Annotated in this window: 41 protein-coding genes, 2 tRNA genes, 3 rRNA genes and 1 pseudogene (2 of these 47 running past the window's edge); 21 read left to right on the top strand and 26 right to left on the bottom strand. The window is 61.6% G+C overall.

What is annotated here, in order from left to right; translation table 11 throughout:
* Positions 1 to 589: the 3' portion of a LysR family transcriptional regulator gene (locus tag NVV93_RS19895; RefSeq protein WP_258254431.1), read on the top strand. Its footprint begins 350 nt before the window's first position; the window shows 589 of its 939 coding nt (coding positions 351-939); its start codon lies off the left edge, out of view; its stop codon occupies positions 587 to 589.
* On the opposite strand, the gene NVV93_RS20230 is transcribed toward NVV93_RS19895, so the two are convergent.
* Positions 540 to 683 (bottom strand): PA3496 family putative envelope integrity protein, encoded by a 144-nt coding sequence (locus NVV93_RS20230; RefSeq protein ID WP_375162942.1) that lies wholly within the window; start codon positions 681 to 683, stop codon positions 540 to 542. The genes NVV93_RS19895 and NVV93_RS20230 overlap by 50 nt on opposite strands.
* Positions 684 to 856: 173 nt before the next feature.
* Complete coding sequence (gene hexR / locus NVV93_RS19885) at positions 857 to 1,723, bottom strand: transcriptional regulator HexR (RefSeq protein WP_258252373.1); 867 nt, start codon at positions 1,721 to 1,723, stop codon at positions 857 to 859.
* Between the two features lie 107 nt (positions 1,724 to 1,830).
* Here hexR and zwf point away from each other — a divergent pair, with 107 nt between their 5' ends.
* From zwf to NVV93_RS19860, 5 genes and pseudogenes are all read left to right on the top strand, one after another.
* Positions 1,831 to 3,300, top strand: coding sequence for a glucose-6-phosphate dehydrogenase (gene zwf, locus NVV93_RS19880; RefSeq protein ID WP_258252372.1), 1,470 nt, complete (start codon positions 1,831 to 1,833; stop codon positions 3,298 to 3,300).
* Between the two features lie 268 nt (positions 3,301 to 3,568).
* Positions 3,569 to 4,087, top strand: coding sequence for an Hcp family type VI secretion system effector (locus NVV93_RS19875; protein ID WP_258252371.1), 519 nt, complete (start codon positions 3,569 to 3,571; stop codon positions 4,085 to 4,087).
* Between the two features lie 79 nt (positions 4,088 to 4,166).
* Positions 4,167 to 6,235 (top strand): annotated as a pseudogene (locus NVV93_RS19870) (type VI secretion system tip protein VgrG).
* A 37-nt stretch (positions 6,236 to 6,272) separates the two neighbouring features.
* Positions 6,273 to 8,927, top strand: coding sequence for a pesticin C-terminus-like muramidase (locus NVV93_RS19865; RefSeq protein WP_258252370.1), 2,655 nt, complete (start codon positions 6,273 to 6,275; stop codon positions 8,925 to 8,927).
* A complete protein-coding gene (locus tag NVV93_RS19860) occupies positions 8,909 to 9,508 on the top strand; it encodes a lysozyme inhibitor LprI family protein (RefSeq protein ID WP_258252369.1) in 600 nt (199 codons plus the stop codon). Before NVV93_RS19865 ends, NVV93_RS19860 begins: the two co-directional genes overlap by 19 nt.
* A gap of 268 nt (positions 9,509 to 9,776) precedes the next feature.
* On the opposite strand, the gene NVV93_RS19855 is transcribed toward NVV93_RS19860, so the two are convergent.
* Both NVV93_RS19855 and NVV93_RS19850 read right to left on the bottom strand, forming a co-directional pair.
* The gene (locus tag NVV93_RS19855; protein ID WP_258252368.1) at positions 9,777 to 10,454 is read right to left on the bottom strand and encodes a hypothetical protein; all 678 of its coding nucleotides are present in this window, start codon (positions 10,452 to 10,454) and stop codon (positions 9,777 to 9,779) included.
* 143 nt (positions 10,455 to 10,597) lie between these two features.
* The gene (locus NVV93_RS19850) at positions 10,598 to 13,483 is read right to left on the bottom strand and encodes a bifunctional diguanylate cyclase/phosphodiesterase (RefSeq protein WP_258252367.1); all 2,886 of its coding nucleotides are present in this window, start codon (positions 13,481 to 13,483) and stop codon (positions 10,598 to 10,600) included.
* A 180-nt stretch (positions 13,484 to 13,663) separates the two neighbouring features.
* Between NVV93_RS19850 and uvrD the strand changes: the two genes are divergently transcribed.
* The 4 genes from uvrD to NVV93_RS19830 all read left to right on the top strand — a co-directional run bounded on the left by uvrD (position 13,664) and on the right by NVV93_RS19830 (position 17,987).
* Entirely contained in the window at positions 13,664 to 15,850 is a 2,187-nt protein-coding gene (uvrD, locus tag NVV93_RS19845; RefSeq protein WP_258252366.1) for a DNA helicase II, read from the top strand.
* A 137-nt stretch (positions 15,851 to 15,987) separates the two neighbouring features.
* Positions 15,988 to 16,563 (top strand): TetR/AcrR family transcriptional regulator, encoded by a 576-nt coding sequence (locus NVV93_RS19840; protein WP_258252365.1) that lies wholly within the window; start codon positions 15,988 to 15,990, stop codon positions 16,561 to 16,563.
* Positions 16,564 to 16,593: 30 nt separating this feature from the next.
* Positions 16,594 to 17,031: an EamA family transporter gene (locus NVV93_RS19835; protein WP_258252364.1), complete on the top strand. Its 438-nt coding sequence runs from the start codon at positions 16,594 to 16,596 to the stop codon at positions 17,029 to 17,031.
* Positions 17,032 to 17,144: 113 nt separating this feature from the next.
* Positions 17,145 to 17,987 carry a Tim44 domain-containing protein gene (locus NVV93_RS19830; RefSeq protein ID WP_258252363.1) on the top strand — a complete coding sequence of 281 codons (843 nt, stop codon included), beginning with the start codon at positions 17,145 to 17,147 and terminating at the stop codon, positions 17,985 to 17,987.
* A 164-nt stretch (positions 17,988 to 18,151) separates the two neighbouring features.
* On the opposite strand, the gene NVV93_RS19825 is transcribed toward NVV93_RS19830, so the two are convergent.
* A complete protein-coding gene (locus NVV93_RS19825; protein ID WP_258252362.1) occupies positions 18,152 to 18,616 on the bottom strand; it encodes an aminoacyl-tRNA deacylase in 465 nt (154 codons plus the stop codon).
* 171 nt (positions 18,617 to 18,787) lie between these two features.
* Here NVV93_RS19825 and NVV93_RS19820 point away from each other — a divergent pair, with 171 nt between their 5' ends.
* Positions 18,788 to 19,195 (top strand): SMI1/KNR4 family protein, encoded by a 408-nt coding sequence (locus NVV93_RS19820; RefSeq protein ID WP_258252360.1) that lies wholly within the window; start codon positions 18,788 to 18,790, stop codon positions 19,193 to 19,195.
* 119 nt (positions 19,196 to 19,314) lie between these two features.
* Here NVV93_RS19820 and NVV93_RS19815 read toward each other — a convergent pair whose 3' ends face one another.
* Positions 19,315 to 21,078 (bottom strand): cation:proton antiporter, encoded by a 1,764-nt coding sequence (locus tag NVV93_RS19815; protein ID WP_258252359.1) that lies wholly within the window; start codon positions 21,076 to 21,078, stop codon positions 19,315 to 19,317.
* A gap of 306 nt (positions 21,079 to 21,384) precedes the next feature.
* Here NVV93_RS19815 and NVV93_RS19810 point away from each other — a divergent pair, with 306 nt between their 5' ends.
* On the top strand, positions 21,385 to 22,779 hold the full coding sequence (locus NVV93_RS19810) for an aspartate aminotransferase family protein (protein WP_258252358.1): 1,395 nt from the start codon (positions 21,385 to 21,387) through the stop codon (positions 22,777 to 22,779).
* A gap of 185 nt (positions 22,780 to 22,964) precedes the next feature.
* Positions 22,965 to 24,332 (top strand): glutamine synthetase family protein, encoded by a 1,368-nt coding sequence (locus NVV93_RS19805; protein WP_258252357.1) that lies wholly within the window; start codon positions 22,965 to 22,967, stop codon positions 24,330 to 24,332.
* A 24-nt stretch (positions 24,333 to 24,356) separates the two neighbouring features.
* Here the strand turns inward: NVV93_RS19805 and NVV93_RS19800 are convergent, their stop codons facing one another.
* The gene (locus tag NVV93_RS19800; protein WP_258252356.1) at positions 24,357 to 25,352 is read right to left on the bottom strand and encodes an asparaginase; all 996 of its coding nucleotides are present in this window, start codon (positions 25,350 to 25,352) and stop codon (positions 24,357 to 24,359) included.
* A gap of 274 nt (positions 25,353 to 25,626) precedes the next feature.
* Between NVV93_RS19800 and purE the strand changes: the two genes are divergently transcribed.
* From purE to rrf, 8 genes are all read left to right on the top strand, one after another.
* Positions 25,627 to 26,118: a 5-(carboxyamino)imidazole ribonucleotide mutase gene (purE, locus tag NVV93_RS19795; RefSeq protein WP_258252355.1), complete on the top strand. Its 492-nt coding sequence runs from the start codon at positions 25,627 to 25,629 to the stop codon at positions 26,116 to 26,118.
* 5 nt (positions 26,119 to 26,123) lie between these two features.
* The gene (locus NVV93_RS19790) at positions 26,124 to 27,212 is read left to right on the top strand and encodes a 5-(carboxyamino)imidazole ribonucleotide synthase (RefSeq protein WP_258252354.1); all 1,089 of its coding nucleotides are present in this window, start codon (positions 26,124 to 26,126) and stop codon (positions 27,210 to 27,212) included.
* Between the two features lie 118 nt (positions 27,213 to 27,330).
* Complete coding sequence (locus NVV93_RS19785) at positions 27,331 to 27,576, top strand: GlsB/YeaQ/YmgE family stress response membrane protein (RefSeq protein WP_258252353.1); 246 nt, start codon at positions 27,331 to 27,333, stop codon at positions 27,574 to 27,576.
* Positions 27,577 to 28,275: 699 nt separating this feature from the next.
* Positions 28,276 to 29,812, top strand: a 16S ribosomal RNA gene (locus NVV93_RS19780).
* A 93-nt stretch (positions 29,813 to 29,905) separates the two neighbouring features.
* Positions 29,906 to 29,982 (top strand) — tRNA-Ile (locus tag NVV93_RS19775).
* 30 nt (positions 29,983 to 30,012) lie between these two features.
* Positions 30,013 to 30,088: transfer RNA gene (locus NVV93_RS19770), tRNA-Ala, on the top strand.
* A gap of 234 nt (positions 30,089 to 30,322) precedes the next feature.
* Positions 30,323 to 33,213, top strand: a 23S ribosomal RNA gene (locus NVV93_RS19765).
* Positions 33,214 to 33,352: 139 nt separating this feature from the next.
* A 5S ribosomal RNA gene (gene rrf / locus NVV93_RS19760) occupies positions 33,353 to 33,468 on the top strand.
* The 16S, 23S and 5S rRNA genes sit together here with 2 tRNA genes alongside, the layout of an rRNA operon.
* A gap of 66 nt (positions 33,469 to 33,534) precedes the next feature.
* On the opposite strand, the gene NVV93_RS19755 is transcribed toward rrf, so the two are convergent.
* From NVV93_RS19755 to tssC, 19 genes are all read right to left on the bottom strand, one after another.
* Complete coding sequence (locus NVV93_RS19755; protein ID WP_258252352.1) at positions 33,535 to 34,527, bottom strand: serine/threonine-protein kinase; 993 nt, start codon at positions 34,525 to 34,527, stop codon at positions 33,535 to 33,537.
* Positions 34,524 to 35,243, bottom strand: a complete 720-nt coding sequence (locus tag NVV93_RS19750) for a PP2C family serine/threonine-protein phosphatase (protein WP_258252351.1) — start codon at positions 35,241 to 35,243, stop codon at positions 34,524 to 34,526. Before NVV93_RS19750 ends, NVV93_RS19755 begins: the two co-directional genes overlap by 4 nt.
* An 11-nt stretch (positions 35,244 to 35,254) precedes the next feature.
* Complete coding sequence (tssM, locus tag NVV93_RS19745; protein WP_258252350.1) at positions 35,255 to 38,797, bottom strand: type VI secretion system membrane subunit TssM; 3,543 nt, start codon at positions 38,795 to 38,797, stop codon at positions 35,255 to 35,257.
* Positions 38,798 to 38,813: 16 nt separating this feature from the next.
* Positions 38,814 to 39,680, bottom strand: a complete 867-nt coding sequence (gene icmH / locus NVV93_RS19740; RefSeq protein WP_258252349.1) for a type IVB secretion system protein IcmH/DotU — start codon at positions 39,678 to 39,680, stop codon at positions 38,814 to 38,816.
* A gap of 5 nt (positions 39,681 to 39,685) precedes the next feature.
* Positions 39,686 to 41,017 (bottom strand): type VI secretion system baseplate subunit TssK, encoded by a 1,332-nt coding sequence (gene tssK, locus NVV93_RS19735; RefSeq protein ID WP_258252348.1) that lies wholly within the window; start codon positions 41,015 to 41,017, stop codon positions 39,686 to 39,688.
* A gap of 4 nt (positions 41,018 to 41,021) precedes the next feature.
* On the bottom strand, positions 41,022 to 41,504 hold the full coding sequence (gene tssJ / locus NVV93_RS19730) for a type VI secretion system lipoprotein TssJ (RefSeq protein WP_258252347.1): 483 nt from the start codon (positions 41,502 to 41,504) through the stop codon (positions 41,022 to 41,024).
* 5 nt (positions 41,505 to 41,509) lie between these two features.
* A complete protein-coding gene (gene tagH / locus NVV93_RS19725; RefSeq protein ID WP_258252346.1) occupies positions 41,510 to 42,703 on the bottom strand; it encodes a type VI secretion system-associated FHA domain protein TagH in 1,194 nt (397 codons plus the stop codon).
* A gap of 23 nt (positions 42,704 to 42,726) precedes the next feature.
* Entirely contained in the window at positions 42,727 to 42,858 is a 132-nt protein-coding gene (locus tag NVV93_RS19720) for a YgdI/YgdR family lipoprotein (RefSeq protein ID WP_258252345.1), read from the bottom strand.
* A 46-nt stretch (positions 42,859 to 42,904) separates the two neighbouring features.
* Positions 42,905 to 45,067 (bottom strand): lipase family protein, encoded by a 2,163-nt coding sequence (locus NVV93_RS19715; RefSeq protein WP_258252344.1) that lies wholly within the window; start codon positions 45,065 to 45,067, stop codon positions 42,905 to 42,907.
* Between the two features lie 6 nt (positions 45,068 to 45,073).
* Positions 45,074 to 45,823, bottom strand: coding sequence for a hypothetical protein (locus tag NVV93_RS19710; RefSeq protein ID WP_258252343.1), 750 nt, complete (start codon positions 45,821 to 45,823; stop codon positions 45,074 to 45,076).
* Positions 45,820 to 46,671: a DUF4123 domain-containing protein gene (locus tag NVV93_RS19705; RefSeq protein WP_258252342.1), complete on the bottom strand. Its 852-nt coding sequence runs from the start codon at positions 46,669 to 46,671 to the stop codon at positions 45,820 to 45,822. The genes NVV93_RS19710 and NVV93_RS19705 overlap by 4 nt, the downstream gene beginning before the upstream one ends.
* A complete protein-coding gene (locus NVV93_RS19700; protein ID WP_258252341.1) occupies positions 46,668 to 48,785 on the bottom strand; it encodes a type VI secretion system tip protein VgrG in 2,118 nt (705 codons plus the stop codon). Before NVV93_RS19700 ends, NVV93_RS19705 begins: the two co-directional genes overlap by 4 nt.
* Before the next feature lie 11 nt (positions 48,786 to 48,796).
* The gene (locus NVV93_RS19695) at positions 48,797 to 50,311 is read right to left on the bottom strand and encodes a sigma-54-dependent Fis family transcriptional regulator (RefSeq protein WP_258254430.1); all 1,515 of its coding nucleotides are present in this window, start codon (positions 50,309 to 50,311) and stop codon (positions 48,797 to 48,799) included.
* 10 nt (positions 50,312 to 50,321) lie between these two features.
* Positions 50,322 to 52,895, bottom strand: a complete 2,574-nt coding sequence (gene tssH / locus NVV93_RS19690; RefSeq protein WP_258252340.1) for a type VI secretion system ATPase TssH — start codon at positions 52,893 to 52,895, stop codon at positions 50,322 to 50,324.
* Positions 52,896 to 52,907: 12 nt separating this feature from the next.
* Positions 52,908 to 53,909, bottom strand: a complete 1,002-nt coding sequence (tssG, locus tag NVV93_RS19685; protein WP_258252339.1) for a type VI secretion system baseplate subunit TssG — start codon at positions 53,907 to 53,909, stop codon at positions 52,908 to 52,910.
* Positions 53,873 to 55,660 (bottom strand): type VI secretion system baseplate subunit TssF, encoded by a 1,788-nt coding sequence (gene tssF / locus NVV93_RS19680; RefSeq protein WP_258252338.1) that lies wholly within the window; start codon positions 55,658 to 55,660, stop codon positions 53,873 to 53,875. Before tssF ends, tssG begins: the two co-directional genes overlap by 37 nt.
* Positions 55,661 to 55,662: 2 nt before the next feature.
* A complete protein-coding gene (locus NVV93_RS19675) occupies positions 55,663 to 55,998 on the bottom strand; it encodes a DUF2388 domain-containing protein (protein ID WP_258252337.1) in 336 nt (111 codons plus the stop codon).
* 120 nt (positions 55,999 to 56,118) lie between these two features.
* Positions 56,119 to 56,523, bottom strand: a complete 405-nt coding sequence (gene tssE / locus NVV93_RS19670) for a type VI secretion system baseplate subunit TssE (RefSeq protein ID WP_258252336.1) — start codon at positions 56,521 to 56,523, stop codon at positions 56,119 to 56,121.
* Positions 56,524 to 56,529: 6 nt separating this feature from the next.
* Positions 56,530 to 57,671, bottom strand: the 3' portion of a protein-coding gene (gene tssC / locus NVV93_RS19665; protein ID WP_258252335.1) for a type VI secretion system contractile sheath large subunit. Its footprint extends 334 nt past the window's final position; 1,142 of the gene's 1,476 nt are visible here — the last part of the coding sequence; its start codon lies off the right edge, out of view — the gene reads right to left on this strand; it ends in the stop codon at positions 56,530 to 56,532.

Raw genomic sequence — 57,671 nt, 5'->3', positions numbered from 1 at the left:
GCACCCGGAAGTCAGCCTGCGCTTGATGGTGGTCAACCGCGCCCAGGTGATCAAGCGCCTGACCGACAACCGCGACGACCTGGTGATCATGTCGCTGGTGCCGCAGGACATGGCGCTGGAGTTTTTGCCCTTTCTGAATTACCCGATCGTGGCAGTGGCGCCGCCCGAGCATCCGCTGTGCAGCGCCGCGCAACTGACGCTGAAGGATCTCGAGCCCTATCCGCTGCTGGTCCGCGAACCCGGCTCGGGAACGCGCAAGGCCTGCGAAGAGTACTTCCAGCAGAAGCGCGTGCATTTCGCCCAGACCCAGGAAGTCGCCTCGTTGGATGCGCAGCGCGAATGCGTGGTTGCCGGCCTCGGCCTGGCTTTGTTGCCGCGCCATGCGGTGAATCTGGAGCTGAGCAATGGCTTGCTGTGCGAATTGCCGGTCGAGGAACTGCCGCTGTATCGCAGCTGGTGCGTGGTGCATGCGCGCGGTAAACGCCTGTCGCCGGTGGGCCAGGCGTTTCTCGCATTCATCCGCAGCGAACGGGCGCAGATCAGTGCGCTGGCGGCGCGTTTCGGCGCAATGCCGCATGGGCCGCGATAAGGTAGTCGGCGGCGATCAGTTCGGGGTGGTCGGCCAGTTCCTGCTGCAACTGGCGCTGTTCGGCATAGGCCTCAACGGCGCGTCGAAAGGCCATGCGCCGTAGGTCTTCCTTTTGCTGGCGAGTTTTTGGCTGGCTGGTTGGCGTCGAAGCGCCTTGTTGATAACGAGGCATCTGGCATCTCCCATGTCGAGGTCCGGGAGCACCAGCATCGCCTGGGCGGATGACGATTTAGTGGCGACTCGATGAAGTCGCCATGACCGCGTCTGTCAGTCCTCGACGTTTTTCACCGTTTTCGGCGACAGGCGCAGGCTGCGCAAGCTGCGTTTGACGCTCTTCAGGTGATTGACCAGCGCCGGCCCGCGCGCCATGGCGACGCCCATGGCCAGCACGTCGATCACCACCAGGTGGGCGATGCGTGAGGTCAGCGGGGTGTAGATTTCCGTGTCTTCCTGCACATCGATGGCCAGGTTGACGGTGGCCAGGTCGGCCAGCGGCGTCTGGCTCGGGCACAGGGTGATCAAGGTGGCGCCGACCTCGCGGACCAGGTTGGCGGTGATCAACAAATCCTTGGAGCGTCCGGACTGCGAGATACACACTGCGACATCGGTGGGTTTCAAGGTCACCGCGGACATGGCCTGCATATGCGGGTCGGAGTAGGCCGCAGCGGTGAGCAGCAGGCGGAAGAACTTGTGCTGCGCATCCGCGGCCACGGCGCCGGACGCGCCGAAACCGTAGAACTCTACCCGGTGCGCCTGGGCGCACGCGCTGATCGCCTGCTGCAGTGCGTGCGGGTCGAGGCGCTCGCGAACTTCCATCAGGGTGTGCAGCGTGGTGTCGAAAATCTTCAGGCTGAAGTCGGCGACCGAGTCGTTTTCGGTGATCGCGAACTGGCCGAAGCTGGCACCGGCGGCGAGGCTCTGCGCCAGTTTCAGCTTGAGATCCTGAAAACCGCTACAGCCGATAGCACGGCAGAAGCGCACGATGGTTGGCTCGCTGATCCCAACGCTGTGGGCCAGATCGGCCATCGAGCTGTGCATCACCGCAGCCGGATCGAGCAGTACGTGGTCGGCGACCTTGAGTTCCGATTTCCGTAACAGGTGGCGCGATTGAGCGATGTGCTGCAACAAGTTCACTAGGCAGGCTCTTGTATAGAGGGTGGCCGCCGGGCTGCATAACGCTGCAGCCTCGTCTCGGTTATGATCGGCGCAAGCCGGGTGTAGTGCGCTTGTAGTTATACTACATGACTCGCCTGGCGCCCAATCGGAGAGTTTCGGTGAGCATTCCCTGCGACATGTTGGTGTTTGGCGGTACGGGCGATCTTGCGCTGCATAAGCTTTTGCCGGCGCTGTATTACCTGCACCGCGATGGCCGCTTGCACCCGGACATGCGCATCCTGGCCCTGGCCCGCCAACCCCTTGAGCGCCAGGCCTATCACGCGCTGGCCGAGCGCCGTTGCCGTGCTCAGGTGGCGCGCGCCGACTTCGATGCAGCTACCTGGCAAAGCTTCGCGGCGCGGCTCGATTACTTCGCTATGGACGCGTCGCAAAGCGCCGATTTCAGCCGTCTGGCCAAACGCCTTAACGCGCACCGGGTGCAGGTCTACTACCTGGCCACGGCGCCTGATCTGTTCGAAGACATCGCCAACCACCTGGCCCTCGCCGGGCTCGCCGGCCCGCAATCGCGGATCGTCCTGGAAAAACCCATCGGCCACTCACTGGAGTCAGCCAAGGCGATCAACGCGGCGATCGGTGCGGTATTCAATGAGTCGCGGGTGTTTCGCATCGATCATTATCTGGGCAAGGAAACCGTGCAGAACCTGATGGCGCTGCGCTTTGCCAATGCCCTGTTCGAGCCGGTGTGGCGCGCCGGGCATATCGACCATGTGCAGATCAGCGTGTGCGAAACCCTCGGCGTAGAAAATCGCGGCGCCTATTACGATCAGGCCGGGGCCATGCGCGATATGGTGCAGAACCACCTGTTGCAGCTGCTCTGCCTGGTGGCCATGGAGGCACCGGTGCGCTTCGACGCCGAAGCGGTGCGCGACGAGAAGCTCAAGGTGCTGCAAGCGCTGCGGCCGATTGATGGGCTCGACGTTCAGGACCTGACGGTGCGCGGTCAGTACGTGGCCGGGAAGATCGGCGGGCAAGAGGTGCCAACGTATTACTTCGAAAAAAATGTCGACAACGACAGCGATACGGAAACCTTCGTCGCCCTGCAGGCCGAGATCGATAACCCGCGCTGGGCCGGCGTGCCGTTCTATTTGCGGACTGGCAAGCGCATGGCCAAGAAGAGTTCGGAGATCGTTATCCACTTCAAGCCGACGCCCTATCGGTTGTTCCACGGTGGCGCCGCCAACCGCCTGCGCATCCGCCTGCAGCCGGAAGAGCGGATCAGTCTGCAACTGATGGCCAAGACCCCGGGCAAGGGCATGCGCTTGGAGCCGGTGGAGCTGGATCTCAACCTCGCCCATGCCTTTCAGCAGAAACGGCGTTGGGATGCTTACGAGCGCCTGTTATTGGATGTGATCGAAGGCGATTCGACTTTATTCATGCGCCGCGACGAAGTCGAAGCGGCCTGGGCCTGGATCGACCCGATCCTGCGCGGCTGGCACGAGTACTACCAGAGCCCGCGACCCTATCCATCCGGTACCAATGGCCCGGAGCAGGCGCAGAGCCTGTTGTCCCTGCAAGGCCGCAGCTGGCAGGACTGAGTTGCGCAATTAGTTGCCAGGTGTGTGGCGGCAAACTGGGCGTTGTTGACGTTGCATCCAGCCTTCATCCCAGTCTGAGCTGGGGTGTGCAAAGTTCTGTAGGCGATTGCGCAACACTTGGCGCAGGTTTCGCCGCTGCCGTCCTGCGGCGTACTGCGCATAAATTCCAAGCTATTGATTAATAACATTTAAAACTCACTGGCACGCTCTTTGTTATAGCTCCGGCTCCCGGACCAGCAGGCCCACGAACGAAGCAAGGAGAGCACTCATGCCAACACCCGCGTATCTATCCCTCGAAGGCACCAAGCAAGGCCTGATCACCGCAGGCACTTTCACCGAGGACTCGGTTGGCAATATTTTCCAGGAAGGACACGAAGACCAGGTGCTGGTTCAGGCCTTCAACCACCAGGTCATCATTCCGCGCGATCCGCAGTCCGGCCAGCCGACTGGCCAGCGCGTCCACAAGCCGCTGATGATCACCAAGGTGTTCGATAAATCCTCGCCGCTGATCTTCAACGCCCTCACCTCCGGCGAACGCCTGAACAAGTGCACCCTGCAGTGGTATCGCACCTCTGCCACCGGCACCCAGGAGCACTACTTCACCATCCAGCTGGAAGACGCGGTGATCGTCGACGTGCAGTCGCGCATGCCGAACTGCCAGGACCCGAACATGGCGCATTTCACTCACCTGGAAGACGTCTATTTCACCTACCGCAAAATCGTCTGGACCCATGAAATCTCCGGGACCTCTGGTTCGGACGACTGGCGCTCGCCTATCGCTGTTTGAGGCTAGGTAAGCGCGCTGCACATGCATCGGCCAGGCATACCTGGCCGATGCTTTTTATTGTTTCAGCCGAGGAACACGGATGTTCGCTCCCGCCAACCACGTGCATTTCCGCCTGACCATCGCCGGCGTTGCCCACGACTTGCAGGTACTCGCCTTCCACGGCCGCGAAGCCCTCAGTCAGCCGTTCGCCTTCGACCTGCAACTGATCAGCGAGCGTCCCGACCTGGACCTGCAAAGCCTGCTGCACCGGCCGGCGTTTCTGAGCTTTTCCGCCGAGGGCGGCGGCATCCACGGGCTGATCCATAGCGTGGCCCAGGGCGAGTCCGGCCCGCGCCTGACCCGTTATCGGCTGACCCTGGTACCGCAATTGGCCTACCTGGCCCAGCGCACCAACCAGCGCATCTTTCAACATCTGACGGTGGCGCAGATCATCGCCCAGGTCCTCGAAGAGCACGGCATCCAGGCCGATGCCTATCGCTTCCAACTCGGCGCGGCGTATCCCGAGCGCGACTACTGCGTGCAGTACGACGAATCCGACCTGCACTTCGTCCAGCGCCTGTGCGAGGAAGAGGGCATTCACTATCACTTCCAGCACAGCGCCGAGGGCCATGTACTGATGTTCGGCGACGACCAGACGGTGTTTCGCCAACTGGCGCCGCTGGCCTATCAGCCGGACTCCGGCCTGGTCGCCGACGTGCCGGTGGCCAAGCGCTTCGGCGTGCGCCTGGCGACCCGCCCTTCGCAAGTCAACCGCCGCGACTACGACTTTCTGCAGCCGCACCTGTTGCTCGAAGCCAGTGCCTCTAGCCCCGCCGTGCCGGCGCTCGAGGACTACGACTATCCGGGGCGCTTCACCACCCGCGCGCGTGGCAAACAGCTGAGCCAACGCAGCCTGGAACGGCATCGCAGCGACGCGCAACTGGCCGAGGGCGACAGCGATCAGCCACTGCTGGCCAGCGGGCATTTCCTGCCGCTCAGCGAGCATCCGCGCAGCGACTGGAATCAGCTGTGGCTGCTCAGCGAAATCGTCCACGAAGGCAAGCAGCCGCAGGTGCTGGAAGAGTCCATCAGTGACTTCGGATCAACTCCCTCGCCCCTCTGGGGAGAGGCCGGGGTGAGGGGTTAAGCCACTCGGATTTCCAGCAGGGTTACCGCAACCACTTCCGCGCCACGCCCTGGAACGCGCCCTACCGTCCGCCGCTGGCCCACCCTAAACCACACATCCTCGGCAGCCAGAGCGCCGTGGTCACCGGTCCCCAAGGCGAGGAAATCCACTGCGATCAACACGGTCGGGTGAAAGTGCAGTTCCACTGGGACCGCCACGGCCAGGCCGACGAGCAGACCAGCTGCTGGCTACGGGTGTCCTCCAGTTGGGCCGGCGACCGCTATGGCGGCATCGCCATCCCCCGGGTGGGCATGGAAGTGCTGGTCAGCTTTCTTGAGGGCGATCCCGACCAACCTCTGATCAGCGGCTGCCTGTACCACGCCGAACATGTGGTGCCCTACGAGCTGCCGGCACACAAGACCCGCAGTGTATTCAAGACCCTCAGCAGCCCCGGCGGCGAGGGCTACAACGAGCTGCGTATCGAGGACCGCAAGGGTCAGGAACAGATCTTCATCCACGCCCAGCGCGACTGGGACGAGCACATCGAGCACGACCAGAAGATCCACATCGGCCACCAGCGCCACGACACGGTCGAGGCCCACAGCTACACCGAGCTCAAGGCCGAAGAGCACCGCACCACGCATGCCGATCGCAAGGTCGAAGCGCGCGCCGATGACCACCTGAGCGTCGGCAACAACCAGCATGTGAAGGTCGGCAGCGGACAGTTTGTCGAGGCGGGAAGGGAGATCCACCTCAAAGCCGGGCAGACCATGGTCATCGAAGCTGGCAGCGAGTTGACCATCAAAGCCGGCGGCAGCTTCATCAAGCTCGACCCCAGTGGCATCACCTTGGTCGGGCCGCTGGTCAAGGTCAATTCCGGCGGTACACCAGGATCGGGTGATGGCATTGCGATCAAATCTCCGCTGCGCCCAGGCATGGCCGACACCGGTGCCGCGGGAAGCCTGCTGGATCAGGCCTTGGTCAATGAGCAGCAGCCGGACGTCATCACCAAGAAGCAACGCATGCTCAATTTTTCCTCTTGAATCGCGGCCTCTAGCCAACGGATTGGTAGATCAACGCATGAGCAAACAACCTAAAGTCGAACGATGGGCCTATCCCTTCAAAGCCAAGTCAACGAGCGGCCCTAGCCAGGAAGTCCGCGATCCCTTGCTGTACTACGCCGCGCTGGCCAAAGCGAAAGGTGGTTTCTATCCGATGGGCGCCAACGGTCTTTGGCATGGTGGCGTGCATTTCGACGAAGGTACCGCGGGCATGCTCGATCAGAGCAGCGTGCGCTGCATAGCCGATGGAGAGGTGATTGCCTACCGGATTGACAGCCAATACCCAGTTAGTCAGTACGGCGACCGCGCCGCACCGTACTCGACAGGCTTCGTGTTGGTCAGGCACCGTCTGGAGATGCCGATTCCGCAAGATAAGGTGTGCACGGCTATTCCCGAACTAACTTTCTACAGTCTCTATATGCACCTGCAGAACTGGGCGAGTTATGAACAAGCCGGTGCTGCGGAGCCCGCTGCATTCCTAAGCCCCACGCGTTACGGCATCGAGCCCAGTAAAGCCATCGACCGCTTCCTCGGCTTGAACGTCAGGGCAGATGAGCCAGGCCGGCCGCAACATGAAAGGAAAATAGCCGTACTGCCGAAAGGATGCAAGATCAGGGTCGGTGAGCCTGCCGCCAGTAGTTCCTCTTGGCGCAAGCTACTTGCCGTTGTCGAGGGCAGGGCCAGCCCCGAGCTAGCCGATGACTGCACGGGCTGGGTCTACATCGGAGAGTTGGCCAAGACATCGGAGCCGAGCGTCTACCTGGTCGGTACCGCCGCCAATGATGTTGAGCCCGGGTTATTGCCTGGGCAGGGCTTGAATGTTCGGCAAGCCGGCAACAACAAGGCTGCAATCACCGGAGTTCTTCCTCTGGGCGTAAAGGTCACTCTTGAATCCGGGACCGGCAACTACCGCAAGGTGAAGGAAATCGTCGACGGACAATCGCTCCCGCCGTTAACTCCGAGTAGCGCGGACAATATTCAGGGCTTTGTGCATTTCGCCTCGCTCAAAGCCGAGCGCGTCCCGCCGATCCTCGACAAAGTGCAATTGTTGGCGCAGCCACATCCGATTAAAGCCGGCGAATTAATCGGCCATCTCGGCCTTTATCAGAACCAGGACGAAGCGACACCCTCACCGCTATTGCACCTGGAGGTTTTTAGCTGCGAGGACGTGCGTGCATTCATTCTTGAGTGCCGCGGTCTAGCTTTCAAGCTGCCAGACAGCCAGAAATCCCTGTTGAAAATCCACAAAGGCGCCAGTCAGCTGATCCCTCACCGGGACGGCATCCCACCGGATATTTGCATGCGTGGCGAAACCATCGGCGTCGATCTGATACTTCCCCTCAGCTATCTGGAAAGCCTGCCCAGCACCCGCAAACTACAAACTAGTCAGCCCATTCCCGGCAGCCGCCAACCGCAGGTAACGCGCTGGTGGCGGTTGGACAACCTGCTGGTCAACCAAGACGGCCAGTTCATCAGTGGCTGGCTGGCCGAGCAGGATTGGATCACCACCCGACATAGCCCATGGGAGTGGGATGGCTTTGAGTTCATCGAAGAAAGCGGTAGACCAATCGATCACCTGGTTCACCAACTTGGCGCACATAACCAACTGAGCGATGAAGAAAAACATAACTATCAGGCTCAAATCAGCTTGGCAGACCAAGGGCCGATTCAGCGGCGTCTCTATGACATCATCGATAGTAATCAGGACAAACAGATCACTACCTCTGAGATCCGCTTAGCGATAGAAAAGCCTTGGCATGCGCAATCAATATCGCGGCTAATTAGTTGTTACGAAAGTGAATGGTATTACGAAGCCGGAAAGTGGGATGCATTAGATGAACTGATGGGGCACAGTGATGCTGAAGTGAATGGAAGGTGGTTGGAAGAGAAAAAAAATATCGAAAGGTCAGGGTGGTATAATTTTCTGGTAGGGAAGTGCGGAATAACTGCAGCTGTGAAAGTATGGCATATCCATCCGACGGCCCTGATTGGATCTTTCTCAAAATTCTGTTCGGAAATATGCAGGGCAGAAGTTTACAAGCTAGAAACAACCGTAGGTCTTTATGTAGTTTCAAAGAAATTATTTGAATATATTCTTCAGATCGAAAGCTACCGGCAGTACCCATACGCACTACCCGACAACAACAGCGGAATAACTATCGGATACGGCTATGACCTTGGGCAGCAAACAGTCGATACAGTAGATAAGGAGCTTGCAGGTTTGTATTCCTCTGCCGAAATAGAAAGTCTAAAGGTTGCGATAGGAAAGAAAGGACAAGACGCTAGGGATTATGTAAATAAGGTAAGTCATATCTCAATTAGTAAAGATAATGCTATGAGTTTGGCGGTAATCATGAAAAAAAGATACGCGCAGCAAGTAGTTGACGTTTATCCTCAAGCAATAAAACTGCATCCCGACTGTCAGGGCGCTTTACTGTCCTTAATAATAAATCGTGGAAATATGCTAAATACCCCTGCTGGAAGTACACGGCGATTAGAGATGCGGCAAATCCAAGATGATTTTAATAGCAATAAACCGGAACTAATCTCTTCCAGATTTCGGAGTATGAAGAGGCTCTGGGCAGGGGACCCAAGAACATCTGGTCTTGCTGCCAGGCGTGAGAAAGAAGCAGTATTTTTTGAGGAGGCACTGAAATGCAGCTGTTGGGAGTAATATCGAAATTATTAGGGTTTTCTTCATTTGCTGTTGTCATGTCAACGCCAGTAGCGGCAGATATTAGGTGTAACTCTGAAAGCATTACGACGCCAGACGTTGTGATTTGTTCTCAAGAATCATTTTCAAAGATCGATAAGGTCCTTAATGAGCAATATAAAGCGCTTTCTTCCGAGCTAAATTCTTCAGCCAAGCAAAGCCTCATTACGGTACAGAAAAGCTGGATAAATTTAAAAGAAAATTACTGCAGAATTATTTACGATGAAATTTCGCCAGGCCAAGAAGCGCGTATTGATGAGTTGTCATGTTTGACACAACTAACAAGCTTTCGCGTAAGTGAGTTGATTTATTTTAGGACTGGCGTTGTAGGCGACGGATTTTATAAGGCGGTTTCCTTGGTAAGCCAGAAAAGTACTAATCAAAATAACGCCGACGCTGTGAAATATGTAGCTGGAGTTAACGACTTAGGACCACTTTGGCAGGAATATGCGAAGAATAATTGCGCAATGGCCAAACAGTTATACAATGAAGTAAATCAAGTGTGTCTGGCTAGGATGCGATACCAGATGCCAGCTAATTAATAAAAATTTTGCCAATTGTGAAGTTCGCTAGCGAGCTAATGGGTCGTTCGATGTGCGGCAACAATTTATTGATTGCTCACCGCAAGCCTGCCCTGCATCGTGCAAGAGAATCTCTGCCACGTCGGGCAACTAGCTCAGATTACTTGTTTAAGGCTTTGAGGAATCCATGTGCACTAGGGTTTCATCCATAAATTTATGTTTGGGCATTGATCAATTTTCCCCTACTGATATTGCCGACAACGACTAGACAGAGGCCGGCCAGTAACGACTAGACCGGAGCTGGCTGGAACTCGACTAACTCGAACATCCGCTCCGGTAAGTAATCACGCAAGTGAGGGCTGGCAGCCATCAGTTTCGGCATCAGTTCCAGCAAGGTGGTGGACGGCAAGGTGGCGCACACTTCGGCCTGACGCGGTAGCGGCAATCCACTGAGCACCTGCACCGCGACAGCGATGTTGTCGTCGGCAAGCGCTGCTTCCGTCAGCAGGCCCAGGTAACGACTGGAGAAGGTGCGCAGCGCCTGCACGATCAGATCCATGCGCTGGATATGCCGGGCGATCTGCAAGACGTTCTCCGGCGAGTTGATACCGAAGATCAGCAGTTTGAGTTGCTTGGCCGACAGGCACTCGGCGTATCGGGCGGCGGTGGAGAACGCGCGGTCCTCGCACAGCTGGCGGGCGACATCCAGATGCAGGCTGCCTGGCAGGTTGAGATAGGTGGCGAGAATCAATTGTGGGTCGAGGTGGGTGGTGGCTTGGGCGAGGAAGTCGACGGGCAGCGCCAGGATCAGTTCGTGTAGCTGGGCGTCCGGTACGTGGGGTGCCAATTGGGCGACGCGTTGTGGGCCGAGTTGCAGTACCACGGGCAGCTTGACCGCCAACGGCACCAGCCGTTGGGAGGCCAGCAGCAGACGCAGACCAATCGGCAGCTCGGGCAGTTTCGCCATGGGGAAATCTCTCTTCGGCCAGTTTGCTGCCAGGGCCCAAAGCTCTGGCAGTGCCAGCCCAGCATGGGGCGACCCACGTTGGCAAAGCAGCCATCTTTGCATGGGTCGCTCGCGCCGACGGTAACAGTCCTAAGCTAGGCCTGTTACTCCCACAATGCTGCAGCCTGTTCCCGAAGCAATTGCGCAAAAACCGGCGCCTCTACCGGGCGGCTGATCAGGAAGCCTTGGATCTCGTCGCAGCCTTGGGCTTTGAGGAAATCCATCTGCGCTTGGGTTTCCACGCCTTCGGCAACCACTTTCAACTCCAGGCTGTGGGCCATGGCGATGATGGCGCGGGTGATGGCGGCATCTTCACCGCCCGCGGCGATGTCGCGGATGAAGGTCTGGTCGATCTTCACGTAGTCGACCGGGAAGCGCTTGAGGTAGCTGAGTGACGAGTAGCCGGTGCCGAAGTCGTCGATCGCCAGTTTCACGCCCAACTCGCGCAGCTGGCGGAAGGTGCTGATGACGCTTTCGACGTTATCGAGCAGTTGGCTTTCGGTCAGTTCCAGTTCCAGCAGGCGCGGGGGCAGCTCGGTTTCCGCCAATATCTGGCGCACCAGGCTGACCAGGTTGCCTTGACGCACTTGGTGCATGGAGATGTTCACCGATACGCGTAAATCGGCGAGGCCCTGGCGTTGCCATTCGCGCGCCTGTTGGCAGGCGCGGCGCAGGACAAATTCGCCGATGGGGGCGATCAGGCCGGTTTCCTCAGCCAGTCCGATGAAGTCGCCCGGCGGCACCAGACCCATCTCCGGGTGGCGCCAGCGGACCAACGCCTCGGCGGCGTTCAGGCTGTCATCGGCCAGGCACAGCTTCGGCTGGTAGAAGACTTCCAGCTGGCCCAGCTCGATACCTTTGCGCAACTGATTCTCCAGTTGCAGGCGTTCCAATGTGCAGGCTTGCAGGTTATCGGTGAAGAACTGGAAGGTGTTGCCGCCCAGGTGCTTGGCATGTTGCATAGCCATGCCGGCCTGGGTGATCAGGGTGGAGATTTCCCGCGCGTTGTCCGGCAGCAGGCTGATGCCCAGCGAGGCGCTGACCACCAGCTCGTGGCCGCCGATGTTCATCGGCATGCGCAGCTTGGCCAGTAGCCGGCTGGCGGTGCGCGCGAGACTCGACAGGCTGCCATAGGCATCCAGCAACACGGCAAACTCATCGCCAGACAGGCGGGCCAGGGTATCGGCCTCCGGCACGGCCTGGACCAGGCGGCGGCTGATCTGCCGCAGCAGCTGGTCGGCGACTTCATGGCCGAGACTGTCGTTGAGCAGCTTGAAACGGTCCAGATCGATATGCAGCAGCGCCAGGCCGCGGCCGCTTTGGCGGGCGCGTTGGCTCGCCTCATGCAAACGCTCCTTGAACAGCGAGCGGTTGGCCAGGCCGGTCAGTTCGTCGTAGTGCGACAGATAGCGCAGCCGCTCCTCGGCCTCGCGGCGTGCCGACAGGTCGGCAAAGAAACCGACGATATGGCTGACCCGCCCCAGGCTGTCGCGCACCACATTGAGCTGCAGCCACTGCGGATAGAGTTCGCCGCTCTTGCGGGTCTCGATCAGCTCGCCCTGCCAGCTATCATGCTGCTCCAGCTCTTGGCCGATGCGTTCGTACTGGTGTTGCGTATCGCGGTTATTGATCAGCCGCACGACCCGTCGCCCGTACACATCATCCCGGCTATAGCCGGTCACTTCGCTATAGGCCTTATTAACTGCCAGCACCCGGTACGCCGGGTCGAGAATGATAATGCCCTCGCTGGCGGCCTCGAATACCGTGGCCGCCAGGCACTGCTCTTCTTCGCGCTGTTTCCAGGCGGTGATATCGCGACGGGTGCCGAGCATGCGTATGACTTTACCGTCGGCGTCGCGCTCGACGGCTCGGCCGCGGTCTTCGACCCAGACCCAGCGATCCTCGGCATGCCGCACGCGGTATTCGATGTGATAGCCGTCGCTGCGGCCTTTCATGTGTTCGACCAGGGCGCGGCGTAAGACGGGCAGATCCTCGGGGTGCAGGCGTGGCTTGAGGTGACTGAGCACGCCCTTCACCTCTTGCGGCTCGATACCGAAGATTTCCCGCAGGTGCGAGTGATGCACTTCGTCGGTCTGCAGATTCCAATCCCAAAGGCCCAATTGGCTGGCTTCCAAGGCCAGGGCCAGGCGTTCTTCGCTCTTGCTCAGGGCGTGGCTGGCGGCATCCAGTTCGAGGGTGCGCTGCGCCACGCGCATTTCCAGATCGCCGTGCGCCTGACGCAGCTCGCGTTCGGCGCGGCGTCGATGTTCCACTTCGCGGGCCAGTTCGAGATTCAGGCCCTCGGCCTGGGATTTGGCGTGCTCGAGACGGCTGATCAGCGCCTGGTTATGAAAGCGCTGCAACAGACTGCTCTGCACCAAGCGGCTGACCTGCCAGGCGACCACCATCAGCGCCACCAGCAAAATCGTCGCCAGCAGCCCCCAGCCGCGCAGCAGCGGTTGCTCGCTGAGCAGCAGATAGGTCATCGAAGGAATCAGGCAGGGCAGGGCGAAGGTCAGGAAGGCCGGCATGCTGATGGCATACGCGACGCTGGCGGACAGAATCGCCGCGGCAATTAGACCGAACACCATGACCTGCAGAGTGAATGCATCGGCCGGCACCAGGGCAATCGCGCCGACCGCCATGCACAGGCCGGACGCCGCGGCGCCGACATGGAATGAGCGCCGCCACCTGGGTTCGGCTTGCCGACTGGGTGGAGCGAGGTTGAACGCGGCGACCTGGATCAGACGTAGCACGGCCAGCAGCACCAGTCCGACCAACCAGAGCGACAGCCACAGGCTATGGTGCGCATCCCAGAGCAGGAATGCGCAGGCCAGGCCGCTGAGCAGCATAAACAACGTGGGAATTCGTGACCCTTGATAGAGCAGGCGCGTGCGTTCCGCGGCGATTTGCCCGGCGAATTGCTGATGGATATCGCTTTCGGCATCCACAGAAGGCCCCCTACGGCTGGGCTCAAACGACAGAGTCATAGGCGCTGTTCTTGTAATAGTCGGCCTAAGAAGAGAATCGCAGCATAACTGGCCTTGATCTGTGGCCCAATACTCAAATGGGGGCGGCATTCATGGAACCAATCTTTAGTTGAGCAAAGCCTCTGGCACCGCTCACCGGCGTGGTTTGCCCCGTCTCGTCGCACCCCCTAGAATGCCGCGATGCTTAAAGACCCAGAACTTCTCCTCGCTTCTCTCAACGATGCTCAGTGCCAGGCAGTTGCCGCAGCCTTGGGCCGTCAATTGGTGCTCGCCGGTGCCGGCTCGGGCAAGACCCGAGTGCTGGTCCATCGCATCGCCTGGCTGATCCAGATCGAAAAGGCCTCGGCGCATTCGATCCTCTCGGTGACCTTTACCAACAAAGCGGCTGCCGAGATGCGCCACCGCATCGAGCAGCTGCTCGGTGAGAATCCTGCCGGCATGTGGGTGGGCACCTTCCATGGCCTGGCCCACCGGCTGCTGCGCGCGCACTGGCAGGAAGCCAAGCTCAACCAGAACTTCCAGATTCTCGATTCCGACGACCAGCAGCGCCTGGTCAAGCGGGTGATCCGCGACCTCGGCCTCGATGAGCAGCGCTGGCCGGCGCGCCAGGCGCAATGGTTCATCAATGGCCAGAAGGACGAGGGCCTACGTCCGCAACATATCCAGGCTAGCGGCGATTTATTCCTCGCCACCATGCGAAGCATCTACGAGGCCTATGAAGCGGCCTGCGCGCGCGCCGGAGTGATCGATTTTTCCGAGTTGCTGCTGCGCGCCCTGGATCTGTGGCGCGATCATCCGGGCTTACTTGCGCATTATCAGCGGCGCTTCCGGCACATCCTGGTCGACGAGTTCCAGGACACCAACGCCGTGCAGTACGCCTGGCTGCAGTTGCTCGCCAAGGGCGGCGACAGCCTGATGGTGGTCGGCGATGACGACCAGTCGATCTACGGCTGGCGCGGCGCCAAGATCGAGAACATCCAGCAGTTCTCCAGCGATTTCGCCGACGCGCAAGTCATTCGCCTGGAGCAGAATTACCGCTCCACCGCCGGCATCCTCAAGGCCGCCAACGCCCTGATCGCCAACAACCAGGGGCGCCTGGGCAAGGAGTTGTGGACGGACGGCGGCGACGGCGAGCTGATTAGCCTGTACGCCGCCTTCAACGAACACGATGAAGCGCGCTATGTGGTCGAGTCGATTGAGGATGCGCGGCGCAAAAGCGGCCTCAAGCGCAGCGAAATCGCCATCCTGTATCGCTCCAACGCCCAGTCGCGGGTCCTCGAAGAGGCGCTGCTGCGCGAGAAAATTCCCTATCGCATCTACGGCGGCCAGCGCTTCTTCGAGCGCGCCGAGATCAAGAACGCCATGGCCTACCTGCGCCTGCTCGACGGCCGCGGCAACGATGCCGCGCTGGAGCGGGTGATCAACGTGCCACCGCGCGGGATCGGCGAGAAAACCGTGGAGATCCTGCGCAATCTGGCCCGTGAGCAGGAGCTGTCGCTGTGGGGGGCGCTGCATCAGGCGGTCGGCGCCAAGCTGGTCAACGGCCGCGCCGCCAGCGCGCTGAACGCCTTTGTCGAACTGATCGATCGGCTGGCCCTGAAGGTCGAGCAGATGCCGCTGCACCTGATGACCCAGACGGTCATCGAGCAATCCGGGCTGATCACCTATCACAAGGAAGAGAAGGGTGAAAAAGGCCAGGCACGGGTGGAAAACCTCGAGGAACTGGTCAGCGCCGCCCGTGCCTTCGACAACGAAGAGCTAGAGGACGATTTGACCCCGCTGCAAGCCTTCCTTGGCCACGCCTCGCTGGAAGCCGGCGACACCCAGGCCGGCCCAGACGAGGACTGCATCCAGCTGATGACCTTGCACAGCGCCAAAGGTCTGGAGTTCCCGCTGGTGTTCCTGGTCGGCATGGAAGAGGGCTTGTTCCCGCACAAGATGAGCCTGGAAGAAGCCGGCCGGCTCGAGGAAGAACGCCGCCTGGCCTATGTCGGCATCACCCGCGCTATGCAGCATCTGGTGATCAGTTACGCCGAAGTACGCCGTCTCTATGGCAATGAAACCCGCAATACACTCTCGCGCTTCGTCCGCGAGATTCCACCGTCGCTGGTGCAGGAAGTGCGCCTGTCGAACAGCGTCAGCCGGCCGATGACCAGCGCCAATCGCAGCACCGCTTCGATGTTCGCCGGCGCCGAAGTGCCGGATACCGGCTTCAATCTCGGTCAAGCGGTGCGCCACGGCCTGTTCGGCGATGGCGTGATCCTCAACTTCGAAGGCTCCGGCGCTCAGGCGCGGGTGCAGGTGAAGTTCGAGAACGAAGGCAGCAAGTGGCTGATGCTGTCCTACGCCAAGCTCGAAGCGCTGTAGCCACTCGTAGGGCGGGTGCAACCCGCGGACTGCTCTGGCGGGTTGTACCCACCCTACCTTGTTCGAAGCGGTGGCCATCGGTCGCCTGTGTCACTCGCGTCGCACACCGCCGCCATACTGTTGGGCGGAGGTGTGCCATGTCCAAATCACCTAGCGCCGCCGAGATTCTCGACACTGCCCTGAATCTAGCCGATTACTGTGGCTGGGAACGCCTACAGCTGCATGCGGTGGCCGCTGAGTTGGGCGTCGGGCTCGACGCGATCGCCCGGCATTACCAGCAGAAGGACGACCTGGTGGAAGCCTGGTTCGACCGCGCCGACCAGGCTTTGCTGCGTCACGCCGAAGCGCCCGCCCTGATCGAGCTGCCCACCGCGCACCGCCTGGAAGAGTTGCTGCAGGCCTGGCTCACCGCCCTGGCGCCACACCGCGCGGTGACCGGGCAGATGCTGCTGTACAAGTTCGAGCCCGCGCACCTGCACCTGCAGATCCAGGGCTTGCTGCGCATTAGCCGCACGCTGCAGTGGTGGCGCGAGGCGGCGCGGCGCGACAATCACCACCTGGCGCGCGTGGTCGAGGAAAGCCTGCTCACCGCGGTGTACCTGCGCAGCTTCATCCACTGGCTGCGCTACCCGCACGAACCGCCCGCGCTGTTGTGTGCTTATGTGCATCGCCAGTTGCAGCGCGTGCCGTTGCGTCAGCTGCTGCGCGACTAATTGGGGCCGCGGCGGGTGAGGGATCGACCGATGAGCAATCAACTGCTGTCCTCATGGGCGTTCTGGGCGCTGCTGTCGGCACTGTTCGCCGCGCTGACGGCCATCTGCGCGAAGGTCGGCGTGGCCGAGGTCGATCCCGATATCGCCACCTTGCTGCGGACCGGCGTGGTGCTGGTCAGCCTGGCGCTGCTGCTGCGCCTGACCGGGCAATACCAGCCGCTGGCGAGTATTTCGGCGAAGAGCTACCTGTTCCTGGGCCTGTCCGGGCTGGCCACTGGCGCTTCCTGGCTGTGTTACTTCCGCGCCCTGAAGCTCGGCCCGGCCTCGCTGGTCGCTCCGGTGGACAAACTCAGCGTGGTGCTTGTGGCGGTGCTCGGCGTGACGCTGCTCGGTGAGCGTCTGGAGCTGCGGCAATGGTGCGGCATTGGCCTGGTTGGCACCGGTGTGGCGCTGTTGGTCTGGCGTTGAGCGTTGCACCGGCTCGGCCACGCATAAATCCCGAAACATTCTGGGCCTAGCCAGCGTGGCCAAGAGGGGGCAGCATGACGCGCGTGCCATCCATAACAACGGGTAATCCCTTTATGCAACGTTTCCTCAGCATCGCCATGGCCCTGTGCGTCAGCCTGACGCTCGCCCTCGACGCGAATGCCGCCAAGCGCATGGGCGGCGGCAAGTCGTTCGGTTCGGCGCCGACCCACCAGACTCGCCAGGCGCAGCCTAACACCCCAGCCGCCGCGCCGACCGCTGCCGGCAAACCTGCCGCCGCGGCCAGCGGTGCCTCGCGCTGGCTCGGCCCGCTGGCCGGGATCGCCGCCGGCGGCCTGCTCGCCTCGATGTTCATGGGCGATGGCTTCGAAGGCTTCCAGATGTTCGACTTCCTGATCGTCGGCCTGCTCGCCTTCCTCGCCTTCCGCCTCTTCTCCGCGTGGCGTAAACGCCAGGCCCACGGCCAGCCAGCCGCTGCCGGTCATGCGCCGTTCCAGCGGGAAATGCCCGCCCAGCAAACGCCGATCTTCGGTGGTAGCGCGGCGCCAGCGCCGGTTATCAACGCGCCGGCCTGGTTCAACGAACCGCGTTTCCTTGAAGCCGGTCGCGAGCACTTCCTCGCCCTGCAGCAGCATTGGGACGCGGCCGAGATGGACAAGATCGCCGAGTTCGTCACCCCGTCAATGCTCAGCTTCCTCAAGCAGGAGCGTGCCGACCTGGGCGAAGGCTTCCAGTCGACCTACATCGACGATCTGCAGGTGCAACTGGACGGTATCGACGAACTGGCCGACAAGACCGTGGCTACGCTGACTTTCAGCGGTACCTCGAAGACCTCGCGCTTCGATCAAGGCGAAGCCTTCAGCGAAAGCTGGCGCATGGAGCGGGCCAGCGGCGACAACCAGCCGTGGCTGGTCGCCGGTATCCGCCAGAACGGTTGATTCGTTCCTGCTGCACAAACAAACCCGGGCTTGCCCGGGTTTGTCGTTTCAGTGCCGGCGGTGCTGGCGCCGGGCGATCAAGCGGCGCAAATAGAAGCGTGGCGGCGCCGCCGCCGGCAGCGTCAGTGGCCGCCCGGCAGGCCGCTGCACGGGCGGGTGTCCTTTCAGTGGCACAGCTCGCAGACCTCGGCGTGCGGCACCAGCTTGAGGTACTGGTCCATCTGCAGGTGCACCAGGTTCTGGTGATCGCCGGCCTCGAGGTAGATGTCCTGCTGGCGGGTCAGCTGCGGGTCGACCAGCATCTTCATGCCATAGGGTTCGCCCAACGCCGGCACGGCGCCGAGTTCGCAATCGTGGAACAGCCCGGCGATGGTTGCCTCGTTGCTCAGTTGCCAGTCCGTCGCGTCGGTGCGCACCTTGCCCAAGTCGAGGTGCCGGCTGGCCGGCAGCACCGCCATCAGGTAATGGCCGTGGCGATCATCGAGGATCACCGACTTGGCCAGGCGCTCCGCCGGCACGTAGGCCGCCCGCGCCGACTCCAGGCTGGTCGCCGAGTGCGGGTGGGCGACCAGCTCGAATTCGCAATGCGCGCGCTCCAGGCTGCGTTGTAGAGTTTTGGCCATTTGCATGATGTACCTCCCAGCCCGAGGGCCTTGGCGAAACCGCAACACTTCTGCTCAAATTTTAGTCAGCCACACCAGGGCCGGCGGCAGATTTCGCGACCATCCGACCCACGGATTTTTCCGCCCACACAGCGGCTACTGTATAAAGCCCATCCCCCTGCACGAGGCCTTACTGGTATGGAAGAAGTCATCGACGAACTGCGCGAACTCAACGAGCCGGTGCCGGTGCCGTTGGAGTTGCCGGATGAAGATTTGTTGGTGGAAATCGAGGAGCAATTGCTGATCAACCTGCCCTTCGAGCTGCGTGAATTCCTGCTTAAGGTCAGCGACGTGGTCTACGGCCACCTCGAGCCGGTCACCGCCAGCGATCCGCAATCGCACACCTACTTGCCCGAGGTTGCCTCGGTGGCTTGGGATCTGGGCGTGCCGCGCGATTTGGTGCCGATCTGCCAGGACGGCCGCGATTACTATGTGGTCGATATCGAAGGCGAAGTCACCCTGTGGTCGGGTGACGAAGGCGAGCTGACCGATGAGACCTGGGATTCGGTCTGGCACTGGGCGCGGGATGTCTGGCTGAAAAGCTGAACCAGCACCCGGTCGCTCCCGTAGGTTGGCGTTGAGCGCAGCGATACCCAACGAGCGTCAGTTCGCCAGCGCAACGATGGGTATCGCGCTGACCTGCGCGGCTCGACCCAGCCTACGGATCAGTGGCCGTTGTGCGGATCGCTGTGCTCCAGGGTTTCCATCAGCGCCACCTGCATGCGCGTGTGCACGCGGATGAACCAGCGCCAGAGTAGGGCGATCACCCCGGCGGCCAGCACGGCGATGACGATCAGGAACTCGACGGTCGGCAAGATGCTCGCCGACAGGCCCATCAACAGCAGCAGAATCCCGGCCAGCGACAGCAACGGAATCAACTCGGCGATCACCCGGCGTACGCGCACCGTATGCCGGCCGGCTTTTTCCGGGCTGACGCCCATCTCCGCCAGGAGCATCGACAGCGCCTTGAGCTTGCGGTAGGCGGCGATCAGGAACGGCAGCGAGAGCAACAGCGCGCCACTCCAGATCAGCGCCTTCTGCAGGTTTTGCTGAGCGATCCACGGCTGCAGGTAACCGGCCAGGCTCTCGGCAAACCAGGCACTGGCGAGGAAGATCGCCACCACCAGAGCCAGGTTGACGCCGATCTGCAGGAGGATCTTGCGGATCATCGCCATCAACAGAATGTTCTGCCCCTGCGGCTGAATGCTGCGCAGCCACTCGCCGTACAAGCCGAACACCCGCGCCACGCGCTCCGGCATCCACGCCGCCAGGCGCGTCGACAACGGGTCCGCAGCGCGGATCAGGTAGGGCGTGGAGAGGGTGGTGAGCGCCGACACGGCAACCGCCACCGGATAAAGGAAATCGCTGGTCACCTGCAGGGTCATGCCCAGCGCGGCGATGATGAAAGAGAACTCGCCGATCTGCGACAGGCCCATGCCGACGCGCAGCGACGTGCGTCCGTCGTTGCCGGCCAGGAAGGCGCCGACCCCGCAGGACAGCAGCTTGCCGAGAATCACCGCGACGGTGATCACCGCAATCGGCCAGGCGTAATCGATCAGCACCGCCGGGTCGATCAGCAGGCCGATGGCGACGAAGAAGATCGCGCTGAACATGTCGCGCACCGGTTCGACCAGCCGCTCGATCTGCACCAATTGGCGTGACTCGGCCATGATCGCGCCGATCAGGAAGGCGCCCAGCACCATGCTGTACTCCAGCTTGACCACCAGCAAGCAGAAGCCGAAACACAGGCCGAGCACGGTGATCAGGAGCATCTCGTTGCTCTCGAACTTCGCCACATAGGCGAGCAGGCGCGGCACCAGCAGAATGCCGATCACCAGCGCGACGATCATGAACAGCGATAGCTTGCCGACCGTGGAAAACACCTCGCCGGTCTCCACGCTGCCGCTCACCGCGATGCCGGACAGCAGCGCGATGATGCCAATGCCGAGGATGTCCTCGACAATCAGCACGCCGAAGATCAGCTGGGCGAAGCGCTCGTGCTTCATCTTCAGATCGCCGAGCGCCTTGATGATGATGGTGGTCGAAGAGATCGCCAGGATGCCGCCGAGGAACAGCGAATCCATATTGCTCCAGGCGAAGAACTGGCCGATTTCGTAACCGATCCAGATCATCAGGGCGATTTCCAGAAACGCCGCGATGAAGGCCGTGGCGCCCACCTTGAACAGCTTGCGCAGGGAAAACTCCAGGCCCAGGCAGAACATCAGGAAGATCACCCCCAGTTCGGCGAGGGTTTTGATCGTCTGTTCGTCGTGGATCAGGCTAAACGGCGGGGTGTGCGGGCCAATGATGAAGCCGGCAATGATGTAGCCGAGTACCACCGGCTGCTTGAAACGGTGGAAAACGATGGTGACCATCCCGGCAATCAGCATGATCACCGCCAGATCCTGGATGAAGCTGATGGCATGCATGGCGGTGAACTCCTGACTGCCTGAACACGCGTCGACGCCTGGCGTCTGTGTTCGGATGTTCTCCTTGCGCTCGGGAATAGCGCATTAGCTGCCGCAGATGGGCAGATTGGCAGGGTACATCGGCCGGCGCGCCGGCTGGGGCTGAGCAATATATGGAAACAGTTGCTTGGCCAGGGGTGAACTGGCGGTAAGAAACTAATCAGCGGGTGTATCCGCCTACTGCTCACCACGAAGCGGTCTGCGCCTGGATTGACTTCTCGGCAAGCTCCGATAACGATGTGCAGAAATTCGAACGAGGTGTTCAACATGACCGCCAGTGGGATCGCCGCCTCTGCCGTGGAAGCCTTTGCCGCCGCTGAACGGCAGCGTTTCGTGCAGCGCAATCCGAAGTCCGTGGCCCTCGCCGAGCGCGCCCGTCACTCGCTGTTCGGCGGCGTGCCGATGCACTGGATGGCCGACTGGTCGACGCCCAGCCCGCTGTTCGTCGAACGCGCCAAGGGCGCGCGCTTCTACGACGTCGACGGCCACGAATACATCGACTTCTGCCTCGGCGACACCGGCACCATGTTCGGCCACTCGCCCGAGCCGATCGCCCAGGCCATCGCCGAACAGGCCAACAACGGCCTGACCACCATGCTCCCTGGCGAGGATGCGGTGGTCGCCGGTGAGCTGCTGACCGCGCGCTTCGGCCTGCCCTACTGGCAGGTCACCGCCACCGCCACCGACTCCAACCGCTACGTGCTGCGCTGGGCGCGGGCGATCACCCAGCGCAAGACCCTGCTGGTGTTCGACGGCTGCTACCACGGCACCGTCGACGACGTCATGGTGCGTTGCCGCGACGGCGCGACCGTGCACCGCTCCGGCCTGGTCGGCCAGGCCTACGACCTGACCCAGTACAGCCGCGCGATCCCGTTCAACGACATCCAAGCGCTGGAGGCCGCGCTGGCCCAGGGCGACGTCTGCGCGCTGCTGTGCGAGCCGGCGATGACCAACATCGGCATGGTCCTGCCCGAGCCCGGTTTCCTGCAGCAGTGCCGCGAGCTGACGCGCAAGTACGGCGCGCTGCTGATCATCGACGAGACCCACACCATCTCCACCGACATCGGCGGCTGCACCAAGCTGTGGGGCCTGGAGCCGGACTTCTTCGTGGTCGGCAAGCCGATCGCCGGTGGCGTGCCGTGCGGCATCTTCGGCTGCAGCGCGGCGATGGCCGAGGCCATGCAGCAGGCGCGCCAGCGGGCCAGCGCAGGCAGTCAGGGCCACGGCCACAGCGGCATGGGCACCACCTTGTCGGCCAACGCCCTGGCCATGCACTGCATGCGCGCCAACCTCGAGCAGGTGATGACCCAGGCCGCCTACGACCACATGCTGCCGCTGGCCAAGCGCCTGGCCGACGGCTTCCGCGGGCTGATCGCCAAATACGACCTGAAGTGGTCGGTGACCGAGCTGGGCGCGCGCAGCGAGTTCCAGTTCTGCCCGGTTTCGCCGAAGACCGGTGCGCAAGCCGAGGCGGCGTTCCACGACGAGCTGCAGATGGCCCTGCACCTGTACCTGATCAACCGCGGCATCCTCATCACGCCGTTCCACAACATGACCCTGTGCTGCCCGGACACCAGCGCCGCCGACGTCGACCGCCTGATCGCCACCCTCGATCAGGCATTGAGCGAGCTGCTGGCCATTCCCGGCGCGCGCGAGCCGTAGGATGGGTCGGGCCGCGCAGGTTGAGCTTGTGATGCCCATCGGCCCTTACCGCATGGATATCGCTGCGCTCACCTATCCTGCAAGTCCGCAACCGTAGCCCGGATGCAATCCGGGAGGGTCCAACATCCGCAAACCCAGGATTGCATCCGGGCTACACATCGCCGCGTGGCGCTGACGAGGTAGACATGCACTTTGCCGATATCCAGGAAGCCCACGACTTCCTCGCCGCCCATCCCGAGGTGCGCAGTTTCGAGCTGATTCTGATCGACGCCAATGGCGTACCGCGCGGCAAGCTGTTGCACCGCGACGAGCTGTTGGCCATTTATGAAAACGGCCGGCCGCTGCCCAGCTCAATCCTTGCGCTGACCATCCAGGGCGAGGACGTCGAGGACAGCGGCCTGGTCTGGGAAGTCGCCGACGCCGACTGCTGGACCTATCCGCTGCCCGGCAGCCTGACCCTGCAGCCCTGGCGCAGCACGCCGACCGGTCAGTTGCAGGTCAGCATGCATCCCGAAAAAGGCTTGCCGGCCTCGCCGGCCGATCCGCGCCATGTACTGGTGCGTGCCATCGATCGCCTGAAGGCCGATGGTTACCATCCGGTGATGGCCGTCGAGTTGGAGTTCTATCTGCTCGATCGGCAGCGCGACGTGAACGGCCGACCGCAACCGGCGTTGCAGATGAACGGCGTGCGCCCGCAGGCACCGCAGGTCTACGGCGTGCTGGAGCTGGAGCAGCAGCAGGCGTTTCTCGATGACCTCTACGCGGCCTGCGAGGTGCAGGGCCTGCCGGTACGCACGGCGATCTCCGAATACGCGCCCGGCCAGCTGGAGCTGACCCTCGAACACCGTTTCGATGCGCTGCAGGCGATCGATGAAGGCATCCGTTACAAGCGCCTGGTCAAGGGTGTCGCCAACCGGCATGGTCTGCAGGCCTGTTTCATGGCCAAGCCGTTCGGCGACCAGGCCGGCAGCGGCCTGCACCTGCACGTGAGCCTGGCCGATGAGCACGGCAACAATCTCTATGCTGCGGAAGATCCGCATGGCACACCGCTGCTCAGGCATTCGATTGGCGGGATGATGGCTACCTTGCTCGACGGGCTGGCGATCTTCTGTCCGCACGCCAACTCGTTCCGCCGCTTCCAGGCTAATAGCTACGCGCCGTTGGCGAAGAGCTGGGGGGTGAACAACCGTACCGTGTCGTTCCGCGTGCCCGGCGGCCCGGCCAACAGTCGGCATATCGAGCACCGCATCTGTGGCGCCGACGCCAACCCCTATCTGGCCGCCGCGGCGATCCTCGCCGGGATCCACCATGGCTTGCGTGAGCAGCTCGATCCGGGCGCGCCGATCACCGGCAATGGTTATGCCCAGGCCAGCGAGTTCTTGCCGACCGACTGGTTAACCGCGCTGACTGCACTGGAGCAATCGAGCTGGGCCACCGAGGCTTTCGGCAGCGAGTTTCTCCAGGTCTATCTGGCGATCAAGCGCCACGAGTATCGCCAGTTCATGGCCGAGGTCGGCGAGCAGGATTGGCGCTGGTATTTGACTCACGCCTAGCGTGCGGCGGCCCCGCGTAACGCCTTAATCCGTCAGTTCGCCACACAGGTCGAGCGCGAACCAATGCTCGACCTGCGCTGGCGGTAACCCGGCGCCGAGCAAGGCGAACAGCTTGCCCAGGGCCGCCTCGCGGGTCATCCCGGCGGCGCTGACCAGGCCGGTCTGCTGCAGCCGGCTGCTGGCCGAATACACGCCGAATTCGACATGCCCTTGCGGACATTGGCTGATCGCTGCCAGCACCACGCCGCGGTCGTGGGCGTCCTGCAGCGTCGCCATGATTTCCCGGTCATTCGCCGGCCCGGTGCCGCTGCCGTAGCACTCCAGCAGCAGGGCTTCCACGCCACTCTCCAGCAGCGCACGCAGCTGCGCGGCGCCGAGCCCAGGAAACAGCGGCTGCACGGCCAGGCTCACCGGGCGCCGCGGCTGGCGGTGATCGAGGGCTGGCGGAATCGACGGAGCGTGCGCGCCCTGACGGCGCCGCGGCAGCACGGTGAAGGCATCGAAGGCGTCGCTGCGCAATTTGCTGACCCGCGCGCCATGCAGCAGGCGTCCATCGAAGAACACCTGCACGCCAGGTCGCTGGCCGAGTTCGAGCATGCGCATGGCGCCAAACAGATTGCTCCAGGCATCGCCGCCGGCGACCCCAGCCGGTTGCATCGAGCCGGTGAGGATTACCGGTTGGCTCAGGCCGAGGAGCAGGAAACTGAGTGCCGCGGCGCTGTACGCCAGGGTGTCGGTGCCATGCAGAACCAGCACGCTGTCGCAGCCATCGTCATCGATGCCGGCGAGAATCTGCTCGCGCATGGTCAGCCAGTCGGCGTGCGTCATGTTGGCGCTATCGAGCGGCGCGGGCAGTTCGCGAAAGCGCCAGTCCGGCAATTGCCCGCCATCTTCCTCTAACCGCTGCTGGGTCCGCAGCCGCGCTTCGAACCCGGAAGCCGGGGCCAGGCCATCGGCACTCATCTGCATGCCGATCGTGCCGCCGGTATAAAGGATGAGGATGCGCTTGGCTGCGGACATGGCGATGGTCTCGAATGGTTGGACGGGCACAGTCTATTTTTTCCAGCTAAGCAAAGGCTATGGCAAGCGGTGAGGTAATCCCGTGCGGGCTGCGCAATACCCGGCGTGCAGAAAATGACCAGCAGTGCTCGCCAACCCCGGCTTTACGGTATACTCCGCGGCCCTTGGCCGATCAGCGGCCAGATTCATTCGCCAACAAGCCACGCCTGGTTACCCAGCGTGGCTTGTTAGTTTTTGCCGCGCCAGCAGGCGCCAATGAAGAAGAGGCACGACGATGAGCGCACTGGTTGGCGTGATCATGGGCTCCAAGTCCGATTGGTCCACCCTGAGCCACACCGTGGACATGCTGGACAAACTCGGCATTCCCTATGAAGTGCAGGTGGTGTCCGCCCACCGCACGCCGGATCTGCTGTTCCAGTACGCCGAACAGGCAGACGCCCGTGGCATCCAGGTGATCATTGCCGGCGCTGGCGGTGCTGCCCATCTGCCGGGTATGTGCGCGGCCAAGACCCATCTGCCGGTGCTTGGCGTGCCCGTGCAGTCGTCGATGCTTTCCGGGGTCGACTCGCTGCTATCTATAGTGCAGATGCCGGCCGGCATTCCAGTCGCCACCTTGGCCATCGGTAAGGCCGGGGCGGTCAACGCGGCGCTGCTGGCGGCGAGTATCCTCGGTCATCAACATCCGCAGTATCACGCGGCGTTGAAGCAATTCCGCACAGAACAAACCAATAGCGTGTTGGACAATCCGGACCCGCGCGAGGCCTGAGTCAGATGAAAATCGGTGTGATCGGTGGCGGCCAGCTCGGTCGCATGCTGGCCTTGGCGGGTACTCCGCTGGGCATGAACTTCGCCTTCCTGGATCCCGCGCCGGATGCCTGCGCCGCCGCGCTGGGCGAGCACATCCGTGCCGACTATGGCGACCAGGATCATCTGCGCCAATTGGCTGATGAAGTCGATCTGGTGACCTTCGAGTTCGAAAGTGTGCCGGCTGAGACGGTGGCCTTTCTCTCGCAGTTCGTACCGGTCTATCCGTGCGCCGAGTCGTTGCGCATTGCCCGCGACCGATGGTTCGAGAAGTCGATGTTCCGCGAGCTGGATATTCCGACTCCGGAATTTGCCGACATCCAGTCGCAGGCCGATCTCGACGCCGCTGCCGCCAGCATTGGTCTGCCCGCGGTCCTCAAGACCCGCACCTTGGGCTACGACGGCAAGGGCCAGAAGGTCCTACGCCAAGCAGCAGATGTCGCTGGCGCCTTTGCCGAGTTGGGTAGTGTGCCCTGCATTCTCGAAGGCTTCGTACCGTTTACCGGCGAGGTATCGCTGGTCGCCGTGCGGGCTCGCGACGGGGAGACGCGTTTCTATCCGCTGGTCCATAACACCCACGACAATGGCATCTTGCGCTTGTCGGTGGCGAGTACTGCGCATCCTCTGCAGGCGCTGGCTGAAGACTATGTTGGGCGGGTGCTGAACCAGCTCGGCTATGTCGGGGTGCTGGCTTTCGAGTTCTTCGAAGTTGATGGCGGCTTGAAAGCCAACGAGATTGCCCCGCGTGTGCATAACTCCGGGCATTGGACCATCGAAGGCGCCGAATGCAGCCAGTTCGAGAATCATCTACGCGCCATTGGCGGATTGCCGCTGGGCTCCACGGCCAAGGTCGGTGAGAGCGCCATGCTCAACTTCATCGGCGAAGTACCGGTTGTAGATAAGGTTGTCGCTATCGCCGACTGCCATCTGCACCACTACGGCAAGGCATTCAAGGTGGGTCGCAAGGTCGGTCATGCCACCCTGCGTTGTGCCGACAGCGATGCGTTGCAGCGGCAGATCGCAGCTGTTGAGGCGCTGGTCAGCGGCACGGAATAACGCAAGCCCGGAGGTTCCCGGCTTCCCGGAACCCAGCCGGTGGAGTGTCCGTCTGATGGCAGGTCGCCAAAGCCACTACTAGGCTTAGCGAGCGAGCCAATCAAACGGAGAAATTTGCATGGGTATCATCGGAACCATCTTCATCGGCTTGATTGCCGGCCTGATCGCCCGCTTCATTAAGCCGGGCGATGACAGCATGGGCTGGATCATGACCATCCTGCTCGGTATCGCTGGCTCGCTGGCCGCCACCTATGGCGGTCAAGCGTTGGGTATCTACCAGGCGGGCGAAGCGGCAGGCTTTATCGGTGCGGTTATCGGTGCAGTCATCCTGCTGGTCATCTACGGGCTGGTCACTAAGAAATGAGTGTGCTGCCGTCCTCTCTATATATGAAGAGGGCGGCGGTAATCCGCTCCTTGCTGCTTTCTTGCTAATGCATGTCCTTGCTCATCGCATGTTCTGTATTCCTTGGTTTGTATCTATCACCGCTGGTTAGTTGGACTGCGGCGGCAAGAGCCGTCCAAACAGCAGCCCCGTAGGGCTTTCCCCGCTTTTTAACTGAATGGTCAGAAAAAATCGGCTTTAGGGTGTTGACGTGTCGTTCTGCGGGCCTATAATGCGCACCACTTCTGGCGCAGTCCTGATGTAAAAGTTCTTGTTAATCAAAAGGTTAGCGTGAATTATCGGGGGTGTTGGAGGGTTCGATCAGGATGGTCGAGGTAGTGAAAAGAGGTGGTTGACAGTGTCGAATGATGCTGTAAGATTCGCCTCCCGCTACCGAGATGCGAAATGCTGATTGGAAGCGCAAGCGGTTGAAGTAGAAAAGAAATTTTCGAAACTGCTTGACGGAATGAGGAGCTGCTGTAGAATGCGCGCCTCGGTTGAGACGAAGGACTTAACCAACTGCTCTTTAACAACTTGAATCAAGCAATTCGTGTGGGTGCTTGTGGAGTAAGACTGGTGGTCGAGATGATTATCAGCAACACAAGTAACACTCGTGAATTCGAGAGTTTATTTGCGATTGCTGAGCCAAGTTTAGGGTTTTCTCAAAACCCAAGCAGTATTGAACTGAAGAGTTTGATCATGGCTCAGATTGAACGCTGGCGGCAGGCCTAACACATGCAAGTCGAGCGGTAGAGGGGTGCTTGCACTCCTTGAGAGCGGCGGACGGGTGAGTAATGCCTAGGAATCTGCCTGTTAGTGGGGGATAACGTTCGGAAACGGACGCTAATACCGCATACGTCCTACGGGAGAAAGTGGGGGATCTTCGGACCTCACGCTAACAGATGAGCCTAGGTCGGATTAGCTAGTTGGTGAGGTAAAGGCTCACCAAGGCGACGATCCGTAACTGGTCTGAGAGGATGATCAGTCACACTGGAACTGAGACACGGTCCAGACTCCTACGGGAGGCAGCAGTGGGGAATATTGGACAATGGGCGAAAGCCTGATCCAGCCATGCCGCGTGTGTGAAGAAGGTCTTCGGATTGTAAAGCACTTTAAGTTGGGAGGAAGGGCATTAACCTAATACGTTAGTGTTTTGACGTTACCGACAGAATAAGCACCGGCTAACTTCGTGCCAGCAGCCGCGGTAATACGAAGGGTGCAAGCGTTAATCGGAATTACTGGGCGTAAAGCGCGCGTAGGTGGTTTGATAAGTTGGATGTGAAAGCCCTGGGCTCAACCTGGGAACTGCATCCAAAACTGTCTGACTAGAGTACGGTAGAGGGTGGTGGAATTTCCTGTGTAGCGGTGAAATGCGTAGATATAGGAAGGAACACCAGTGGCGAAGGCGACCACCTGGACTGATACTGACACTGAGGTGCGAAAGCGTGGGGAGCAAACAGGATTAGATACCCTGGTAGTCCACGCCGTAAACGATGTCGACTAGCCGTTGGGTTCCTTGAGAACTTAGTGGCGCAGCTAACGCATTAAGTCGACCGCCTGGGGAGTACGGCCGCAAGGTTAAAACTCAAATGAATTGACGGGGGCCCGCACAAGCGGTGGAGCATGTGGTTTAATTCGAAGCAACGCGAAGAACCTTACCTGGCCTTGACATCTACAGAACTTTCCAGAGATGGATTGGTGCCTTCGGGAACTGTAAGACAGGTGCTGCATGGCTGTCGTCAGCTCGTGTCGTGAGATGTTGGGTTAAGTCCCGTAACGAGCGCAACCCTTGTCCTTAGTTACCAGCACGTTATGGTGGGCACTCTAAGGAGACTGCCGGTGACAAACCGGAGGAAGGTGGGGATGACGTCAAGTCATCATGGCCCTTACGGCCAGGGCTACACACGTGCTACAATGGTCGGTACAGAGGGTTGCCAAGCCGCGAGGTGGAGCTAATCCCACAAAACCGATCGTAGTCCGGATCGCAGTCTGCAACTCGACTGCGTGAAGTCGGAATCGCTAGTAATCGTGAATCAGAATGTCACGGTGAATACGTTCCCGGGCCTTGTACACACCGCCCGTCACACCATGGGAGTGGGTTGCACCAGAAGTAGCTAGTCTAACCGCAAGGGGGACGGTTACCACGGTGTGATTCATGACTGGGGTGAAGTCGTAACAAGGTAGCCGTAGGGGAACCTGCGGCTGGATCACCTCCTTAATCGAAGACTTCAGCTTCTTCATAAGTTCCCACACGAATTGCTTGATTCACTTGCGAAAAGCGATTGGGTTTAGACCCGAGAGTGAGACGATTGGGTCTGTAGCTCAGTTGGTTAGAGCGCACCCCTGATAAGGGTGAGGTCGGCAGTTCGAATCTGCCCAGACCCACCAATTGTCAAGGGATGTGGCCGGTCATTAGATGGGGCCATAGCTCAGCTGGGAGAGCGCCTGCTTTGCACGCAGGAGGTCAGGAGTTCGATCCTCCTTGGCTCCACCATCCTCATGAAAATCGCTGAAAGCACAGAATTGAAGACTTATGAGTGAGTCTTGAATTCTGGTCTTTGCGCCAGAACTGTTCTTTAAAAATTTGGGTATGTGATAGAAGTAGACCAATTAGTCACTTTCACTGGTGGTTAATTGCGTCAAGGTAAAATTTGTGAGTTCAAGCGCAAATTTTCGGCGAATGTCGTCTTCACGTTTGAGACAGTAACCAGATTGCTTGGGGTTATATGGTCAAGTGAAGAAGCGCATACGGTGGATGCCTTGGCAGTCAGAGGCGATGAAAGACGTGGTAGCCTGCGATAAGCTTCGGGGAGTCGGCAAACAGACTTTGATCCGGAGATCTCTGAATGGGGGAACCCAGCCATCATAAGATGGTTATCTTGTACTGAATACATAGGTGCAAGAGGCGAACCAGGGGAACTGAAACATCTAAGTACCCTGAGGAAAAGAAATCAACCGAGATTCCCTTAGTAGTGGCGAGCGAACGGGGATTAGCCCTTAAGCTTCTTTGATTTTAGCGGAACGCTCTGGAAAGTGCGGCCATAGTGGGTGATAGCCCCGTACGCGAAAAGATCTTAGAAGTGAAATCGAGTAGGACGGAGCACGAGAAACTTTGTCTGAATATGGGGGGACCATCCTCCAAGGCTAAATACTACTGACTGACCGATAGTGAACTAGTACCGTGAGGGAAAGGCGAAAAGAACCCCGGAGAGGGGAGTGAAATAGATCCTGAAACCGTATGCGTACAAGCAGTGGGAGCCCACTTTGTTGGGTGACTGCGTACCTTTTGTATAATGGGTCAGCGACTTATATTCAGTGGCGAGCTTAACCGAATAGGGGAGGCGTAGCGAAAGCGAGTCTTAATAGGGCGTTTAGTCGCTGGGTATAGACCCGAAACCGGGCGATCTATCCATGGGCAGGTTGAAGGTTAGGTAACACTGACTGGAGGACCGAACCGACTACCGTTGAAAAGTTAGCGGATGACCTGTGGATCGGAGTGAAAGGCTAATCAAGCTCGGAGATAGCTGGTTCTCCTCGAAAGCTATTTAGGTAGCGCCTCGTGTATCACTGCTGGGGGTAGAGCACTGTTTCGGCTAGGGGGTCATCCCGACTTACCAAACCGATGCAAACTCCGAATACCAGCAAGTGTCAGCACGGGAGACACACGGCGGGTGCTAACGTCCGTCGTGAAAAGGGAAACAACCCAGACCGTCAGCTAAGGTCCCAAAGTTATGGTTAAGTGGGAAACGATGTGGGAAGGCTTAGACAGCTAGGAGGTTGGCTTAGAAGCAGCCACCCTTTAAAGAAAGCGTAATAGCTCACTAGTCGAGTCGGCCTGCGCGGAAGATGTAACGGGGCTCAAACCATACACCGAAGCTACGGGTTCATCTTAGGATGAGCGGTAGAGGAGCGTTCTGTAAGCCTGTGAAGGTGAGTTGAGAAGCTTGCTGGAGGTATCAGAAGTGCGAATGCTGACATGAGTAACGACAATGGGTGTGAAAAACACCCACGCCGAAAGACCAAGGGTTCCTGCGCAACGTTAATCGACGCAGGGTTAGTCGGTCCCTAAGGCGAGGCTGAAAAGCGTAGTCGATGGGAAACAGGTTAATATTCCTGTACTTCTAGTTACTGCGATGGAGGGACGGAGAAGGCTAGGCCAGCTTGGCGTTGGTTGTCCAAGTTTAAGGTTGTAGGCTGAGATCTTAGGTAAATCCGGGATCTTAAGGCTGAGAGCTGATGACGAGCGCTCTTTTAGAGCGTGAAGTGGTTGATGCCATGCTTCCAAGAAAAGCTTCTAAGCTTCAGGTAACTAGGAACCGTACCCCAAACCGACACAGGTGGTTGGGTAGAGAATACCAAGGCGCTTGAGAGAACTCGGGTGAAGGAACTAGGCAAAATGGCACCGTAACTTCGGGAGAAGGTGCGCCGGTGAGGGTGAAGGACTTGCTCCGTAAGCTCATGCCGGTCGAAGATACCAGGCCGCTGCGACTGTTTATTAAAAACACAGCACTCTGCAAACACGAAAGTGGACGTATAGGGTGTGACGCCTGCCCGGTGCCGGAAGGTTAATTGATGGGGTTAGCGCAAGCGAAGCTCTTGATCGAAGCCCCGGTAAACGGCGGCCGTAACTATAACGGTCCTAAGGTAGCGAAATTCCTTGTCGGGTAAGTTCCGACCTGCACGAATGGCGTAACGATGGCGGCGCTGTCTCCACCCGAGACTCAGTGAAATTGAAATCGCTGTGAAGATGCAGTGTATCCGCGGCTAGACGGAAAGACCCCGTGAACCTTTACTATAGCTTTGCACTGGACTTTGAATTTGCTTGTGTAGGATAGGTGGGAGGCTTTGAAGCGTGGACGCCAGTTCGCGTGGAGCCAATCTTGAAATACCACCCTGGCAACTTTGAGGTTCTAACTCTGGTCCGTTATCCGGATCGAGGACAGTGTATGGTGGGTAGTTTGACTGGGGCGGTCTCCTCCTAAAGAGTAACGGAGGAGTACGAAGGTGCGCTCAGACCGGTCGGAAATCGGTCGTAGAGTATAAAGGCAAAAGCGCGCTTGACTGCGAGACAGACACGTCGAGCAGGTACGAAAGTAGGTCTTAGTGATCCGGTGGTTCTGTATGGAAGGGCCATCGCTCAACGGATAAAAGGTACTCCGGGGATAACAGGCTGATACCGCCCAAGAGTTCATATCGACGGCGGTGTTTGGCACCTCGATGTCGGCTCATCACATCCTGGGGCTGAAGCCGGTCCCAAGGGTATGGCTGTTCGCCATTTAAAGTGGTACGCGAGCTGGGTTTAGAACGTCGTGAGACAGTTCGGTCCCTATCTGCCGTGGACGTTTGAGATTTGAGAGGGGCTGACCTTAGTACGAGAGGACCGGGTTGGACGAACCTCTGGTGTTCCGGTTGTCACGCCAGTGGCATTGCCGGGTAGCTACGTTCGGAAAAGATAACCGCTGAAAGCATCTAAGCGGGAAACTTGCCTCAAGATGAGATCTCACTGGAGCCTTGAGCTCCCTAAAGGGCCGTCGAAGACTACGACGTTGATAGGTTGGGTGTGTAAGCGCTGTGAGGCGTTGAGCTAACCAATACTAATTGCCCGTGAGGCTTGACCATATAACACCCAAACAATTTGCGTGTTAGACGTCGAAGCCGACAATAAACCGAAAATTTGCAAGAACTCGCAATACCGCCGCAAGGCTCTATCACACACCCATTCGGGATGGCGTCTAACCACGACATCCCAACCCAATTGCTTGACGACCATAGAGCGTCGGAACCACCTGATCCCATCCCGAACTCAGTAGTGAAACGACTCATCGCCGATGGTAGTGTGGGGTCTCCCCATGTGAGAGTAGGTCATCGTCAAGCTTCTATCCCAAACCCCCGATTCGCTCACGCGAATCGGGGGTTTGTCTTTGTGCGAAGGAAAAGGCGCTAGGCACGTCCGGTAAACCAGCGGCGTGGTCGTGAGGGCGGGGTTTCACGAAACGCATTGAGCAATGCGGACAGGCTCAGACGGGTCTTTGCATCGAAGTCGAGTCCGCGACGAAGAGCATTGGCGATGACTCGGGGCAATCTCTTCGGCAGCTGCAGCTTGAGTTCCATACCTTTGGCCTGCTTGGCGCTGAGGCGGCGAAACGGATGTATGCCGCAGCTCACTTCGTAGAGCACACAAGCCATGGCGTACACATCAGCGGCCGCACTCAGCGGGCCACCAGCCAGTAGTTCAGGGGCGGCGTAGCGCGGAGTCCAGGCGGTAAAGCGGCTCCGGCATAAGCGCGGAAGTCCAGGTAAGCGCTCTTCTTCCGCTTGACCGAGGCCAAAGTCGAACAGGCGTACCCCTTGGTTGCCAAGCATCACATTGCTTGGTTTGAGATCGCCATGTAGGACGCCACGTTCATGGGCGTGAGTGAGTGCTTCGAGCAACGGTACGGCGATTTCCCGCACCGTACTCCAAGGTAGCTCTGCTGGATGCTCGCTAAGCAATTGATCCAGGGTACAGCCGCCGAGTAGCTCCAAGGTGATAAAGGCGCGCTGGCTTGTAGCATCGATCTCGAAGGCATACGGCTGCACGACATTGGCATGGCGCAGCCGGCTGATAAGGGCGAACTCGGTATAAAGCAACGCGTTGGCATCGGGATATTCGGCGAAATCTGCGCTGAGGGTCTTGAGCGCAACAAAGGGCTCAGGATCGCCGAACTGTTCGCGTAATAAATCGCGGGCCCGATAGACCGCGGCCATGCCACCCACGCCGAGAAGGCGTTCGATCTTGTAGCGACCGCAGAGCACATCCGGTAATTCGCTGACCGCCTGGCTTGCTGCTTTCAGCGCAGATTTCTGCACCGCTCCAGCGGCGAAGGCAAAGTAGGTCAGGTTGGACTCGTCTTCCCTCAGAGCCCCGTCGGTAGATGCCTGCAATAGACTCATTGGCGAATCACCACGGCACTGAGGTTATCGCGTGCCGGCCCCTGCAGTGCCTGCTCGAACAAGCGCTGCAGGGCCAGCCTGGGGGACGGCAGGTTGAGCGCAGCGCCCAAATCGTCGGCGGACAAGCTCTGATAAAGCCCATCGCTACACAGCAATAACGTATCGCCGGGATGAACAATGAATTCGAGGATATCCAGCGCCAGCTGTTCAGTGGCGCCGATGGCTCGGGTCAGTGCATGCGCGCCTGGATGACGTGCCGCTTCCTGAGGGCTGAGGTGCTGTTCCTCGATCAATTCCTGCAGCAACGAGTGGTCGCGCGACAGTTGATACAATTTGCCGCTTCGCCACAGGTAGCAACGGCTATCGCCGGCCCACACGCAGGCGACACGTTGACCCTCGACCAATAGCGCGATGACGGTGCTACCGATGACGGGATTCGGTCGCGCCGCGGTGACCGTCAGCTCCTGACCCAGTCGGCGATTGAGGCTGTGCAGGCACTGGCACAGATCATGTAAGCGCTGCTCCAGGGCTCCCTCGCTGGGTAACTGTGCGAGTTGCTCGACAATCAAGCGGCTGGCCAGCGCACCGTTCTGGTGGCCACCCATGCCGTCGGCAACCACCCACAAACCGTGCTCGGGTAGATCGAGAAAGGCGTCCTCATTGCGCGCACGGACTTTGCCGGTATCCGTGCGCGCCGTGCTCCGCCAAGGGCGCATGGTTTCGCTCCTCACAGGGTCGCCGGCAGTTTGAAGGCGCGCAGCATGGAGAGATCGAATGGGTTCGGCGAGCGCTGGCTATGCAGTAGATAGTTGGCGTGCAGGCCGCCCAGGTTAGCCTTGACCATCAGTACGTCACGGCCGCTGTGGTATTCGGTTTCCATCAGATCGAGCAGGCGGAACAGCGACCACGGGCCTGAGTTCTTCTCGATCCCGACTTTGCGGCCATCCAACTCTTCCACCACCAAGCTGGTCCGCCCTTCGTTGGCCGCAGCCGGCCAGCGGAATGCCGCCTGGACGATAGGTCCATGCCGATACTCCAGTTGCTGATCGCCAAAACGGAAGTCCGCGCGACCGAGACTCGAATCCAGCGAATAGGGTTCGAGGGTGAAGGGTACGGAAGGCTCGACCGAGTTATTCGTGAAGAAGCTCCGGCGGATGGTCTGCAGGTGGCTCATTTGCAGGAGGAAATCGCGGGATAAGGGTAGGCCGCGGCCATCCATCCGCCGCACTTGAAACTCGCCGGCGCTGCCGCTGACGAAGGGTTGCAAGTAGGTTTCGAAGAACCGCTCGGCAATCCCCTGGCTTTTGAAGAACTCCCGGAAGTCGGCGATCGCCACCTCGCTCTCGCTGTGCGCGCTGAACGGGTAACGCTGTTTCAGCGAGCCTTTGTAGGCGGCATACAGCTCGGTCTGGTAGCGCTGGTTGAGGTACTGATGCGCATCGTTGAGGACCAGCGTCCAGCTATCTTCGGCGAGCAGTGCCAGCCATCCACCCACCGGCTGCGGCAGACGCACAGCGCTGCTGCGTACCTGGTTGATCGCGTCGCGCTGACCGCTGATGCGCAGCTTGGCCAGCTCGAAGGCGGCTTGCTGCGGCGCGCTGGCGTGGGCCAGGCCGGCGAGTTGCTGTTGCAATCCATCCAGGGCTTGCAGGGCGGCTGCCAAGCTACCGGCGGGGCCACCTTGGTCATCGAGTAATTGGTGCAGCGCTTCGAAGCGGCGCTCCAGCGCTTTGCGCGCGGTATCCGGAAGATTTTTTACCAGCGTCTCCTGCGAGTGTTCGGCCGCTCCCGCGGCAAGCTTGGCCGCCTTGTCGAGCTTGCGGCCGCCCATGCCCTTGAGTCCTGCCGCGGCCTCCCCGGCTTCATCGGCGGCCTCTGCCAGACCAGCGAAGCGGGTGTTCTCTCGCACCTCGATCAGCAGGGTGAGCAGCGGTGAGTTGGCGGCAGTCAGCGCGGCAAGCTGGTCAGCACCTTGCTGCGCGCTGCCGATCGGATTCAGCGCCAGCTGGCCCAGTGCTTCGGCCCAGTAATTGGCGTAGTCGCGAAAATACAGCTGCTCCATGTCGCTCAGCAGACGATTGAAATCATGGCTGCTGAGGCTGTCGCCCTCCCCGAGCACCCAGTTATCGCGGAGGATAGTGCGCACCAAGCCAGTACCTTCGGCAAGGAACGCCTGCTGATAGCCACGCTGGGTATAGAACCCCGGAATGCCGTAGTCGACCCCGCTAAATATCCCTCCCTGCGCGCCGAGTTTTTCCTCCAGCCGATAGTCCGGCAGGCTGCGCGCTTGGTCGCGGAGCATGCGGTACACCACGTTGGCCAGCGATTCGCCACGCAGCACTTCACGGGCCTGGGCGACCAGTTTGGCGTTCAGCGGGTAGGCGCTGAAAGGCTCGGCGAGCAGGCGTTGGAAATGGGCATTCAGACCCTCCTGGATTGTGCTATCGCCGGCAAAGCGCAGCGACCAGTCGGCGGCGATTGCTTCGCGGAGTGCGGGCACATCGCGCCGCTCCGGTAGATTGAGCATCAGATAGGCGCGCAGGCTGCCTAGCAGGCGCTCGCGATCGCCGAGGTTGGCGCGGATCTGGCCCTCCAGCTGGCGGGCGACCCGCGGTAACAGCAGGCTTTCCAGTTCATGGCGGTAAGCCTGGGTAACGCGCGGATTGACCTGTTGATATTGGTACAGACCGGCCCGTTGCAGACGCGAGACCTGATCGGCCGGGGCAAACACGCGGCTGGCGGCATAACTGCTATCCAGCGCCTCAAGCGTGGCGGCGGCGTCATCCCCGGCATTGATCGCATTGCGTTGCTGAGTCAGGCGTTGGGCCAGATCGCGGAGGGTTTCCAGGCGTTCGTGGTTGGCCGAGAAGCCATTGGCCCACAGCGCACCGAAGGCCAGTAAACAGGCACAAGCGGCCACATACAGCGCACGTTGGCTCCAGTCGATGCGGCGGATTTCGCGTTGATCGAGGCTGGCCAGTTCGGCTTCCGGGAAGATTACCCGGCTCAATAAATGATGAATGAAGCGCGAGCGACCACTGCGGAAGGTCGGCAAGCTGCCGCGCGCGAGGCCGAGGTTATGGCCGATGCCGCGGGTGGCCGGATCGAGTTGCTCCTGCAACTGGGGAGCACTGGTCAGGTAGAAACCGCGCAACTGGGTGGCACGCTGGTAGCGGTTGCCGGTGAACGCCAGCTCGACGAACAGGCATAGGAGCTCGCCGATCTGGCCGAGTTGATGAGGGAAATCGAGGATCCGCCCGCGGCGCTGGGTGTCGCGCTCCTGATGCATGCGCTGGACGACCTGGCTGTTCAGGCGGCGCAACAGTTCTTCGAACTCCTGGCGAACGACCTGCACATCGGTGGCGTCCTGATCCTTGCGGAAACTGGCGCCGAGCACCTGGTCGCTTTCCTCGCGCGACAGCTGATCGAAAAACTCGTCGAAACCGAGCACTTGATCGGCCTTGCTGAGCACCAGGTAGACCGGTACGTCGGCGCCCAAGAGCTGGTGAATGTCCTGCAGCCGCTGACGGGTTTGTCGCGCCAAAGTCTCTAAGGCGCTTTCGTTGGCCTGCTGCAACTGCTCGACCGGGATGTTCACCAGCACGCCATTCAGCGGCCGGGCGCGGCGTTTGCGCAGCAGGCCGAGCAGGGTTTCCCAGGCGCTGCCATCAACCTGCGCATCCGGTTGGGTCAGGTAACGGCCGGCGGTGTCGATCAGCACCGCGTGCTCGGCGAAATACCAGTTGGCATAGCGGGTGCCGGACACGTCCTTGGTCAGGCGCTGCTGATCGGCTCGATTGAGCGGAAAATCCAGGCCGGAGAAATCCAGCAGGCTGGTCTTGCCGCTGCCCCGCGGACCCAGCAGCAGGTACCACGGCAACTCGTTGCGCCAGCGCTTGCTCGCGCCGCGGTACAGGCTCGAGCTGCGCTGGGTACGCAGCGCGCTGGCAAAGCGTTGGCGCAGATTGAGTTGCTCCTCGTCGATCAGCCCGTCGCGGCGTTGACGCTCTTGGGCGTCGGCGTCGTCTTCCTCGGTTTTTTTTCGCGCGCCGGCCTTCCAGCTGGCGAAAACCATGGCCAGACCCCAGAGCAAAAACAAACCACTGATGCTGATCAAGCGGCTGTTCGCGGAGGCCCAGAACTTGAAATCATCGACGGCTAGCAGCGGCCCGGCAGACCAGATCAGCGTGGCGCTCAGCAGGGTGAGGCACAGACTCCAGACCCAGGTCTTGCGGCAAAAGCGGGCAACCTTGCCCAGTAAAGTCTTCATGCAATTCATCCTTGAGTCAGTGCGGCCGGATAGCGTCGGCATCGAGTGATTGATACGGCTTGAGAACGTTTTCGCGCTGCTCGCCCAGCACCCAGGCGAAGCCGCCGTAGGTGACGCCCAGGCAGATCAGGGTGAACGCCGCCACCAGCCACCACGGCACGATGCGCACCAGCCGCCGCCGGGTATCCTTCAAGCCCTGCCAGTGCGGGGAAATCTCCCGCGGGATGTCGCCGCGCAGCTGGCGAATCTGCCGGTACAGGCTGTCGCGGATCGCTTCCAGCTCGAGCATGCCGCGCGGCAGCACGCGGTATTTGCCCTCGAAGCCGAGCGACAGGCACAGGTACATCAATTCGAGCATCGGCAGATGCTTGACCGGGTTGCGCGAGAGGCGCTCGAGTAGCTGGAAGAATTTCTCGCCGCCGAAGGTCTCGTTGTGGAAGCTGCTGAGCAGGCTCATCTGCGACCACTCGCTCTCGTTGCCCCACGGCGTCGTCACCAGCGCTTCGTCGACCACGGTGCATAGCACGTAGCGGGCGGCCATCACCTGACTGCTTTCGGCGCCATCGTGCAACGCGCGGTGCTCGAAGAGTTTGATCTCGCTGGCCAAGTGCTCCTTGAGCCGATAGAGGTCCTCGCTCTCATAGCAATGCTTGAGGCGCACCACTTCGGAGAGCAGCGCCGAGGCGGCCGCGACCAGCGGATTGAGGCTCAAGTTGAAGCTCTCCGCCGGGCGCAGGCGCGCGGCGTAGATCATGCGTTCTTCCAGTTGTTCGTACTGCGGTGGTGCGGTGAAGTCGGTGAGCGGGCTGTGCGCCGCTGCATCGCCGTGCCGATTGAGGATGACCGTCCGATCATCCTGGCCATAGTCGATTTCCTTGATCATATCGGTCAGTCCCTGATCGCCCAGAATTTCAGTTCAAGCCCGGAGAATTCGCCGGACACATGGAAGGCAAAACCGCCCGAGCGCTCGAGTTGCGCCTGGTCCTCGGCGCTGAGCTCCAAGGCGAAGTAGGTTTTGCCGGAGTGGAAGGGGATCTGCCGCGGCGCCACCGGCAACGGTTTGATCTTGATCCCCGGCAGATGCAGGTTGACCAGCTGGCGGATGCGCTCCACCGGGCCGACCTTGAGATGCGCCGGCAAGCGCTGGCGCAGCTCCTCGGAATCGCACTCGGCGCTGGCGGCGAGCACGAAGGCGGCCGAGCGCAGCAGGTTGTGGTCGTGCAACGGCGAGACCTGAATGCCGTACTGACGCTGCTGCAGCAGCAACTCGATGGCGTGCTGTTCGAGGACCATCGACAGCACCTGGCGGATGGCATCCATCAATTTGCCAAAGCTCGCGCCTTGATCGCTGTGCTGGTAACGGCTATCCAGGCGCGGGCGCTTGGTGTCGCTGGCGAACGTCGCCAGTTCACCGAGCAAGCCGAGCAGCTCGCGATAGATCTGCTCGGGATGCACCTGCGCGACGCCCAGGTAATGGCGCAGCACCGGTTCGAAGCGGTTGATCAGCTGCAGCATCATGAAGTCGCCGACTTCCGCGCCGCCGACCTTGCCGGTGGCGCGGATCCGCTCGGCGAGGATGTCGCCCCGGTGGGCGAGCATGCTGAGCACTTCCTTGAGGCACGACAGCAGGTAGCCGCTGGCCTGGAAGTGCACGTAGCTGGGAATGAACTCGGCAGCGAGGCGGATCACCCCGTCCGGCGTGGTATCCAGCACGTCGCAGAGCTTGAGTTTCACGTAGGCCTGATCGCTCTGCTGCTCGCCGAGCAACAGACGAAACTCCGGGCGAGCGCAGCTGATCTGGCTGGCGCTCGTGTCGCCCGCGTTGGAGTCGGCGACCTCGGTATCGAAGGCGGTATAGCGCGCCAAGACATCTTTCTGCTCGAGCCGGCGGGTCTCGATGTGATTACCGGTCACCAGCGGCAGGGCCAGATACACCGGGGTATTGGTGGTGTTCGGCGGGATGTCGAGCGCCAGCGGTTCATGCTCGGCGCCGGTTTCGAACAACGTGCCGTCGGGGAGGATGCCGCTGGCTTGGCTGACCACCAGTTTGCCCATGCTGAGGAACTGGCGATCGATCTCCAGGCCGAAGAATCCCCAGGCATAGCTGCCCAGCAACTGGGTGCGGGTCTTCAGCTGGTGATCGTAATAGCGGTCATGTTGTTGGAAATGCTGCGGGCGCAGGAGCATGCCTTCCTGCCAGACGACTTTCTGCATGGTCATGCCCTCAGTCCTCCTTCGCGCGGGTGGTAGCCAGATCGCCGATGCCGCGTTCGTCCAGGCGCAGGGCGATCTGCGTGCGCTCCTTCGGCTTCAGCGCGATGACGAAGCGCCAGCTGGTTTCCGGCAGGTCGCGATAGGCCGCCAGCACGCCGACATAGCGACTCTCCGGCTCGACCAACAGCTTCAGCTCGCGGGTTTCGCCCGGCCGCAGCTCGAGTTCTTCCTGGATCACCAGGTCCGGGCTCAGGGCTTCTTTGGGGCGCTGGTAGAGGGAAAAGAAATCGGCGCTTTCGAAGGCCACCGGATGCTTCAGTTCGATCAGGCGCAGCACGATGGGCGAGGGACGGCCGTTGAGGTCCGGATTGAGGGTCGGGCTGCCTTGCAGCGAGAGGTCGAGCTTGGTCACGTCCGAATAAGGCGATAGCGAGGCGCAGCCGCTCAGGGCTAGCAGGCAAGCGAGCAGGGCCAGGGTAGAAGGGTGTGGCATGGACTTCATCCTTGAAGGTCGGAGTTGAGGGTGGCGATCAGGCGGACCTGTTCTTCGTAGGTCTGGGCGAAGTCGCGGGCGAACAGTCGTTCGCTCCAGTCATCGTCGCGGCGCAGGCCCTGATACAGGCGGCGATAGGCGCGCCAGCGGCTGCCGGCGGTGCTGATTAGCGGTTTGTTGTCGCGTTCGAAGCGCAGCGCGAGTTGTTCCGGCGAGAGGTGTTCGAGCACGCCGTTGACGGCCGCGCGACTGGCCGCCAGCAACGCCACCTGGTGCGCCTGCAGATCGCGGAAGGCGCGATTCACCGCCTGCTCCGCGGGCAGCTGGCCTGGCTGACGGTCACGCAGCAGTGCAGACAACGCTTGGCGCGAGTCGCTGCAATGTTTCAGCGGGTTGTTGCCCGCACTCTGCACCGTGGTCAGCGCCAGGCGCAGCTCGTTTTTCAGTTCGCTGCGGGTGCGCAGGCTTTGCTGCAGGTTGCCGATGCTGTGCTTGAGCAGCTTGGCCGCGGTGAGGGCCAGGGCCTCGCGCTGCTCGTCGTCGAGGTCGTCGAGGTCGATACCCAGGGCTTCGCCATAGCGCTGCCAGAAGCTGGCCGGCAGGCGTGGTGGTTGCACCGCGAGCGGTGGCTCGACCGACGGCGTCGGCATCACCAACTCCGGCAGCGGCAGGTTTTCCATGTCGATGCGCGCGTAGTCGCGCTGTTGCTGCAGCTCATGGCGCGGCCGGGTGAGCAGGGTCAGCTCGTCGACTTCGGCGTAGACGCGCTCCTGTTGTTCCAGCGCGGTGAGCGGATCGAGATCGAGAAACGCATCGTCGGGAATGATGCTGCCGGCGGGCTGCGCGCGGCCGATATCGGCGGCGAAAACCGCCGGGCCCTGGATCAGCCGCGCGCGGATTTCGAAGTCGCCCAGGCAATACACATTGCCATGCTCGATGCGCTGGGCCTGGCCCTTGCGCAGCCCGGCGCCGCTGTCTTTGAGGCGAATGCCATTGCTGCTGGTGTCGGTGAGAAAGAACGCCCCGTCGCGATAGCTGACCAGCGCGTGACGACCGGAAAGCACGCGTTTGTTATCGGCAATCACCCAGTCGCATTCAGGCGCGCGGCCAATAATGCCGCCGGCGTGCTGGAAGCGTTTGCTGGTCAACAACCCCGGCGCGAATTGCTGGGCGCTGACCATTTCGAAGACCAGTTCCATGGTGGTGTTGCTCCTTGTGCGGCTCAGTTGCCGCGGTTCATCGCTTGTGGATCGCCCAGCGGGCGGTATTGATCGTCGGTGTAGGCGTAGTTGCCGGAGCAGCCGGCGAGCGTCATGAACAAGGCCAACAGGGCGGCCGGGATGAGGCGGTGCATGATCGTTCTCCTGGATGGGGCGAGGTCGGTGGCTGGCGAGGACGGCTTAGGCATAGCTGGGGCCGGCGAGAAGAGGAATTTGCGCCACTCGTTCGGCTTCGCGGTTTTCTTTCTGCGCGCGCCATTCGCTGATCAGCGCTGGCAAATCTTCGCGCTGGTCGAGATCGCCGAAGACTTGCTCGCGGGTTACCCGGCGCTGGCTTTGCGCCAATAGGCGTTGTTGAGCGCGGGAAAGTGTGTGGCGCTGCTCGTCGATCAGCTGCGCCGCCTTGGTTTTGCCGTCTTGGTAGAAAACCAGCAACTGTTGGTCGCTCATGTCGTAGAAGCGGTTGTCGCGGCGCACGGCCATGCGGAACTGGGGAAAGGAAGCGAATTGCCAAGCAGCCAGTTGTTGTTCCAGCGCGTTTAATTGGCCGTATATATCCTGGGTTTCCCCTTTGGTGAGCAGCGCACCATCGCGTTCCTCGACGGCGGCATGCCAGCGCAGCAGCGTGGTGAGGGCGGCACGGGCATAGCCACCGTTGCTGGAATGTTCCCCGCCAGAGAGCGGTAGGCGTTTGGGCGTATCGCCGTCCAGAGCAATCTCTCCGGTATAGGTGGCGCAGGTCTGCTCGTCGATGGCCGCGCAACCGGGTTGCCAGAGGATTGCTGCCTCGCTACCAGCGCCCGGTTTGCGGGGCATGAAATGCCGCTGCTCGCCGTGATGTTGGTAGGGGTCGCCACGCAGATTGAGTAGCCCACCGAGAAACAGCGCAACGCCGAGTAGCGGCGGGGCGAAGGAGCCAAACAGGATCGCCGTGCCGGGTAGTGCCAGCTTCCACTCCGCATCCATCCACGGCAGGGGCACGGCGGGGACGGGATCGTTGTGGTTGACCAGGCGATGGTGGGTCAGCGCCTGCGCACCCTCGACGAAAGCCCGATCTCCGGCGCGTGGGGAGCCGAAGGTGTAGAGCTGAATATTGTCCGTCCACTTGCGGCGTAACCATTCGGCTAGCAACAGGGCGATGGCGCCGCCGAGGCTGTGACCGCAAACGATGATATTTTGCTCGGGACGGTGAAAGGCGTTCAGGTAACGCTCGGTAAAGGTTTTAACTGCTTGGAAGGCTGTATAGAAGCCGCGGTGCGCTTGGCCGTCGCCCTCGCCATAGGGTACCTGCCGGGCATCTAGGTCACGGGCAATATCTGCGAATTCCAAGGTGCCGCGCACGGAAATCAGTACGAGTTTGTCGTTGTGGGTGATAAAGGCTTGGGTTTGGCTGGCCTCGTCGTAGAGAAAGTGCACGTCCTCGGGATTTTTCCAACCATCTTCAGCTTCTTTCCCATAGCGCTGCGGGTCGTGAGGCATTACCTCCAGGCGCTTGGAATAGGGCACTTCTTCGCAAAGTAGATGGTGAGGACCGGCGTCGTTGAACTGAGTCGGCTTGCTCAAGCGGGCCAGTTGCTCGCGCAGCACATGGCCGATGTTGCCAGAGCGCGGATAGGGCGGCGGCGCGGATTGATAAGATTCGATCCAGCCCGTCGGGTTAGCGAATGGTGCATAGACGAAGGTGCTCATCACCGCCAGGTGATAGGCGTTCAGTGCGCAGAATCCTTTGTCCAGCGATAGCAGCGGGCTGTAGGCACGCAGCGCCTTGACCTCCAGGACGTGGTGCAGCTGCGGTGTTAGCGCCACGCCCGGCTGTGCGGCAGCCGGCCCGGCGTTTTGCTTGAGAGCGATCGAAGTAGCTGGAGCCCAAGTGGAATCGCGATCGGGCAGATGCTTGTTTGCCGTGGCGAAGTCGCTGACCTCCACGCGATAGAAGCGTGCCTGCTCGCGGGTCGCGCGCTCCTCGGCCAGGTAGGTTGTGCCGTTCGACTCGCGTCGCGGGCCGCAGGAGGATTGTTCGGCGGCGACTTGTAGGGCGGTGAGGGGGAGTTGGAAGGCCTTCCTGGAGCTCAGCGCTCGATACCACACATCATTTCCCGTCGCTGCTAGATCGGAAAGATCGAGCACCACCGGGCCGCTGTAGAAGTTCTCCACTCGTGCATAACCGTCCGCATCGAGACAGCCTTTGTAGGCTTGTCCCTGGCGGTCATGCAGCTTATAAGCGAGGCCCGCATAAGGCTTGCCATCACCATGTTCGTCGACCAGACGGAAACTGACCCATTGCCCCCGTAGCGGGCAATCCAGCGCTTCGACTTTACGATCCTTCGTAGCAGCGGCATTCATTTCTGCTCACTCCGTGCAGTTGGGGTAGACCGTGCAGGTGCGGCCGTTCATTTGAAAAGTTCGGAATCGAGGAGGATTGCGACACCACATCCATTGGCCGCTGGCGGTCTCTTCCACAGCGCACGGCTTCCAGCCTTCGGGAAATTTGATCCAGGTGTCGTCGTGCGAGGGCTCTTCTTCTGGGTTTACGTGGAAATCCAACCGCACCGTCTTACCCGGTAATTCGCCGGCCACTAAGTAGGCGCCGTCACCGGTGCAGTTAAGGAGTTTCTCGATTTGCCCCACCCGTGAAATCGCATGGCTGATCTGGAACCACCAGCTGCATGTGGCTTGTTTGCGCAGGCTGCCATCAGCCTGAAATGCCGGTGCGCCGGGCGGCAGCTTGTCCACCACACGCAATTCGCCGTTGTCGTAGGTGTGTTGCCACTCCTGTTCGCCATGGCGGCCCGTGGTAAACAGACCCACGCGAGCCAGGCGCATTTCGCAGACCCCGGCGCGGTAACTGACCGGGATTCTGAAGCGGTAATGCTGCGGCTCCTTCTGGAGGCCGCTCTCAAAGGACTTGAGCTGACGACGCTCCAGGCACCCATTTGCCGCACTGTAGTGGGCCTGGGCCTTGAGGGAGAAGTCGGCGGGCAGCTCGCCCTCGAATGTAAAGGAGTCGCCGAACGTGCTGCCGAGCGTGTCGCAGGCAGCCAGGAGCAGAACGGAAATCGTCAGGGCGACGACGCGGCGAGTTACGTGGAAATACGTCATGCCTGCTCACTCCGAGCGATTGAGGTAGCGAATGCGTGGCGGCAGCGCGCCAAGTGGATTTCGGCTGTTTCGCCGGGTTGCGGAAGCCAGGCGGAATGGTCGGCCAAGGCGGGGTTCAAGTGCTGCTCCAAGAGAAACTGCAGACTTTCGCTCGATCGCCAGCCCCAGCCATTGCCTTGCGCCAGACGCTCATCCAGCCAGCTATCGAAGGGCTGGGTTTCGAGGGCCTGGCACAGCGCGGACGTATGGTTTTGCCATAGCCACAGCTCCAGGTTGTGGCGTTGGATTGCGGCGGTGACCTGTTCAGGTTCCGGTAGATGCAGCCAGGGGGCAGGTGTCGGGACGGAATACAGTCCAGGGCTCGGATTGTCGATGGTTTGCCAGGCGCCGCCGTCCCAGCTCAGCGTGCTGCTGAGTGGGCCGAGGAGCAGGGCGCGCTGTTCTGCAGACAAGGCCAACAGATGACGCGTAATCACCCGGTTATCCTGAAAGCGATACAGCGAGCGCTGGCCGTTGTCGTCGACCAGCATGCGCGAGCGCCAGTGATTGGCCAGAACCTGCAGGTCGAGTGGTTCGGCGCTGGCTAGCCAGCCCCAGGCTCGCTCGGGCTCGGCGAGCCAGGCCTGCAGCAGCGGAGCATGGCCGTCCGGCAGGCGCACCAGCCAGGGGCCGAGCTCCGCCATATCGGCCACGGCGCTGTCCTGAAAGAGACTTACGTAGTCCTGCATCAGGTCGGCGCCGAACAGCTGTTGAATCGGGTCGGGCTCGGCCAGGCGGTCGACGATCAGCCACAGCTCGCGAGCCAGGGATGATTGCGTCTGCAGCCAGTGACGGGCGTGGTCGATCATGCGTGGGCCTCCGTGGCGCAGACGCCCTCGCGGCACGCCTCACACAGCGGACAGCGACTGGCCGCTAGCTGGCGGGCTTTACGTGCCAGCAAAAGTTGCGAATTGGCCAGCGCCAGTTTGGGTTTTGCACGGGCGTGATCCTGGTCCGCGGCATTTGGCAGGGCCGCTGGCTGGATCTGGATGCCCGAGCCGTTGCCGGCACTGCCGCCCGAGTTGATGCGCACGGTCGCGCCGCCCAGGTTGATACCGCTGGCATCCAGCTTGAGCCAGCTGCCGCCCGCCTTGAGAGTCAGTTCGCTGCCGGCTTGCAGCACGACCTTGAGGCCGCTGGACAGGTGAATCTCCCGCCCGGCCTCGACAAACTGTCCGCTGCCGACCTTCACATGCTGGTTGTTGCCGACGCTCAGGTGGTCATCGGCGCGCGCTTCGACCTTGCGATCGGCATGCGTGGTGCGGTGCTCTTCGGCCTTGAGCTCGGTGTAGCTGTGGGCCTCGACCGTGTCGTGGCGCTGGTGGCCGATGTGGATCTTCTGGTCGTGCTCGATGTGCTCGTCCCAGTCGCGCTGGGCGTGGATGAAGATCTGTTCCTGACCCTTGCGGTCCTCGATACGCAGCTCGTTGTAGCCCTCGCCGCCGGGGCTGCTGAGGGTCTTGAATACACTGCGGGTCTTGTGTGCCGGCAGCTCGTAGGGCACCACATGTTCGGCGTGGTACAGGCAGCCGCTGATCAGAGGTTGGTCGGGATCGCCCTCAAGAAAGCTGACCAGCACTTCCATGCCCACCCGGGGGATGGCGATGCCGCCATAGCGGTCGCCGGCCCAACTGGAGGACACCCGTAGCCAGCAGCTGGTCTGCTCGTCGGCCTGGCCGTGGCGGTCCCAGTGGAACTGCACTTTCACCCGACCGTGTTGATCGCAGTGGATTTCCTCGCCTTGGGGACCGGTGACCACGGCGCTCTGGCTGCCGATGATGTGTGGTTTAGGGTGGGCCAGCGGCGGACGGTAGGGCGCGTTCCAGGGCGTGGCGCGGAAGTGGTTGCGGTAACCCTGCTGGAAATCCGAGTGGCTTAACCCCTCACCCCCGGCCTCTCCCCAGAGGGGCGAGGGAGTTGATCCGAAGTCACTGATGGACTCTTCCAGCACCTGCGGCTGCTTGCCTTCGTGGACGATTTCGCTGAGCAGCCACAGCTGATTCCAGTCGCTGCGCGGATGCTCGCTGAGCGGCAGGAAATGCCCGCTGGCCAGCAGTGGCTGATCGCTGTCGCCCTCGGCCAGTTGCGCGTCGCTGCGATGCCGTTCCAGGCTGCGTTGGCTCAGCTGTTTGCCACGCGCGCGGGTGGTGAAGCGCCCCGGATAGTCGTAGTCCTCGAGCGCCGGCACGGCGGGGCTAGAGGCACTGGCTTCGAGCAACAGGTGCGGCTGCAGAAAGTCGTAGTCGCGGCGGTTGACTTGCGAAGGGCGGGTCGCCAGGCGCACGCCGAAGCGCTTGGCCACCGGCACGTCGGCGACCAGGCCGGAGTCCGGCTGATAGGCCAGCGGCGCCAGTTGGCGAAACACCGTCTGGTCGTCGCCGAACATCAGTACATGGCCCTCGGCGCTGTGCTGGAAGTGATAGTGAATGCCCTCTTCCTCGCACAGGCGCTGGACGAAGTGCAGGTCGGATTCGTCGTACTGCACGCAGTAGTCGCGCTCGGGATACGCCGCGCCGAGTTGGAAGCGATAGGCATCGGCCTGGATGCCGTGCTCTTCGAGGACCTGGGCGATGATCTGCGCCACCGTCAGATGTTGAAAGATGCGCTGGTTGGTGCGCTGGGCCAGGTAGGCCAATTGCGGTACCAGGGTCAGCCGATAACGGGTCAGGCGCGGGCCGGACTCGCCCTGGGCCACGCTATGGATCAGCCCGTGGATGCCGCCGCCCTCGGCGGAAAAGCTCAGAAACGCCGGCCGGTGCAGCAGGCTTTGCAGATCCAGATCGGGACGCTCGCTGACCAGTTGCAGGTCGAAGGCGAACGGCTGGCTGAGGGCTTCGCGGCCGTGGAAGGCGAGTACCTGCAGGTCGTGAGCGAGGCCGGCGATGGTCAGGCGGAAATGCACGTGGTTGGCGGGAGCGAACATGCGGGGTGGCCTCACTGATTAGCCGGGCTGATCTGCAGCCGGCTCATGCGGTACAGCAGGGTGCGGCGTGGCAGTCCGAGCTCGCGGGCGGCTTGGGTCTGGTTGCCGTGGTTCTTGCGCAGGCAGTCGACCAGCAGGCTGCGCTCGACCCGTTCGAGGCGCTGGCGTAGGTTCGCACTGTCATGTTCCTCGGCGGCCGGCTGGCACAGGTTGAAATGCTCGGCAAGCAATTCATTGCCCTCGCAGAGCAGCACGGCGCGCTCGACCAGGGCCTTGAGTTCGCGCACGTTGCCGGGGAAGGCGTAATCGGCGAGCAGTTCCAGCGCCGCATCGGACCATTGACAGAGGTCGCGCTGCAGCAACCCGCAGGCGTTATCGGCGAAATGCCGGGCCAGCCGCAGAATGTCCTCGGCCCGCTCGCGCAGCGGCGGGAGCTCGATCGGAAAGTGCGACAGGCGATAGAACAGGTCTTCGCGAAAGCGACCCTGCTCGACCAGCGCGCGCAAGTCGCGGTGGGTGGCGGCAATGATGCGCACATCGACTTTATGGGTGTCATTGCTGCCCAACGGGCGCACTTCACCTTCCTGCAACACGCGCAGCAGCTTGGCTTGCAGGGGCAACGGCATGTCGCCGATTTCGTCGAGGAACAGAGTGCCGCCATCGGCCGCATCGAACAGCCCCTTGCGCTCGCGCTCCGCGCCGGTGAAGGCGCCCTTGCGGTAGCCGAACAGCTCGCTCTCGAGCAGATTCTCCGGCAGTGACGCGCAGTTCTGCACGACGAAGGCCCGGCTGCGGCGCAGGCCGCAGTCATGGATGGCCCGTGCTACTAACTCCTTGCCGGTGCCGGTCTCACCGGTGAGCAGGATGTTGACCGGGTTGTGCAGCACCTTGCTGATTAATTGATAGGTGCGGCGCATGGCCGGGCTGTCGCCGATCAACCCATAGCTGCTGGCGCACGGCACGGGCGCGGCCGGCTCCTGGCTGGGCTTGTGCGGTGCGACGTGCAGGCGTTGCAGCAGTTGCCGCTGGGCGATGACGAAGGCGCCGAGTTGGCCCAGCGAGTCGGCGAAACCCTGCAAGTCGCGGGATAGCGAGCTGGTGCAGAGCAGCAACCCGCAGACCCGCTGCTCTGCGTTCAGCAATGGCAGGCACAGCAGGCTGCGCCAGGGCTGGGCGCGCTCGGGCAGAAAGCTGGTGGCGTACAGGCTGTCGTCCAGCGTGGTGAGGCTCAGCACGCGGTTCTGGCACAGGCAGAACTGCAGCAGTTGCTCGCCGTCGTAGTCGCTCGGCAGGCTGGTGGCGGTGCGTGGTTGCGGCCGGCCATCGAGCCATTCGGCGGACAAGGTCAGGCGCGTATGGCTGCTGTCCAACAAGTACAACTGGCTCAACTCGCAGCCGGACAGTTGGCTGCTGGCCTCGACCAGACCGCTCAGCAACCCTTCCGCGCTGCTGGCACGAGCCAAGCCGCTGAAGTGCTGCAACAAGGCCTCGGCATAACGCAGTGGTTGCGGTATTTGCTGGAACAGCGAGGGCAGATCAAACGAACTCACAGACCAGCCCTCCGTCGCTATCGAGCCCGGCATGCACGCGTTGCAGACGAGTGCCGTCGGCCATGGCCGCGAGCAAGCGGTCGACCACCAGCGGCTGCAGATGCTGGTCGAGCAACTGGTCGACCAGGCGCGCGCCGCTATCGGCATGGTTGCAACGCTGCATGAAGTGCTCGAGAACCTCGGCCCTATGGCTGAACTGCACGGCGTGGCGAGCCAAGCGCGTCCCGAAGCGTTCAAGTTTGAGCGCCACCAGTTCGCGCAACACCGCGCCTTCCACCGGGTAGTACGGCACGACCCGCATGCGTGCCAGCAAGGCCGGTTTGAAGTGGTGACTGAGGGTCGGACGAATCGCCTGCTCGAGCGCCTCGGCACTCGGACGCGCCTGTTCGCCGGCCTGGCACAGCGCGGCGATGCGCTCGCTGGCGAGGTTGGAGGTCATCAGGATCAGGCAATTGCGGAAGTTGATTTCGCGCCCCTCGCCGTCGTTGGCCACGCCCTTGTCGAAGACCTGATAGAACAGGTTGAGCACGTCTGGATCAGCCTTTTCCACTTCGTCGAGGAGCAGCACTGAATACGGCTTCTGACGCACCGCTTCGGTGAGTACGCCACCCTCGCCGTAACCGACGTAGCCAGGTGGCGAGCCGATCAGCCGCGACAGGCTGTGCTTTTCCTGGAACTCGCTCATGTTCAGGGTGGTGAGGAAGCGCTCACCGCCGTACAGCAAGTCGGCCAGCGCCAAGGCGGTTTCGGTCTTGCCGACACCACTGGGGCCGACCAGCAGAAAAACGCCGACCGGCGCCTCGGGATTGTTCAGCCCGGCGGCGCTGGCGCGCATGGCGTGATCGAGGGCGACGACCGCCTGCTCCTGGCCGCGCACGCGCTGGCGCAGGTCGGCGGCGAAGCTTTCGACCTTGGCGTTGTGCTCGCGGGCCAGTTGCGCCAGCGGCACGCCGGTCCAGTGGCTGATCACCTCGGCGACCAGACGTGGACAGACTTCATGGCTGACCAGCCGCTCGCTGGTTTGAGCGCTGGCCAGTTGCGCCTGGACGCTGAGCAGTTCGGCGTGCAGCTCGGCCGGCGGCGCCTCGGTCTTATTGTCGCTGGCGCTTTGCTGACGCAGCTGCAGCAGGCGTTCGGCCAGTTGGCGTTGCTCCGCCCAGCGCTGTTCGAGCTGCTCCAGCTCGCGGTCCGCTTCGCGCAGCCGCGCTTCCAGGCGCTCGACGCCGTGGTGCTCGACTGGCAGGCCAGCCGCCTGATCGCGACGCTGCGCGGCGATTTGCCGGCGGCCCTCGGCGATCTCGCCACGCAGCCGCTCGACGCTTTCCGGCGCGGCCGCGAGGCTGATCCGCACCCGCGCGCAGGCGGTGTCGAGCACGTCCACCGCCTTGTCCGGTAGCTGTCGGCCAGCCAGGTAACGGGCCGACAATTCGGCGGCGGCGATCACTGCGTCATCGCGCAGGTAGATGCCGTGGCTGTGTGCGTAGACCGGGGCCAGCCCGCGCAGGATGGTGACCGCTTCGGTAACCGTCGGCTCGTGTAACTGCACCGGCTGGAAGCGCCGGGCCAGGGCCGGGTCTTTCTCGAAGTATTTCTTGTATTCGCTCCAGGTGGTCGCGGCGATGGTGCGCAACTCGCCGCGGGCCAGGGCTGGCTTGAGCAGGTTGGCGGCATCGCCGCCGCCGGCCTGGGCGCCGGCGCCGATCAGGGTATGCGCTTCGTCGATAAACAGGATGATCGGCTTGGGCGAGGCTTTGACCTCGTCGATCACCCCTTGCAGGCGCCGTTCGAACTCGCCTTTGACGCTGGCGCCGGCTTGCAGCAGGCCCATGTCCAGGCACAGCAATTCGACGCCCTTGAGCGCCGGCGGGACGTCGCCGCTGGCGATGCGCAGGGCCAGGCCTTCGACGACGGCGGTTTTTCCGACCCCCGCCTCGCCGACCACGATGGGATTGTTTTTGCGGCGCCGGGCAAGGATGTCGATCATCTGGCGAATCGCCGCGTCGCGGCACAGCACCGGGTCGAGGCGGCCGTCGCGGGCCTGCTGGGTGAAGTTGTGGGTGAAGCGCAGTAGGGCGGAGTCGCTTGGCGCCGCGCCGGCGCCGGTGGGCGCCTGCTGGGCCTGGGCAAAGCCGCGCAAACGTTCAACGTCGATGCGCGCGAGCAGCGAGTGATAGGCGCTGCCGGCGTAGCGCAGCGGGTTGCCCAGCAGCGCGAGGAGTAGCGCGGCCGGATCGATCTGGCTTTGTCCAAGCTCCAGGCCGGCGACCAACAAGGCATCCTGCAGCCACTGCAGCAGTTCGGCGGCGAACACCGGGTTGCGCGAGGCGCTGTGCTCGCCGTGCGGTTGCAGCACGCGGGCCAGTTCGGCGGCCGGCACATCGGCATCCTGCAGGGCGCGCAAGAGCAAACTTTGCGGGTGCTCGAGCCACACCAGCAGCAGGTCTTCGATCAGAATTTTGTTGCCGCCGCGAGCGACGCAGCGCTCCACCGCGTGTTCCAGATCGCGATGGCTGTCGGCATCCAGTGCCTGGATCAGTCGGTGCATATCGACATTGATCATTTCATCAGTCCTTTAATGAAGACGGCTGCCGAGGGTGACCACCGGATCGGCCTGTTCATGGCCGAGCCAGCTGGTCCAGCCGAGGCGGCAGGGGTTGTGCGTGCCGATGCGCAGCTCGCGCAGCTGGTCGTGGCGCAGTTGCAGGCACAGGTCGTAATCCAGCGGATCGCGCAGAACGAAGCGCACCAGCGCGCACAGCGGCCGATAGCCTTCGCCGATCGGTAGAAAGTCGTGGAAGCGCTGCCAACTGAGCTGCTGCACGTGAATCCGGAATTTGCCGCCGCGATCGCGCACTGTTTCGCCCAGCACCAGGCTGTCGGCGAGGCGGTTATTGGCCTGGCCGAGCCTGCCGAGCTGCTCGGCGCGGATGGTCACCTGGCGCTCCAGGCATTGCTCGATGTGCAGCTCGGCGTGCTTGAAGTAGTAGCGCAGCACCGCTTCGATCAGCGCCGCCGAACGGGCGCGCAGGCTGAGCAGGCCGAGGTAGGGCAGCAGGCGCTTCCAGTTCAATTCCTCGGAGGCGCGGATCGCGTCGCCACCGAGGCCGATCAGGGCGAACAGTTGCGCCGAGAGCGGGTCTTGGGCGCCATCGCGAAAGCGCGCGTGGTAGCGATATTTACGCCAGATCGGCAGCAGCAGGCGCTGCAAACGCTGATGGAACAGATCGAGAAATTCGCGCGTGGTGTCGTCGCCCAACGCCTGATCGGCATAGAACGCCGGGAGTGGCGACACCGCGCCGCTAAGGCTGACCAGATTGATGCGCAGGCGCGCGCGCAGTTCGCCGTGCTCGCGGAAAAACTCCAGGCGGTCGATATCACTGCCGGCAAATCCGAGACTCGGATTGGCGTGGAATTCCAGGCGCGCATACAGCGCTTCGTCATCCCGTGGCGCGCCGGCCTGCTCGGCGTGCAAGCGTTCGAGCACCCCTTCGATGCCCTTGAACAGGTTGTACTCGCGGATGCCGCCGCTGAGCCGGTTCAAAGCAGCGGCTGTTGGCCCATGCGTGGTGTCCATTGGTACACCTCTCCCTGTGTGCTGGTGACCCGCAACTCATGGAACGAGTTGAGGCTGGTGTACAACGCGAAAAACTCGTTGAGCACCGAGGCGAAGAGGAACAGATCGCCCTCGCCCTGAAAGCGCCTGGCATCCATGTCCAGGTCGCTGCGAATGCCGCGTAGCGGCAGGCCCCGGTACAGCCGATCGACCGGCTGCTGGCTGATCGCCTGCAGGCCTTCGAGTTTTTGCCGGCTGACGTTCAGGCGGTTCTGATCGTAGTAACGCGGCAGGTCGTAGGTCTCCAGAATTGTGCGCAGCGCCGCCACATTGCTCAACGACAGATAATTCAGCGACATGTTGGAAATCAGCTTCCACAGGTAGTCGCGCTGCAGCGGCGGCACGTAGCTGGGGGTGACTTCGCCGATGTTGCGAAAGCGTAGAAATTCCGGGGTGCCTTCGCTGGGCAGGCAGATATCGCCGATCGCCAATTGGCGTGGCAGGTTCTGGTTGGTACAGGTCAGCTCGATGGACAGCGTCTCGTGCCCATCCAGGGTCTGCTGGCCGAAGCTCAGCCAGGTCTCCAGGCCATCGCCGAGCAGTGAGGTTTGCTGGCGCACGCTGTAGTGCGGGCGCGCCTGCGCGCTGCCGAAACTGGCGTCGTGCTCGAAGGATTCGAAGGGTACGTAGTCCTGATAACCCTGGCCGCCGGGGCGCCAGCCGGTGACCCGGTCCACCGAGAACACCCCGCAATGCTCCGGGGCATGCTCGGCCGGCAGGAGCAGATAGCGATCCTGCTTGCCGTCCAGGCGAATCGGCATGCCGTCGTGGGCGAACAGGTTGCTCACCGGCGTGCAGTACAGGCGCAGGTTATCCAGTCTCGGGCGGATATGCCGGAGGCCGCTCTGGCGCAGCTTGAAACGCAGTTCAAAACCGCGGCAGCGTTGCAACTGAGCGGCCGGCAGGCGATTGAGGACGGTCAGACCGTGGATGTCGACGAACAGGAATTTGCTCGGGAAAGCGAAATATTCCTGAAGAATCCGGTAGCCGCGAAAGGTGTTCAGCGGGTAGGGGATCAGCGCTTCGTCTTCCTCAAAGCCGGCCGCTTTGGCCTGCTCGGCAGGCAGGTCGAAGTGCACTTCAGTGCCGTGCTCATCGCGCAGGACCTGGCCGGCCGCATCCACGGGCGCCAGTTGCATGCCGTCGAGCTGGCGCAGCAAACCGAGGTACAGCGCCTGGCTGATATAGGGCTCGCCGGCCAGGTGCAGGCGCAGCCGGGACAGACTGAGATCGCCGAGGTGGCCCTCGGCGCTCATGCGCAGACGCAACGTGAGTAGCGCGCCGTCGCCCTGTACCGCGTAGTCCAGACCCTCCAGCGCTAGTGGCAGTACTTCAGTGGCGTAGCAGGTACGAAATTGGCAGGCCACGCCTTGTACCGGCCGCGACTCCACCGCCGTGTCGCGTGGCACGCGCAGCGCCGGGCCGGGTCGCTGCAGGGGTTCGAACTGCAGCATGCTGAACGCCGGTAGCGGGCGCATGTAATTGGGCCAGAGCAGATGCATCAGCGACTGGGCCAACTCCGGCAATTCGTCGTCGAGCTTCTGCCGCAACCGTCCGGTGAGAAACGCGAAACCTTCCAGCAGGCGTTCGACATCCGGATCCCGCCCGCTCTGGCCGAGAAACGGCGCCAGCGCCGGATTGCGCTCAGCGAAGCGCTTGCCCAGCTGGCGCAGGGCAGACAGTTCGCTTTGGTAGTAGTGGTTGAAAGACATGATTATTCGCGCCCTTCTGCGTTGAGCACCAACCTGGCGAACTCTCGATCATTCATCGGTGAAGAAGGATGGCGCTTGCGAAAGGTATGCAGTTCCGCTTCGAAGAACGCACCACGTAATTCGCCGTCACTGGCAACGAAGGCGGCCGCATCCTCGCGGGCTGCGTGCGAGTAATGAGTGGCGGCCGCGTCCTCAGTGGATATACGGGTTGCTGCAGTAGTGAACAGCAAGCCGAAGCTAGAGAACGCGCTGAATTCCAGGGGATTGTCCGATAGAACAATGCATCCCAGACCGATACAACCTTCGGCGCTTGCAAAGGAACTGGTCATCAGCAGCATCAATGCAACCCAGAAGTCTCTACCAGCAGTCATAGCGGGGCCATCGGGGTGACCATCTGCTCGCGCATCCATTGCGGGATGCTGAGGCGGGCGGCGGATTTTTCGGACATTTGGCTTTCCTTAACGGACCTTGACCTGGCCGCTGCCATCCAGGCACGCGGCAAAGCTCACCTGGCGTTTCTGCCCGCTGGCCTCCAGCCACCCTTCGATGACGAATGCCAGGGTCAGGGGGTCGTGGCTGCGCGATTGGGACAGCACCCGGACCTGGCTCAGGCGTGGCTCATAGGCTTCGATAAAGCGTTCGATGGCGATGCGCGCCTGTTGCAAGGAGTCGTGCAGCGACAGGCGCATATCGTTGAGGTCGGGCAGCCCGTAGTCAGGCAGGGTTTGCACGCTGCCGGCGCGGGTGCTGAGCATCTTCGCCAGGTGCGCGGCTACCGAGGCCATGGTGGCGATCTCGGTGCTGCAACCGGTGCGTTGGCTGGCTTCGCCGCTCAGGCGTTCAAACAGGCTGCCGTAGCTCACGGACGCTTATTCCTTGTCCAGCTTGCCGACCAGGCTCAGGGTGAAGTCCGCCCCCATGTACTTGAAGTGCGGGCGCACGCTGAGGCTCACGCGGTACCAGCCCGGCTCACCATCGACATCGCTGACCACTACCTGCGCGGCGCGCAGCGGACGACGGCTGCGCACTTCGGCGCTGGGGTTCTCCTGGTCGGCGACGAACTGGCGAATCCACTTGTTGAGTTCCAGCTCGAGGTCGGTGCGCTCTTTCCAGGCGCCGATTTGCTCGCGCTGCAGCACTTTCAGGTAGTGCGCCAGGCGGTTGACGATGAACAGGTAGGGCAGCTGGGTACCGAGTTTGTAGTTGAGCTCGGCGAGCTTGCCCTCCTCGCTGTTGCCGAAGAACTTCGGTTTTTGCGTGGAGTTGGCCGAGAAAAATGCCGCGTTGTCGCTGCCCTTGCGCATGGTCAGGGCGATAAAGCCCTCTTCGGCGAGTTCGTATTCGCGGCGGTCGGAAACCAGGACCTCGGTGGGAATCTTGGTTTCGATTTCGCCCATGCTCTCGAAGTGGTGCAGCGGCAGGTCGTCGACCGCGCCGCCGCTCTGCGGACCGATGATGTTCGGGCACCAGCGGTACTTGGCGAAGCTGTCGGTCAGGCGGCTGGCGAAGGTGTAGGCGGTATTTCCCCACAGGTAGTCTTCATGACTGCCGGCGACGTTTTCCTTGTAGACGAAGCTCTTCACCGGGTTGTCTTGCGGATCGTAGGGGTTGCGCAACAGGAAGCGCGGCACGGTGAGGCCGATGTAGCGAGCATCCTCCTGCTCGCGGAAGTTTTGCCATTTGGCGAATTGCGGGCCTTCGAAGTGGTCCTTCAGATCCTTCAGATCGGGCAGGCCGGTGAAACTGTCGAGACCGAAGAACTTCGGTCCGGCGGCCGCGATGAAGGGCGCATGCGCCATGCTGGCGACCGCCGCGACGTATTGCATGGTTTTGATATCCGGCGCGCTGGGGTCGAAGAAGTAGTTGGCGACGATGGCGCCCACCGGCTGGCCGCCGAACTGGCCATATTCCGCGGTGTAGACATGTTTGTAGAGGCCGGACTGGACGATTTCCGGGCTGTCTTCGAAGTCGTCGAGCAGGTCTTGCTTGGAGACGTTGATGATTTCCAGCT

The organism is Pseudomonas sp. LS44 (genome assembly GCF_024730785.1).
Classification (GTDB): Bacteria; Pseudomonadota; Gammaproteobacteria; order Pseudomonadales; family Pseudomonadaceae; genus Aquipseudomonas.
This window is presented reverse-complemented; position numbering and strand designations above follow the sequence as displayed.

Excerpts from the sequence above, each read along its gene's own strand:
- NVV93_RS20230 (WP_375162942.1), bottom strand. The coding sequence starts at position 683 with ATGGCCTTTCGACGCGCCGTTGAGGCCTATGCCGAACAGCGCCAGTTG.
- zwf (WP_258252372.1), top strand. The coding sequence starts at position 1,831 with ATGACTCGCCTGGCGCCCAATCGGAGAGTTTCGGTGAGCATTCCCTGC.
- NVV93_RS19875 (WP_258252371.1), top strand. The coding sequence starts at position 3,569 with ATGCCAACACCCGCGTATCTATCCCTCGAAGGCACCAAGCAAGGCCTG.
- NVV93_RS19865 (WP_258252370.1), top strand. The coding sequence starts at position 6,273 with ATGAGCAAACAACCTAAAGTCGAACGATGGGCCTATCCCTTCAAAGCC.
- NVV93_RS19860 (WP_258252369.1), top strand. The coding sequence starts at position 8,909 with ATGCAGCTGTTGGGAGTAATATCGAAATTATTAGGGTTTTCTTCATTT.
- NVV93_RS19855 (WP_258252368.1), bottom strand. The coding sequence starts at position 10,454 with ATGGCGAAACTGCCCGAGCTGCCGATTGGTCTGCGTCTGCTGCTGGCC.
- NVV93_RS19850 (WP_258252367.1), bottom strand. The coding sequence starts at position 13,483 with ATGACTCTGTCGTTTGAGCCCAGCCGTAGGGGGCCTTCTGTGGATGCC.
- uvrD (WP_258252366.1), top strand. The coding sequence starts at position 13,664 with ATGCTTAAAGACCCAGAACTTCTCCTCGCTTCTCTCAACGATGCTCAG.
- NVV93_RS19840 (WP_258252365.1), top strand. The coding sequence starts at position 15,988 with ATGTCCAAATCACCTAGCGCCGCCGAGATTCTCGACACTGCCCTGAAT.
- NVV93_RS19835 (WP_258252364.1), top strand. The coding sequence starts at position 16,594 with ATGAGCAATCAACTGCTGTCCTCATGGGCGTTCTGGGCGCTGCTGTCG.
- NVV93_RS19830 (WP_258252363.1), top strand. The coding sequence starts at position 17,145 with ATGCAACGTTTCCTCAGCATCGCCATGGCCCTGTGCGTCAGCCTGACG.
- NVV93_RS19825 (WP_258252362.1), bottom strand. The coding sequence starts at position 18,616 with ATGCAAATGGCCAAAACTCTACAACGCAGCCTGGAGCGCGCGCATTGC.
- NVV93_RS19820 (WP_258252360.1), top strand. The coding sequence starts at position 18,788 with ATGGAAGAAGTCATCGACGAACTGCGCGAACTCAACGAGCCGGTGCCG.
- NVV93_RS19815 (WP_258252359.1), bottom strand. The coding sequence starts at position 21,078 with ATGCATGCCATCAGCTTCATCCAGGATCTGGCGGTGATCATGCTGATT.
- NVV93_RS19810 (WP_258252358.1), top strand. The coding sequence starts at position 21,385 with ATGACCGCCAGTGGGATCGCCGCCTCTGCCGTGGAAGCCTTTGCCGCC.
- NVV93_RS19805 (WP_258252357.1), top strand. The coding sequence starts at position 22,965 with ATGCACTTTGCCGATATCCAGGAAGCCCACGACTTCCTCGCCGCCCAT.
- NVV93_RS19800 (WP_258252356.1), bottom strand. The coding sequence starts at position 25,352 with ATGTCCGCAGCCAAGCGCATCCTCATCCTTTATACCGGCGGCACGATC.
- purE (WP_258252355.1), top strand. The coding sequence starts at position 25,627 with ATGAGCGCACTGGTTGGCGTGATCATGGGCTCCAAGTCCGATTGGTCC.
- NVV93_RS19790 (WP_258252354.1), top strand. The coding sequence starts at position 26,124 with ATGAAAATCGGTGTGATCGGTGGCGGCCAGCTCGGTCGCATGCTGGCC.
- NVV93_RS19785 (WP_258252353.1), top strand. The coding sequence starts at position 27,331 with ATGGGTATCATCGGAACCATCTTCATCGGCTTGATTGCCGGCCTGATC.
- NVV93_RS19755 (WP_258252352.1), bottom strand. The coding sequence starts at position 34,527 with ATGAGTCTATTGCAGGCATCTACCGACGGGGCTCTGAGGGAAGACGAG.
- NVV93_RS19750 (WP_258252351.1), bottom strand. The coding sequence starts at position 35,243 with ATGCGCCCTTGGCGGAGCACGGCGCGCACGGATACCGGCAAAGTCCGT.
- tssM (WP_258252350.1), bottom strand. The coding sequence starts at position 38,797 with ATGAAGACTTTACTGGGCAAGGTTGCCCGCTTTTGCCGCAAGACCTGG.
- icmH (WP_258252349.1), bottom strand. The coding sequence starts at position 39,680 with ATGATCAAGGAAATCGACTATGGCCAGGATGATCGGACGGTCATCCTC.
- tssK (WP_258252348.1), bottom strand. The coding sequence starts at position 41,017 with ATGACCATGCAGAAAGTCGTCTGGCAGGAAGGCATGCTCCTGCGCCCG.
- tssJ (WP_258252347.1), bottom strand. The coding sequence starts at position 41,504 with ATGCCACACCCTTCTACCCTGGCCCTGCTCGCTTGCCTGCTAGCCCTG.
- tagH (WP_258252346.1), bottom strand. The coding sequence starts at position 42,703 with ATGGAACTGGTCTTCGAAATGGTCAGCGCCCAGCAATTCGCGCCGGGG.
- NVV93_RS19720 (WP_258252345.1), bottom strand. The coding sequence starts at position 42,858 with ATGCACCGCCTCATCCCGGCCGCCCTGTTGGCCTTGTTCATGACGCTC.
- NVV93_RS19715 (WP_258252344.1), bottom strand. The coding sequence starts at position 45,067 with ATGAATGCCGCTGCTACGAAGGATCGTAAAGTCGAAGCGCTGGATTGC.
- NVV93_RS19710 (WP_258252343.1), bottom strand. The coding sequence starts at position 45,823 with ATGACGTATTTCCACGTAACTCGCCGCGTCGTCGCCCTGACGATTTCC.
- NVV93_RS19705 (WP_258252342.1), bottom strand. The coding sequence starts at position 46,671 with ATGATCGACCACGCCCGTCACTGGCTGCAGACGCAATCATCCCTGGCT.
- NVV93_RS19700 (WP_258252341.1), bottom strand. The coding sequence starts at position 48,785 with ATGTTCGCTCCCGCCAACCACGTGCATTTCCGCCTGACCATCGCCGGC.
- tssH (WP_258252340.1), bottom strand. The coding sequence starts at position 52,895 with ATGATCAATGTCGATATGCACCGACTGATCCAGGCACTGGATGCCGAC.
- tssG (WP_258252339.1), bottom strand. The coding sequence starts at position 53,909 with ATGGACACCACGCATGGGCCAACAGCCGCTGCTTTGAACCGGCTCAGC.
- tssF (WP_258252338.1), bottom strand. The coding sequence starts at position 55,660 with ATGTCTTTCAACCACTACTACCAAAGCGAACTGTCTGCCCTGCGCCAG.
- NVV93_RS19675 (WP_258252337.1), bottom strand. The coding sequence starts at position 55,998 with ATGCTGCTGATGACCAGTTCCTTTGCAAGCGCCGAAGGTTGTATCGGT.